54 protein-coding genes (1 of these 54 only partly in view) are annotated in these 57,355 nt (G+C 72.7%); 8 read left to right on the top strand and 46 right to left on the bottom strand.

From position 1 onward, the window contains the following. Positions 1–180: 180 nt before the first annotated feature. Positions 181–1,074 (top strand): septum formation family protein, encoded by an 894-nt coding sequence (locus ACIBF8_RS05830; RefSeq protein WP_396781198.1) that lies wholly within the window; start codon positions 181–183, stop codon positions 1,072–1,074. 82 nt (positions 1,075–1,156) lie between these two features. Further along, a complete protein-coding gene (locus ACIBF8_RS05825; RefSeq protein ID WP_396781197.1) occupies positions 1,157–2,047 on the top strand; it encodes a septum formation family protein in 891 nt (296 codons plus the stop codon). A gap of 53 nt (positions 2,048–2,100) precedes the next feature. On the opposite strand, the gene ACIBF8_RS05820 is transcribed toward ACIBF8_RS05825, so the two are convergent. The 18 genes from ACIBF8_RS05820 to pyrR all read right to left on the bottom strand — a co-directional run bounded on the left by ACIBF8_RS05820 (position 2,101) and on the right by pyrR (position 23,343). Next, complete coding sequence (locus ACIBF8_RS05820; RefSeq protein ID WP_396781260.1) at positions 2,101–3,579, bottom strand: RsmB/NOP family class I SAM-dependent RNA methyltransferase; 1,479 nt, start codon at positions 3,577–3,579, stop codon at positions 2,101–2,103. Beyond that, entirely contained in the window at positions 3,534–4,460 is a 927-nt protein-coding gene (gene fmt / locus ACIBF8_RS05815; protein WP_396781196.1) for a methionyl-tRNA formyltransferase, read from the bottom strand. Before fmt ends, ACIBF8_RS05820 begins: the two co-directional genes overlap by 46 nt. Positions 4,461–4,465: 5 nt before the next feature. Next, positions 4,466–5,023, bottom strand: a complete 558-nt coding sequence (gene def, locus ACIBF8_RS05810; protein ID WP_091401921.1) for a peptide deformylase — start codon at positions 5,021–5,023, stop codon at positions 4,466–4,468. A gap of 176 nt (positions 5,024–5,199) precedes the next feature. After that, entirely contained in the window at positions 5,200–6,183 is a 984-nt protein-coding gene (locus tag ACIBF8_RS05805) for an AAA family ATPase (RefSeq protein WP_030335676.1), read from the bottom strand. Between the two features lie 258 nt (positions 6,184–6,441). Beyond that, on the bottom strand, positions 6,442–8,349 hold the full coding sequence (locus ACIBF8_RS05800; RefSeq protein WP_396781195.1) for a primosomal protein N': 1,908 nt from the start codon (positions 8,347–8,349) through the stop codon (positions 6,442–6,444). Positions 8,350–8,408: 59 nt separating this feature from the next. After that, positions 8,409–9,602 carry a methionine adenosyltransferase gene (gene metK, locus ACIBF8_RS05795; RefSeq protein ID WP_396781194.1) on the bottom strand — a complete coding sequence of 398 codons (1,194 nt, stop codon included), beginning with the start codon at positions 9,600–9,602 and terminating at the stop codon, positions 8,409–8,411. Positions 9,603–9,689: 87 nt separating this feature from the next. Then, positions 9,690–10,898: a bifunctional phosphopantothenoylcysteine decarboxylase/phosphopantothenate--cysteine ligase CoaBC gene (coaBC, locus tag ACIBF8_RS05790; RefSeq protein ID WP_396781193.1), complete on the bottom strand. Its 1,209-nt coding sequence runs from the start codon at positions 10,896–10,898 to the stop codon at positions 9,690–9,692. Positions 10,899–10,912: 14 nt separating this feature from the next. Further along, positions 10,913–11,176 carry a DNA-directed RNA polymerase subunit omega gene (rpoZ, locus tag ACIBF8_RS05785; RefSeq protein WP_030335666.1) on the bottom strand — a complete coding sequence of 88 codons (264 nt, stop codon included), beginning with the start codon at positions 11,174–11,176 and terminating at the stop codon, positions 10,913–10,915. A 64-nt stretch (positions 11,177–11,240) separates the two neighbouring features. Continuing rightward, positions 11,241–11,774, bottom strand: a complete 534-nt coding sequence (locus ACIBF8_RS05780; RefSeq protein WP_396781192.1) for a guanylate kinase — start codon at positions 11,772–11,774, stop codon at positions 11,241–11,243. 25 nt (positions 11,775–11,799) lie between these two features. Further along, the gene (gene mihF / locus ACIBF8_RS05775) at positions 11,800–12,117 is read right to left on the bottom strand and encodes an integration host factor, actinobacterial type (protein ID WP_030335662.1); all 318 of its coding nucleotides are present in this window, start codon (positions 12,115–12,117) and stop codon (positions 11,800–11,802) included. Positions 12,118–12,295: 178 nt separating this feature from the next. Then, complete coding sequence (gene pyrF, locus ACIBF8_RS05770) at positions 12,296–13,132, bottom strand: orotidine-5'-phosphate decarboxylase (RefSeq protein WP_396781191.1); 837 nt, start codon at positions 13,130–13,132, stop codon at positions 12,296–12,298. 72 nt (positions 13,133–13,204) lie between these two features. Beyond that, positions 13,205–14,479 carry an adenosylmethionine--8-amino-7-oxononanoate transaminase gene (locus ACIBF8_RS05765; RefSeq protein WP_396781190.1) on the bottom strand — a complete coding sequence of 425 codons (1,275 nt, stop codon included), beginning with the start codon at positions 14,477–14,479 and terminating at the stop codon, positions 13,205–13,207. 387 nt (positions 14,480–14,866) lie between these two features. Then, on the bottom strand, positions 14,867–15,913 hold the full coding sequence (locus tag ACIBF8_RS05760; RefSeq protein ID WP_396781189.1) for a quinone-dependent dihydroorotate dehydrogenase: 1,047 nt from the start codon (positions 15,911–15,913) through the stop codon (positions 14,867–14,869). After that, entirely contained in the window at positions 15,910–19,257 is a 3,348-nt protein-coding gene (carB, locus tag ACIBF8_RS05755) for a carbamoyl-phosphate synthase large subunit (protein WP_396781188.1), read from the bottom strand. Before carB ends, ACIBF8_RS05760 begins: the two co-directional genes overlap by 4 nt. Then, positions 19,250–20,449, bottom strand: a complete 1,200-nt coding sequence (carA, locus tag ACIBF8_RS05750; RefSeq protein ID WP_396781187.1) for a glutamine-hydrolyzing carbamoyl-phosphate synthase small subunit — start codon at positions 20,447–20,449, stop codon at positions 19,250–19,252. Before carA ends, carB begins: the two co-directional genes overlap by 8 nt. Positions 20,450–20,507: 58 nt before the next feature. Then, positions 20,508–21,839, bottom strand: coding sequence for a dihydroorotase (locus ACIBF8_RS05745; protein WP_396781186.1), 1,332 nt, complete (start codon positions 21,837–21,839; stop codon positions 20,508–20,510). Next, positions 21,836–22,762: an aspartate carbamoyltransferase catalytic subunit gene (locus ACIBF8_RS05740; protein ID WP_396781185.1), complete on the bottom strand. Its 927-nt coding sequence runs from the start codon at positions 22,760–22,762 to the stop codon at positions 21,836–21,838. The genes ACIBF8_RS05745 and ACIBF8_RS05740 overlap by 4 nt, the downstream gene beginning before the upstream one ends. Then, positions 22,759–23,343 carry a bifunctional pyr operon transcriptional regulator/uracil phosphoribosyltransferase PyrR gene (gene pyrR / locus ACIBF8_RS05735; protein WP_396781184.1) on the bottom strand — a complete coding sequence of 195 codons (585 nt, stop codon included), beginning with the start codon at positions 23,341–23,343 and terminating at the stop codon, positions 22,759–22,761. Before pyrR ends, ACIBF8_RS05740 begins: the two co-directional genes overlap by 4 nt. A 288-nt stretch (positions 23,344–23,631) precedes the next feature. Between pyrR and ACIBF8_RS05730 the strand changes: the two genes are divergently transcribed. Beyond that, positions 23,632–24,120, top strand: a complete 489-nt coding sequence (locus tag ACIBF8_RS05730) for a transcriptional regulator (RefSeq protein WP_007458348.1) — start codon at positions 23,632–23,634, stop codon at positions 24,118–24,120. A 73-nt stretch (positions 24,121–24,193) separates the two neighbouring features. Here the strand turns inward: ACIBF8_RS05730 and nusB are convergent, their stop codons facing one another. The 5 genes from nusB to ACIBF8_RS05705 all read right to left on the bottom strand — a co-directional run bounded on the left by nusB (position 24,194) and on the right by ACIBF8_RS05705 (position 27,779). Then, positions 24,194–24,604 carry a transcription antitermination factor NusB gene (nusB, locus tag ACIBF8_RS05725; protein ID WP_184188983.1) on the bottom strand — a complete coding sequence of 137 codons (411 nt, stop codon included), beginning with the start codon at positions 24,602–24,604 and terminating at the stop codon, positions 24,194–24,196. Between the two features lie 23 nt (positions 24,605–24,627). Beyond that, on the bottom strand, positions 24,628–25,185 hold the full coding sequence (gene efp / locus ACIBF8_RS05720) for an elongation factor P (protein ID WP_130400335.1): 558 nt from the start codon (positions 25,183–25,185) through the stop codon (positions 24,628–24,630). Between the two features lie 86 nt (positions 25,186–25,271). Further along, positions 25,272–25,697: a type II 3-dehydroquinate dehydratase gene (aroQ, locus tag ACIBF8_RS05715; protein ID WP_396781183.1), complete on the bottom strand. Its 426-nt coding sequence runs from the start codon at positions 25,695–25,697 to the stop codon at positions 25,272–25,274. Then, a complete protein-coding gene (gene aroB / locus ACIBF8_RS05710; RefSeq protein WP_396781182.1) occupies positions 25,694–26,770 on the bottom strand; it encodes a 3-dehydroquinate synthase in 1,077 nt (358 codons plus the stop codon). The genes aroQ and aroB overlap by 4 nt, the downstream gene beginning before the upstream one ends. A gap of 10 nt (positions 26,771–26,780) precedes the next feature. After that, positions 26,781–27,779 (bottom strand): helix-turn-helix transcriptional regulator, encoded by a 999-nt coding sequence (locus ACIBF8_RS05705; protein ID WP_396781181.1) that lies wholly within the window; start codon positions 27,777–27,779, stop codon positions 26,781–26,783. Between the two features lie 78 nt (positions 27,780–27,857). On the opposite strand from ACIBF8_RS05705, the gene ACIBF8_RS05700 reads away from it, so the two are divergent. Both ACIBF8_RS05700 and ACIBF8_RS05695 read left to right on the top strand, forming a co-directional pair. Next, the gene (locus tag ACIBF8_RS05700; RefSeq protein ID WP_396781180.1) at positions 27,858–28,454 is read left to right on the top strand and encodes an alpha/beta fold hydrolase; all 597 of its coding nucleotides are present in this window, start codon (positions 27,858–27,860) and stop codon (positions 28,452–28,454) included. Beyond that, positions 28,451–28,585 carry a hypothetical protein gene (locus tag ACIBF8_RS05695; RefSeq protein WP_396781179.1) on the top strand — a complete coding sequence of 45 codons (135 nt, stop codon included), beginning with the start codon at positions 28,451–28,453 and terminating at the stop codon, positions 28,583–28,585. The genes ACIBF8_RS05700 and ACIBF8_RS05695 overlap by 4 nt, the downstream gene beginning before the upstream one ends. 97 nt (positions 28,586–28,682) lie before the next feature. Here ACIBF8_RS05695 and ACIBF8_RS05690 read toward each other — a convergent pair whose 3' ends face one another. Next, positions 28,683–28,961, bottom strand: a complete 279-nt coding sequence (locus ACIBF8_RS05690) for a hypothetical protein (RefSeq protein WP_396781178.1) — start codon at positions 28,959–28,961, stop codon at positions 28,683–28,685. Here ACIBF8_RS05690 and ACIBF8_RS05685 point away from each other — a divergent pair. From ACIBF8_RS05685 to ACIBF8_RS05675, 3 genes are all read left to right on the top strand, one after another. Beyond that, entirely contained in the window at positions 28,948–29,400 is a 453-nt protein-coding gene (locus ACIBF8_RS05685) for an RICIN domain-containing protein (RefSeq protein WP_396781177.1), read from the top strand. The genes ACIBF8_RS05690 and ACIBF8_RS05685 overlap by 14 nt on opposite strands. A gap of 118 nt (positions 29,401–29,518) precedes the next feature. Then, entirely contained in the window at positions 29,519–30,028 is a 510-nt protein-coding gene (locus tag ACIBF8_RS05680; RefSeq protein WP_396781176.1) for a SigE family RNA polymerase sigma factor, read from the top strand. After that, positions 30,028–30,768 (top strand): RICIN domain-containing protein, encoded by a 741-nt coding sequence (locus ACIBF8_RS05675; protein WP_396781175.1) that lies wholly within the window; start codon positions 30,028–30,030, stop codon positions 30,766–30,768. The genes ACIBF8_RS05680 and ACIBF8_RS05675 overlap by 1 nt, the downstream gene beginning before the upstream one ends. Before the next feature lie 18 nt (positions 30,769–30,786). Here ACIBF8_RS05675 and ACIBF8_RS05670 read toward each other — a convergent pair whose 3' ends face one another. The 22 genes from ACIBF8_RS05670 to ACIBF8_RS05565 all read right to left on the bottom strand — a co-directional run. Then, positions 30,787–31,290: a shikimate kinase gene (locus ACIBF8_RS05670; RefSeq protein ID WP_396781174.1), complete on the bottom strand. Its 504-nt coding sequence runs from the start codon at positions 31,288–31,290 to the stop codon at positions 30,787–30,789. Next, positions 31,290–32,468 (bottom strand): chorismate synthase, encoded by a 1,179-nt coding sequence (gene aroC / locus ACIBF8_RS05665; RefSeq protein ID WP_396781173.1) that lies wholly within the window; start codon positions 32,466–32,468, stop codon positions 31,290–31,292. Before aroC ends, ACIBF8_RS05670 begins: the two co-directional genes overlap by 1 nt. 133 nt (positions 32,469–32,601) lie before the next feature. Continuing rightward, a complete protein-coding gene (locus ACIBF8_RS05660) occupies positions 32,602–33,525 on the bottom strand; it encodes a glycosyltransferase family 2 protein (RefSeq protein WP_396781172.1) in 924 nt (307 codons plus the stop codon). Then, positions 33,522–34,133, bottom strand: coding sequence for a glycosyltransferase (locus tag ACIBF8_RS05655; RefSeq protein ID WP_396781259.1), 612 nt, complete (start codon positions 34,131–34,133; stop codon positions 33,522–33,524). Before ACIBF8_RS05655 ends, ACIBF8_RS05660 begins: the two co-directional genes overlap by 4 nt. A 59-nt stretch (positions 34,134–34,192) precedes the next feature. After that, positions 34,193–34,672, bottom strand: coding sequence for a UDP-N-acetylglucosamine--LPS N-acetylglucosamine transferase (locus ACIBF8_RS05650; protein WP_396781171.1), 480 nt, complete (start codon positions 34,670–34,672; stop codon positions 34,193–34,195). Positions 34,673–34,886: 214 nt separating this feature from the next. After that, positions 34,887–36,149: a hypothetical protein gene (locus tag ACIBF8_RS05645; protein ID WP_396781170.1), complete on the bottom strand. Its 1,263-nt coding sequence runs from the start codon at positions 36,147–36,149 to the stop codon at positions 34,887–34,889. Then, positions 36,146–37,048 (bottom strand): sulfotransferase domain-containing protein, encoded by a 903-nt coding sequence (locus ACIBF8_RS05640; protein WP_396781169.1) that lies wholly within the window; start codon positions 37,046–37,048, stop codon positions 36,146–36,148. Before ACIBF8_RS05640 ends, ACIBF8_RS05645 begins: the two co-directional genes overlap by 4 nt. 8 nt (positions 37,049–37,056) lie before the next feature. Continuing rightward, positions 37,057–38,694 carry a lipopolysaccharide biosynthesis protein gene (locus tag ACIBF8_RS05635; RefSeq protein WP_396781168.1) on the bottom strand — a complete coding sequence of 546 codons (1,638 nt, stop codon included), beginning with the start codon at positions 38,692–38,694 and terminating at the stop codon, positions 37,057–37,059. Continuing rightward, entirely contained in the window at positions 38,691–39,983 is a 1,293-nt protein-coding gene (locus ACIBF8_RS05630) for an O-antigen ligase family protein (protein ID WP_396781258.1), read from the bottom strand. The genes ACIBF8_RS05635 and ACIBF8_RS05630 overlap by 4 nt, the downstream gene beginning before the upstream one ends. A gap of 68 nt (positions 39,984–40,051) precedes the next feature. Next, positions 40,052–41,650, bottom strand: coding sequence for a lipopolysaccharide biosynthesis protein (locus ACIBF8_RS05625; RefSeq protein ID WP_396781167.1), 1,599 nt, complete (start codon positions 41,648–41,650; stop codon positions 40,052–40,054). After that, positions 41,643–42,158, bottom strand: a complete 516-nt coding sequence (locus ACIBF8_RS05620) for a DapH/DapD/GlmU-related protein (protein ID WP_355009213.1) — start codon at positions 42,156–42,158, stop codon at positions 41,643–41,645. The genes ACIBF8_RS05625 and ACIBF8_RS05620 overlap by 8 nt, the downstream gene beginning before the upstream one ends. A 131-nt stretch (positions 42,159–42,289) precedes the next feature. Next, positions 42,290–44,227 (bottom strand): hypothetical protein, encoded by a 1,938-nt coding sequence (locus tag ACIBF8_RS05615; RefSeq protein ID WP_396781166.1) that lies wholly within the window; start codon positions 44,225–44,227, stop codon positions 42,290–42,292. A gap of 222 nt (positions 44,228–44,449) precedes the next feature. Further along, positions 44,450–46,156, bottom strand: a complete 1,707-nt coding sequence (locus tag ACIBF8_RS05610; RefSeq protein WP_396781165.1) for a glycoside hydrolase — start codon at positions 46,154–46,156, stop codon at positions 44,450–44,452. 170 nt (positions 46,157–46,326) lie between these two features. Further along, positions 46,327–47,154: a shikimate dehydrogenase gene (locus ACIBF8_RS05605; RefSeq protein ID WP_396781164.1), complete on the bottom strand. Its 828-nt coding sequence runs from the start codon at positions 47,152–47,154 to the stop codon at positions 46,327–46,329. Continuing rightward, the gene (gene mltG / locus ACIBF8_RS05600) at positions 47,154–48,347 is read right to left on the bottom strand and encodes an endolytic transglycosylase MltG (RefSeq protein ID WP_396781163.1); all 1,194 of its coding nucleotides are present in this window, start codon (positions 48,345–48,347) and stop codon (positions 47,154–47,156) included. Before mltG ends, ACIBF8_RS05605 begins: the two co-directional genes overlap by 1 nt. After that, positions 48,347–48,805 (bottom strand): Holliday junction resolvase RuvX, encoded by a 459-nt coding sequence (ruvX, locus tag ACIBF8_RS05595; RefSeq protein ID WP_112677948.1) that lies wholly within the window; start codon positions 48,803–48,805, stop codon positions 48,347–48,349. The genes mltG and ruvX overlap by 1 nt, the downstream gene beginning before the upstream one ends. Before the next feature lie 72 nt (positions 48,806–48,877). Continuing rightward, complete coding sequence (gene alaS / locus ACIBF8_RS05590; protein WP_396781162.1) at positions 48,878–51,556, bottom strand: alanine--tRNA ligase; 2,679 nt, start codon at positions 51,554–51,556, stop codon at positions 48,878–48,880. Further along, on the bottom strand, positions 51,553–51,858 hold the full coding sequence (locus ACIBF8_RS05585; RefSeq protein ID WP_396781161.1) for a hypothetical protein: 306 nt from the start codon (positions 51,856–51,858) through the stop codon (positions 51,553–51,555). The genes alaS and ACIBF8_RS05585 overlap by 4 nt, the downstream gene beginning before the upstream one ends. Before the next feature lie 28 nt (positions 51,859–51,886). Beyond that, complete coding sequence (locus tag ACIBF8_RS05580) at positions 51,887–52,351, bottom strand: DUF948 domain-containing protein (protein ID WP_396781160.1); 465 nt, start codon at positions 52,349–52,351, stop codon at positions 51,887–51,889. Between the two features lie 147 nt (positions 52,352–52,498). Continuing rightward, entirely contained in the window at positions 52,499–53,194 is a 696-nt protein-coding gene (locus ACIBF8_RS05575) for a hypothetical protein (protein ID WP_396781257.1), read from the bottom strand. A 2,498-nt stretch (positions 53,195–55,692) separates the two neighbouring features. Beyond that, a complete protein-coding gene (locus tag ACIBF8_RS05570) occupies positions 55,693–57,231 on the bottom strand; it encodes a replication-associated recombination protein A (RefSeq protein ID WP_396781159.1) in 1,539 nt (512 codons plus the stop codon). Between the two features lie 74 nt (positions 57,232–57,305). Continuing rightward, positions 57,306–57,355, bottom strand: partial view of a hypothetical protein gene (locus tag ACIBF8_RS05565; RefSeq protein WP_007458297.1) — the final stretch only. It continues 163 nt past the right edge of the window; the window shows 50 of its 213 coding nt (coding positions 164–213); the start codon falls outside the window, past its right edge — the gene reads right to left on this strand; it ends in the stop codon at positions 57,306–57,308.

Here is a 57,355-nt window from a genome sequence, read left to right as displayed (position 1 = left end):
CGGTGACCAGTGGTGCAGAATTGGACGCTCCGGACCGCCGAATCCGGACGAACAGACAACAGTGGCTGGCCGATCGACGGAAACGCGACGACACTCCAAGCGGGACGGTGCCGTAGGCTGCACGCCCGCCGGGGTCGCCGCGGGGCGGCGACCGGCCGCCAGCTCCCGGGGAGGCGGACGATGCGACGGTGGCTTCCAGCGCTGGTGCTGGCCGGCGTCACGACGATGCTGCTGGCCGGCTGCGCGCCGGCGCGGGGCGCGGACGGTGATCTCACCGACGACTGGCCGGCGCTGCGGGTCCCGAAGCCGTTCACCCCCGCCACCGACACCTGTCTGCCACGGATCGCCACGGTCGTGCAGGCCAGCACGTACGAGACGGTGGACTGCGCGCGGAACCACCTGGCCGAGACCATCCACGTCGGCACCTTCGTGGGGCCCGACGCGCTGACCGAGAGCCGACCGGAGCCCGGATCGTCGGCGCTGCGTACGGCTCGCGCCGAGTGCGACCAGCGGGCCCGGGAGGTGCTCGGCGGCGACTGGCACACCGCCCGACTCGCGCTGTCCCTGGCGCTGCCCTCCGCGCCCGCCTGGGCCGGCGGCGCGCGCTGGTTCCGCTGCGACCTCAGCGAGACCGGCAGCATCGACAACACCCGCCCGGTGAACCGCACCGGCAGCCTGCGCGGCGCGTTGATCGGCGACACGCCCCTGACGCACCGCTGCTTCGACCCCAAGCTGATCGGCGACAACCTCAACTACATGGCGCCGGTGCTCTGCAGCGAGCCGCACCGCGCCGAGTTCGTGGGTGTCTACGAGGAACGGGGCGACCGGAGCTGGGCGGAGTTCGGCAAGTCCGCCGAGCAGGCGCACAAGCGCTGCATGGCGTTGATCGCCCAGTTCGCGGCGGTGCCCAACAACAGCGACCTGCCGTACCGGGCCGGGTCCATCTACTACCCACCGTCGCAGCGGGAGTGGGAGGAGGGCGACCGTGGCGTGCGCTGTTTCCTGTGGAGCGACGACCGCAAACTCACCCGCTCGATGCGCGGCGTCGGCCCCGAGGGACTGCCCGCGATCTGAGCATCGGTGCCGTATGCTGCTGCGCCGTGGCGCTACCGACCGGCGGGGTCCGGTCGGAGGCCACCAGCGGCGGGAGGTCGGGATGCGACGGTGGTTGGCGGCGGTCGCCGGGGGTGCGGCGCTGGCCCTGGCGCTGACCGGGTGCGACGCACCCGCCGGAGTCGACCGTGACCTCATCGACGACTGGCCGGCGCCCGTCGCCGCACAGCAGTTCGTTCCCGCCGCCAACGTCTGCCACCACTCCTCCCAGCAGGTGGGCTTCCTGAGCGGCTACAACCCGATGGCGTGCACCGAGTCGCACCGGGTGGAGACCATGCACGTCGGCACGCTCACCGGACCGGGCGCCGAGGGCGGCACGCCCCCGCAGCCCGGCTCGGCGGGTATGCGGACCGCCCAGGCCGCCTGCGACACCGCGGTCAACAAGGCGCTGGGCGCCGACTGGCGGTCCGGGCGACTCGGCCTGACCGTCGTGCTGCCGTCGCCGCCGGCCTGGTCGGGCGGGGCCCGCTGGTACCGCTGCGACGTCACCGAGATCGCCAGCATCGACGACACGGCGGTCGACCTGCGCACCGGCAGCCTCCGCGGTGCGCTGTCCGGCGCGGCGCCGTTGGCCTACCGCTGCTTCAATCCGAAGCTGGTCAAGGACGACATCGAGGAGATGGTGCCGGTCTCCTGCACCGCCAAGCACCACGCCGAGTTCGTCGGGGTCTGGCAGGCCCCGGACGTCAGCTACGCCGAGTTCTCCCGCACCGTCAAGCGGACCCACCGCGGCTGCCAGACCATGATCGCCAGGTACGCCAAGGTCCCGGACAACTCCCAGCTCGACTTCCGCGCCGGGACGATCTACTACCAGCCGTACGAGGAGGAGTGGCGCAACGGCAACCGGGGCGTGCAGTGCTTCCTCTGGATTTCCGACCGCGATCTGACCCGGTCGATGAAGAACGCCGGCACCAAGGGCCTTCCGGTCACCTGAGCACCACCCCCGTCGGCCGGTCGGATCACCGACCGGCCGGACGCGGGGTCCGATCAGCCTCGGCGCAGCACCGCGAGGAACATCGCGTCGGTGCCGTGCCGGTGTGGCCAGAGCTGCACGGTCGGCCCGTCGCCGAGACCGGGCATGCCGGCCGGCAGCAGCGGCCGGGCATCCACGAAGTCCACCGGAACCCCGCTGCGGCGGGCCGCCTCGGTCACCGTCACGTGCGTCTCGACCGTGTGCGGCGAGCAGGTCACGTAGGCGACCAGGCCCCCCGGGCGGACGGCCCGCAGCGCCGCCCCGAGCAACTCCCGTTGCAACCGGGTCAGCGGCGGCAGGTCGGACGGCTGGCGACGCCACCGCGACTCCGGCCGACGACGCAGCGAGCCCAGGCCGGTACACGGCGCGTCCACCAGCACCCGGTCGAAGTGCTGCTCCGGCAGCTTCGGGTCGCCGCCGACCTCACGGCCGTCCATCGTCAGCACGGCCACCGGCAGGTCCCGGGTCGCCAGCGAGACCAGCCGGGCGCGGTGCTCGGCCACCTCCACCGCGGTCACTCGGGCACCCCGCTGCGCGGCCAGCGCGCCGAGCAACCCGGCCTTGCCACCCGGGCCGGCGCACAGGTCCAGCCACCGCCCGTCCGGGCCGTCCAACGGCGCGTCGGCGAGCGCGGCGGCCACCAGCTGGGAGCCCTCGTCCTGGACGTGGGCACGGCCGTCGACCACCGCCGGCACGTCGCCCGGCGCGCCGCCGGGCAGGTAGACGGCGTACGGCGAGAAGGCGCCGGGCGCACCGCCGACCTGGTCGGCCAGCTCCACCGGGTCGATCAACCCGGGCCGGGCACACAGGTGCACCGGCGGGCGTTCATTGTCCTCGATCAGGAGGCGGGCCGTCTCACCCAAGTCGCCGTCGAGCGCCTCCGAGAAGGCCCGCACGATCCACTGCGGATGGCTGTACGCCAGGGCGAGGTGCCCGACCGGGTCGGTCTCCATCGGTGGGGCGAGCTTCGCCACCCAGGCGTCCGCGTCCCGGGTGGAGACCTCGCGCAGCACCGCGTTGGCGAAGCCGGTGGCGCCGGGCGCGACCGAGCGGACCAGATCCACCGTCGACGAGACCGCGGCGTGCGCCGGCACCCGGGTGTGCAACAGCTGGTACGCCCCGAGTCGCAGCGCGTCGCGCACCGGCGGGTCGATTCGGGCCACGTCCCGGCCGGCCGCGTCCGTCAGGATCGCGTCCAACGTGCCCAGGTGGCGCAGCGTGCCGTAGGTCAGCTCGGTGGCGAAGGCAGCATCCCGACCGAACAGCCCCTCCTCCCGCAGGATGATGGGCAACACCAGGTTGGCGAACGCGTCGTCGCGGTGCACCGCGGCCACCGCCTCGTACGCGGCGCGGCGCGGTCGGTCCATCGGTGGCCGGACCGGACGGCGATCCCCGCCACGGCCGGCCGACGGGCCGGAGCGCGTCGGGCGGGTTCCCTCCGGTGCGGTCACGCGAAATCCTCTCCAGTGCCGACGCGGACGCCGCGCGCCCAGTCGGTCGCACTCATGGCCCGCTTGCCGGCGGCGCGGACCTCGCCGAGACGCACCGGCACGGTCGCCGTACCGACCAGCACCCGGGACTTCTCCACCAGCAACTCCCCCGGCTTGAGCTCGGGGCCGTCGGGCACCGGGACGACCGGGCCGAGCTTCACCCGCTCGTCGCGGAACGTGGTCCAGCTACCCGGCGCGGGCGAGCAGGCCCGGATCCGCCGGTCCACGGCGAAGGCCGGGTCACCCCAGCGCACCCGGGCGTCGTCCACGGTCAGCTTCGGCGCCAGCGACACCCCGTCGGCCGGTTGCGGCTCGGCCCGGGCGGTGCCGTCGGCGATCGCGTCGAGCACCGCGACCAGCAGCCCGGCGCCGGATGCGGCGAGACGTTCCAGCAGGTCACCTGAGGTGTCGGTGGCGCGGATCTCGTCGGTCAGCGTGCCGTAGACCGGGCCGGTGTCCAGGCCCTCCTCCAGTTGGAAGACGCTGGCCCCGGTCAGCTCGTCACCGTGCAGCACGGCGTGCTGCACGGGTGCGGCGCCACGCCACGCGGGCAGCAGCGAGAAGTGCAGGTTGATCCAGCCGTGCCGGGGGATCTCCAGTGCCGCCGGCGGCACCAGCGCGCCGTAGGCGACCACCGGCACGCAGTCCGGCTCCAGCTCGCGCAGCCGGTCGAGGAACTCCGGGTCGCGGGGACGGGCCGGCGTGAGCACCTCGACGCCGTGCTCGTCGGCCCACTCGGCGACCGGGGAGCGGGACAGGCCCCGCCCACGGCCGGCGGGCGCGTCGGGCCGGGTGACCACGGCCACCAGCTCGTGTCGGGAGGCGGCCACGGCGGCCAGGGCCGGCACAGCGACGGCCGGCGTACCGGCGAAGATCACGCGCATCCGGGTCAGCGCCCCAGACCGAACGGGTCGCTGATGTGCGGGCTGAGCTTGACCGTGGGCGGCGCCGCCGCGTCGTACCACTCGGCCTGGCGGATCGCCTTCATGGCTTCCTTGCGCCCCTCCGGGTCCAGCCGGTCCAGGAAGAGCACCCCGTCGAGGTGGTCGGTCTCGTGCTGCACGCAGCGCGCCATCAGACCGGTGCCGACGATCTGCATCGGATCGCCGAACGAGCTGAAGCCCTTGGCGACAACGTTCTGCCGGCGCTTGGTGTCGAAGTAGAGCCCGGGGATGGACAGGCAGCCCTCCGGGCCGTCCTGCTCCTCCTCGTCGGGGAACTCGAGCACCGGGTTGATCAGGTGCCCGAGGACGTCGTCGACGTCGAAGGTGAACACCCGCAGGCTCACACCGAGCTGCGGCGCGGCGAGGCCGGCGCCGTTCTGCTCACGCATCGTGTCGGTGAGGTCGGCGACGAGCCGACGCAACTCGGCGTCGAAGTCGACCACCGGATCGGCCGGCGTGCGCAGCACCGGATCCCCAAACAGACGGATGGGCTGGACGGTCACGCGGGACGGCTCCTTCGTGGGGTGGGACGAGCGGTGCCGTACCAGTCTACGGAGTGCCCGGGCGAGCGCCGGCCGGCGCACCTCGATCAACCACCGCCGGTGTGCTCAGCGTCACCGGGAGGCTCCCGCGAACCGGTCAGCAGGTCCCGTACCCGCTCGGCGTTCTCTCGCCGGGTTCAGACGCTGGCGCCCGGGTCGCCCGCGAGCACCGCGTCGCCACGGAGCAGCGCGGGCTCGGGCAGCGGCAGTTGGATCTTGTGAGCCGCCTCCCAGTCGTAGATCAGGCCGGGACGCACCTGGGCGGCGAAGTAGTCGATCGCGGTCATCCCACCCACGACCGGCTCGTCGACCTCGGCGACCAACTGGGCGGGGACCAGGGAGAACCCGTTCTGCAGGGCGGCGCTGAGGCGACGGTGACCGTCGACCACGAAGAAGTACTCGCCGGTGAACCCGATCTTCAGCGGTTCGAGGGCCTCGTCGCCAGCCTCGGCCACGCCACCGACGAAATCGGTGTCCCACAGACCCCGCAGGGTGGCGATGTCCTCGGTCGGGTAGACGCGGGCCGGATCCAGCAGCAGCAGCGGCGGCGCGTCACGCAGCACCTCGGCGCCGAGCGTCCCCTCGTACGCGGCCACGATGTGCTCGATCACCTCAGCGGCGGAGGCCCGGGTGGTGTCGCAGATCAGGTCGTAGTTGCGCAGCCGGGCCTTGTCCACCCCGTAACGGATGATGAACCGGCTGCGCTCGCTGGCGCTGCGCTCCCGGAGCTTGGCCTTGGCCTCCTCCAGGGAGGCGTAGCTCTCCGCCGGCCCGGACGGTCGGGCGAGCACCCGCCGGGCCGCCTCACCCGGCTCGGTGATCATGTGCACCTTGAGCGCGTCGGTGAAGAAGTGCCAGGCCAGCCGGGAGTCCATGATGAGGCGCTCACCGGAGGCGGCGATGTCCCGCTGAAGCTGATCGACGTAGCCGTCGACAGCCTGGTCGAGCTCCGCGTGCAGGTTGAGCTGCAGGGCGGTCATCTGCCGCTGCTGCGCCATCTCGCGGTAGAGGTCCCCCACGCTGACCCGGCGCATGCCGAGCCGCTTGGCGATCTCGACCGACACGGTGCTCTTGCCGCTGCCGAGGTCGCCGTTGAAGACGATCGATTGTCCAACGGTCACGACTGGTCCACCCCTGATCACCGGCTCATTGACATCATCGACCTCGCGCCCGACCGACGCGTTCCCGCCCTCGTCGCGCCATCCCGCGGCGGCCCCAGCTCGGCGCGTCTGACGCTCCGTCTCGACCTGGAGCCCGTCGTACGCGTCGACATGACGGGCGATGCTACCACTCAGGCGCCACCACTTTGCCGGACGCGGTGTGCGAGGGCCGCCGCCGCGGGCCAGCCCCGCCACCGTCGACAGCAGGGGCGAAACCCCTCAGAACAGGCTCAGCGGGTCGACCTGGAGGCGAACCGGATCGGCGGCCTTGCGGGCGGCCCGCACACCGGCGGCCGAGTGCAGCGCCTCGGCGAGCGCGCCGGCCCGGGCCCGGGGCACGCGGACCAGCATCCGCTCCCGGCCCTCCTCGGCCGGCACCGGCCCGAGCACCTCGGCGTCGGCCGGCAGCCGGGCCGCGGCGAGCAGGTCCGCCACCGCCTCGGCCGCGCCGGTGACGCTCGCCATCCGTACCGCCGGGGGAAAGCCCAGCTCCCGACGCTCGGCCAGCTCCCGACCGGCGAACCACCCGGCGTCCCAGCGCAGCAGCGCCTGCACCGGCGCGAGCGCGCCGTCGGCGACCACCACCACCCGACCGGCCGGCGCCGGTCGGGCCAGGGCCGCCGCCGCCAGCCAGCGGCGCAGCGCCTCCTCACCGGCGCGCAGGTCGGCCCGGGTCAGCAGGGCCCACGAGTCGAGCAACAGCACCGTGCCGTAGCCGCCCTCGGCCACCGGCTCGGCGCCCGGAGTGGCCACCACCAGCGCCGCGCCGCCGGGCACGTCGGTCAGCACCTCCTCACGCCCGGACGTGCGCACCGTCACCCCGGGAAACGCCCGGCCCAGCTCCTCGGCGGTCCGCCGGGCGCCGGTCACCGCGGCCCGCAGCCGCCGCCCACCACACTCCGGGCAGGCGTACGCGGCCGCCACCCGCGCACACCACCGGCAGGCCGGGGTGCCACCGGCCGAGGGCAGCGCGAGCGGGCCGGCGCAGTGCGCGCAGCGGGCCGGGGTACGGCACTCGGCGCAGGAGATCGAGGGCAGGTAGCCGCGTCGGGGCACCTGCACCAGCACCGGCAGGTCCTGCCGGATGGCGTCCCGGGCCGCCGTCCAGGCCAGGCTGGGCAGCCGAGCGGTGGCCGCCCCGGGGTCGCGGGCCAGTTGGGGATCGTCACCGGTCGGCGCAATGGCCGGGACACGTGCCCGCACGGTGGCCCGATCGGCGACCACCTCCCGAGCCCAGCCGGTCTCCACCAGCAGCTGCGCCTCGGCGGTACGGGCGTACCCGCCGACCAGCGCGCCGGCCTCGGCGAGGTGGACACGGGTGAGTAGCACGTCGCGGGCGTGCGGGTAGGGCGCCCGGGGCTCGGAATGCAGGTCGTCGCCGTCGTCCCAGATCGCGACGAGGCCGAGCCGCCGCACCGGGGCGAACATCGCCGCCCGGGTGCCGATCACCACCGGCACCTGTCCACGGCGGGCAGCGAGAAACGCCCGGTAACGCCGGGCCGGTCCGAGCGCGGCGGAGAGGCTGACGTGCCGCCCCGGCCCGAGCACCCCGGTGAGCGCCGCGTCGAGGCGGTCGAGATCACGCGCGTCGGGCACCACGACCACCGCGCCGCGCCCACCGGCGACGGTGGCCGCCACCGCGTCGGCGTAGCGGGCCGTCCAGTCCTCGCCGGGCAACGCCGACCAGACCGCGCGGGGCGCCCGGCCGTCGGCGAGGGCGCGCAGCAGGGCCGGCCCGGTCGGGTAGTCGCGCCACCCACGCGGGTCGACCGCCTCGGTGGGTGCCGCCGTGGGCTGGTCGTCGCGGGGTTCCTTCTCCACCCGCGCGTGCCGCGGTGGCACGGCGAGCCGGAGCACGTCGGCGAGGCTGCCCGCGTACCGGTCGGCGACCGCTCGGGCCAGCCGGGCGATCTCGGGGGCCAGCACCGGTTCCGGCGAGACGACCTTCTCCAGGTACGCGAGGCGGCCGGTGTGCCCGGAGTCGTCGGCGCGCGCCAGCAACCAGCCGTCGACGAGCTGCCCGGCGAAGCGCACCTTCACCCGGGTCCCGGGCACCGCCACCTCGTCCAGCTCCGCGGGGACCAGGTAGTCGAACGGCCGGTCCAGGTGCGCCAGTCCGACGTCCACGCAGACGCGCGCGACCGGCGACCCAGCCGCGGGTCGCCGGTCGCTGCGCCTGGTGGCGGTCAGGCTCCCGCGGCCGACTTGAGGTCGGCGGCCCGGTCGGTGCTCTCCCAGGTCAGATCCGGCAGCTCCCGGCCGAAGTGGCCGTACGCGGCGGTCTGCTGGTAGATCGGGCGGAGCAGGTTGAGGTCCCGGATGATCGCGGCGGGCCGCAGGTCGAACACCTCGGAGACGGCCTTCTCGATCGAGGAGACCGGCACGGTCTCGGTGCCGAACGTCTCGATGAAGAGGCTCACCGGGTGCGCCTTGCCGATGGCGTAGGCGACCTGCGCCTCGCACCGCTCGGCCAGGCCGGCGGCGACCACGTTCTTGGCCACCCACCGCATCGCGTACGCGGCCGAACGGTCCACCTTGGACGGGTCCTTGCCGGAGAACGCCCCGCCGCCGTGGCGGGCGTACCCACCGTAGGTGTCGACGATGATCTTGCGGCCGGTCAGCCCGGCGTCACCCATCGGGCCGCCGATCTCGAAGCGGCCGGTTGGGTTCACCAGCAGCCGGTAGCCGTCGGTGTCCAGACCGAGGCTCTCCAGCTCCGGGGCGATCACGTGGTCGCGCACGTCCGGCGTGAGCAGCGAGTCCAGTGAGATGTCGGCGGCGTGCTGGCTGGACACGACCACGGTGTTCAGCCGGACCGGGCGCAGCCCCTCGTACTCGATGGTGACCTGGGTCTTGCCGTCCGGCCGCAGGTACGGGATCGTGCCGTCCTTGCGCACCGCCGAGAGGCGCCGGGCCAGCCGGTGGGCGAGCGCGATCGGCATCGGCATCAGCTCGGGCGTCTCCGAGCAGGCGAAGCCGAACATCATGCCCTGGTCGCCGGCGCCCTGTGCGTCCAACGCGCTCTCCGACGCCCCGGTCCGCAGCTCGAAGGCGTTGTCCACGCCCTGCGCGATGTCCTCGGACTGCGCCCCGATGGAGACGCTGACCCCGCAGGAGGCCCCGTCGAACCCCTTCTTGGACGAGTCGTAGCCGATGTCGAGGATGGTCCGGCGGACGATCGTCGGGATATCGGCGTACGCCTTGGTGGTCACCTCACCGGCGATGTGCACCTGACCGGTGGTGATCATGGTCTCCACGGCCACGCGGCTGTGGGGGTCCTCGGTCAGCAGCGCGTCCAGGATGCCATCGCTGATCTGGTCGGCGATCTTGTCCGGGTGGCCTTCCGTGACCGATTCGGACGTAAAGAGGCGGCGTGTCACGGCACTCCTAAGCGTTTGAGGTCGTTCCGCGGCAGTGTAATCACCACTGCGGTCGGTGTCGGGATCGGTCGCGCCCTTTACCACCCGTCAGGAGCGGCCCGGCAGCCGCGCCACGACGAGATCCCAGACGGTGTCGGCCACCGACTCCTTGGCCTGCTCCGGCAGCCGGCTGACCGAGCCGTCCGCGCCGATGACCGTCACGGTGTTGGTGTCGGCGCCGAACACCAGGTCCTGACCGACCTCGTTGATCACGATCAGGTCGGCCCGCTTCCGGGCCAGTTTCGCTCGACCGTTGGCCTCGGCATCGCCGGTCTCGGCGGCGAACACCACCAGCAACTGCTCTGGTCGTTTGCGCTGGCCGAGCTCCGCCGCGATGTCCGGGTTCGTGACAAGCTCGATGGTGGGCGCGACGCCATCGTCCGACTTCTTGATTTTGCCAGGCGCGTACGTCGCGGGCCGGAAATCGGCCGGAGCCGCCGCCATCACCACCGCGTCGGCCTCGACAGCGGCCTTCAGCGTCGCCTCCCGCAGCTCGGCGGTGGTGCCCACCCGGATCAGGTCGGCGCCGGCCGGGTCGGCGAGGTCGACGTTGGCCGCGATCAGCGTGACCCGGGCACCTCGGGCTACCGCCGCGCGGGCGAACGCGTAACCCTGCTTGCCCGACGAGCGGTTGCCCAGGAAGCGGACCGGGTCCAGTGGCTCGCGGGTGCCCCCCGCGGTGACGACCACCCGGCGGCCGGCCAGGTCGGCGGAGTCGGAGCCGCCCCGGGCCAGGAGCCGGCGGGCGACGGCGAAGATCTCCGCCGGGTCGGGCAGCCGGCCCTTGCCGGTGTCGACGCCGGTGAGCCGGCCGACGGCCGGGTCGAGGACGCGGACACCCCGGGAACGCAGCGTGGCGACGTTGGCCACCGTGGCGGGGTGCTCCCACATCTCGGTGTGCATGGCCGGGGCGAGCAGCACCGGGCAGCGGGCGGTCAGCAGGGTGTTGGTCAGCAGGTCGTCGGCGAGGCCGTGCGCGGCCTTGGCGAGCAGGTCGGTGGTGGTCGGCGCGACCACCACCAGATCGGCCTGCTTGCCGAGCCGGACGTGCGGCACCTCGTGGACGTCGGTCCAGACGTCGTCGGCCACCGGCTGGCCGGAGAGCGCGGCCCAGGTCGGCGCCCCGACGAAGCGGAGCGCCGACGCGGTTGGCACGACCCGAACCGAGTGACCCGATTCGGTGAAGAGTCGCAGCAGCTCACACGCCTTGTAGGCAGCGATGCCGCCGCCGACCCCGAGGACGATCGAGGCGGACATCGGCCAGCGGGGGCTTACGGCTGGTCGGTCGGCTCGGCGGTGAGCAGGCCCGAGTTGATCTCGCGCATGGCGATGGAGAGGGGCTTCTCCTGCGGAGTGGTCTCGACGAGCGGACCGACGTACTCCAGCAGACCCTCACCGAGCTGGCTGTAGTAGGCGTTGACCTGACGCGCGCGCTTGGCGGCGAAGATGACCAGCGCGTACTTCGACGTCGTCTTCTCGAGGAGCTCGTCGATCGGCGGGTTGGTGATGCCTTCGGGGTTGGCGATGGATCCCACGAATTAACCTCTGCGTCTTTCGAGCCGCGCGGACGCGGTGCTGAGTCTCAACGGCGGCCGACCGTCAGCCACGCACGCGCGACCAAGCCGGGTCCGGATAAGAAGAACCGAGTAAGCCTACCAGCTCCTCGACCACCCGTTCGGTGCGGTCGTGGGTCAGCGTGTGCGCGAGGACGGCGGCCATCGTGGCGTCGGGCTGGTAGCCCGGTGGGCTCAGCAGCACCAGCCGGATGTCGGGCAGGCGCGCACGCACCAGGAGCGCGCCGCGCAGGTCGAGCGGGAGCAGCACCTGCTGTCCGGCGTCGAGCCGGGCGCGCAGCGGCGGGTACGGGGTGCCCCGGCGGTGCGAACCGATCCGGGACCACTCCAGCAGCTCGCCGTCGAGGACCCGGCGATCGAACTCGGCGGGAGCGAGGAAGACGCGGTCGACCCCGTCGATCTCCGACTCCCGGCGCGGCCTGGTGGTCGCCGCGACCGGGATCCACACGGACGGAGAACGCGCCCGGACAAGCTCGACGACACTCTCCCTGCCGGAACCCGAAGGTCCAGCCAGGACAGTGAGCCGAGCCGCCGGGCGCGCCTCGTCATCCGTGCTCACTGCTTGTTTCTACACGCTGCCAGGTTCAGTTGGCGGCGAACTCTCCAAGCAATGCCTTGCGCTGCTGCTCGCCGAGGCCACGCAGGCGACGGCTGTCGGCGATCTTGAGCTTCTCCATGATCTGGGTAGCCCGGATCTTGCCGATGCCCGGCATGGCCTGCAGGACGGCCGACACCTTGAGCTTGCCTACGACGTCGTCGCTCTCGGCCCGCTCAAGGACGGCACCGAGGGTGGTCTTGCCCTGCTTGAGCTGCTCCTTCAGCTGAGCACGGGCCTTGCGGATCTCCGCGGCCTTCTCGAGCGCGGCAGCGCGTTGTTCGGGGGTCAGTGACGGGAGCGGCACCAGTTCTCCTCAGGTCCCTATCGCGGCGGGCGGGGCGCACCGCCGCATCTGTGAAACGTGGTGTCGCTGTGAACCAAGGGGTCCATGGTTCCCAGCGCGGGGAAAACTAGCGGCCAACGGAGCTTTCGGCAACGTGGGGGTCGCATGATCACCGTAGAGTGACCGACCCGTCAGTCAGTCACCGGGCAGGCAGGACGGCCCGACAGTCGACCAACACGCGCTCCGCGGCGGCCCGCAGGGCGGCCACATCGGGGCCGGCCGAGAGCACCTCCCGGGAGTACGACGGGAGCACCGAGGCGAGGCTCGAACCGAAGACGGTACGCAGATCGGCCGCGTCGGCGCCCTGGGCGCCGAGCCCCGGAGCGAGCAGCGGGCCCCCCACCCCGGAGAGGTCGTGACCGGTGTCACCGATGGTCGCGCCGACCACCAGACCGAAGCTCCCGAGCGGGGACGCACCCCTGTTGAGCTGGGAAATCTCGTCGATCACGGTTTGCGCCACGGTACGGCCGTCGGCCGTGACGGCCCGCTGCACGGCCGCGCCCTCGGGGTTGGAGGTGAGGGCCAGCACGAACACGCCGCCGCCGTGCTCGGTGGCCAGCTCGAACATCGGCGCCAGCGAACCGACCCCGAGGTACGGGCTCGCGGTGACCGCGTCGACATGCACGGGACTGGATGGATCAAGGTACGCGGAGGCGTACGCGCTCACCGTCGAGCCGATGTCGCCGCGCTTGACATCGAGCAGAACGAGCGAACCAGCATCTCGTAACTGTCGGATAGTTGACTCAAGAATCGCCACACCTCGGGAGCCGAACCTCTCAAAAAAGGCCGACTGAGGCTTGACTACCGCAACCCGGTCACCGAGCGCTTCCACCACGGTTCGGCTGAACCGGTCGAGCCCCTGGACGTCGTCCGGAAGGCCCCACTGGGCCAGCAGACCGGGATGCGGGTCGATGCCCACACAGAGTGGGCCCCGCTCGGTGATCGCCCGGTGTAGCCGGGTACCGAAGCTCTCCATCGGAGTGTTCCCCTCTTCTCGGCCGGGCGGCTGCCCCGCCCGGGTAACCGTCGACCCGGTGACCGGGCCGACTCAGCCGGCCGCCACCGCCGCCGCCACCCCGGCCGCGATCCGGGCCAGGTCGACGTCGTCGGTGACGTACGGCGGCATCGTGTAGATCAGGTCGCGGAACGGGCGCAGCCACACCCCCTGCTCGACCGCGGCCGTGGTGGCCGCGCCGAGGTCGACCTCGTGGTCGAGCTGGACCACGCCGATCGCCCCGAGCACCCGTACGTCGGCCACACCGGGCGTGCCGCGCAGGGGCTCCAGGCCGGCGCGCAGGCCGGCGCCGATCCTGGCGACCTGTCCGGCCCAGTCTCCGGCCCGCAGCAGCCCGATGGAGGCGTTCGCCACCGCGCAGGCCAGGGGGTTGCCCATGAACGTGGGCCCGTGCGCCAAGACGCCAGTCGCCGAGATGCCCTGGGCGACCTGCGGGGTGCACAGGGCCGCCGCGAGCGTCAGGTAGCCGCCGGTGAGCGCCTTGCCCACGCAGAGCACGTCCGGCGTCACCCCGGCGTGCTCGGCGGCGAACATCGTCCCGGTACGGCCGAAGCCGGTGGCGATCTCGTCGAAGATCAGCAGAACTCCGTGCGCGCTGGTCACCTCGCGCAGCACCCGGAGGTAGCCCGGGTGCTGGAAGCGCATCCCGCCGGCACCCTGGACGACGGGCTCGACGATCACGGCGGCCAGTTCGTCGGCGTGCCGCTCGACCGTGTCCACCAACGCCGCCACGTACGCGTCGTCGGGCGGGTCGGTGAAGCCGCCCGGCGGGGCCGGGGCGAACACCTGCCGGGGGAGCACGTCGCCCCAGAGGTGGTGCATCCCCCCTTCCGGGTCGCAGACGCTCATCGGGTGGAACGTGTCACCGTGATAGCCGCCCCGCCAGGTCGCCAGCCGACGCCGCTCGGGCCGCCCGATGGCCCGCTGGTACTGCAGGCACATCTTCACCGCCACCTCGACACTGACCGAGCCGGAGTCGGCCAGGAAGACGTGCTCCAGGCCATCCGGGCTCAGCTCGACCAGCGTCCGGGCGAGTTGCACGGCGGGCTCGTGGGTGAGCCCACCGAACATCACGTGGCTCATCCGGCCGAGTTGGTCGGTCACCGCCGCGTCCAGGACCGGGTGCCGGTAGCCGTGGATCGCCGCCCACCAGGACGACATCCCGTCCACCAGCTCCCGCCCGTCGCCCAGGGTGAGCCGTACCCCCTCGGCGCTCTGCACCAGGTACGGCGGGCTCGCCGGCGGCAGCGCGGCGTACGGATGCCAGACGTGCGCCCGGTCGGCGGCCAGAATCTGCTCGGGTGTCACGCGTACTCCATTCCAGGCACGAACGGTCCGGACGGCGAACGTCCTGCGGCCAGGTCCAATCACCCCTTCGCCCACCCTTTGCTCTGCACCCGTGGGTGCACCACCCGGCGTCCGACACCCGGGCGTCCGGATGTCGCATCCGGTGTACCGCCCGGCGTCCGACACCCGGGCGTCCGGATGTCGCATCCGGTGTACCGCCCGGCGTCCGGCACCCGGGCGTCCGGGTGTCGCATCCAGGGGTGCAGAGCAAAGGCGGCGCGTTGGGGATGGGATCCCCAGGGCGGAGCCCTCGCGGAGCCCAGCGGCGGAGCCCTGCGCGGATCCGGCTCGGCGCCCGGTTGACCGGGCCCGCAGCGCGCGCCGGGCCCGCAGCGCGCCGGGGGACGGTCACCGACCGGCGACCGGAGCCGGTGCCGAAGTCGTAGCCGTCGCGCGGGCGGCGGCGCGGACCAGGGCCGGGCCCCGGTAGATGAAGCCGGTGTAGAGCTGCACCAGCGCCGCGCCGGCGTCGAACATCCGGGCCGCGTCGTCCGGGTCCAGCACCCCGCCGACGCCGATGATCGGTAACCGGCCGCCGGTTTCGGAGTGCACGAAGGCCACCACCTCCCGAGCGCGCCCGGTCAGCGGTCGACCGGAGAGGCCACCGGCCTGCGCGCCGCGCTCGACGTCGACGGTGGCGAGCCCGTCCCGCGACAGGGTGGTGTTGGTGGCGATCACCCCGGCAGCACCCCGGGCCAGACAGACCTCCAGCAACTCGGCGATCGCCGCCTCGGTCAGATCCGGTGCGATCTTGACCAGTACCGGCTTCTCCCCCACCAGCGCACCGAGCAGCGCGTCCAGGTGGGCGCGGTCCTGCAACGACCGCAGACCGGGAGTGTTCGGTGAGGACACGTTGACCGCGAAGTAGTCGCCGTGCCCGCGCAACGCCCGGTACGAGGCGAGGTAGTCCTCGACCGCCTCGTCGAGCGGGGTCACCTTGGACTTGCCCAGCGAGATGCCCAGCGGCACCCCGAGCGGGCGTGGCAGCGCTGCCAGCCGGGCGGCCAGCGCGGCGGCACCGGCGTTGTTGAAGCCCATCCGGTTGACCACCGCCTCGCTGGCCGGTAGCCGGAACAGCCGGGGTCGGGGGTTGCCCGGCTGTGCGTGCGCGGTGACCGTGCCGACCTCCACGAAACCGAAGCCCAGCGCCGGCCAGGCCGGCAGCGCCGCGCCGTCCTTGTCCATCCCGGCGGCCAACCCGACCGGGTTGGGGAACCGCACCCCGAACACCGTGCGCGGCGCGTCGACCGCATACCAGGCCCGCAGCGTGGCGAGGGCGGCCGGCCGCCGCGACAGGGCCGACAAACGCCGCAGCGTCCACTCGTGCGCCGCCTCCGCGTCCCCGCCCCCGAGCCGGAACAGCCACGGCCGTACCACCCGCTCGAACAGGGTCACTGGGCCGCCCGCAGGGTGGCGTGCAGGTCCTGCAGGGGGCGGACCTGCATGTCGCCGCGGATCCGCGCCTCGATGCCCATCACGGCCGCGGCGGCACCGGGGACCGTGGTGATGCACGGGATGTCCGCGGTGACGGCCGCGCTGCGGATCTCGTAGCCGTCGGAGCGGGCGCTGGCACCCGAGCCCTGCGGCGTGTTGATCACCAGCGCCACGTGGCCGCCGCCGATCAGCGAGACCGCGTCGTCGCCCGCGCCGGCCTGGTAGTGCTTGCGGATCTGCTCGCAGGCGATGCCGTGCCGGCGCAGCACCTCCGCCGTGCCGGCGGTGGCGACGATCTCGAAGCCCAGATCGGCCAGCCGCTTGATCGGGAAGATCATGCCGCGCTTGTCCCGGTTGGCCACCGAGACGAAGATCTTCCCGGCGGTCGGCAGCGACCCGTACGCGGCCGACTGGCTCTTGGCGAAGGCGTGCCCGAAGTTGGTGTCGATGCCCATCACCTCGCCGGTCGACTTCATCTCCGGCCCGAGCAGCGAGTCGATCCCCTTGCCCGCGCGGGTCCGGAAACGCTTGAACGGCAGCACCGCCTCCTTGACCGCGACCGGCGCGTCGGCGGGCATCGTGCCCCCGTCCCCCGTCGTCGGCAGCAGACCCTCGGCGCGCAGCTCGGCGATGCTCGCCCCGAGCGCGATCCGGGCCGCCGCCTTGGCCAGCGGCACGGCCGTGGCCTTGGAGACGAACGGGACGGTCCGCGAGGCGCGCGGGTTGGCCTCCAGCACGTAGAGCACGTCGTCCTTGAGGGCGTACTGCACGTTGAGCAGGCCGCGGACGCCGACGCCACGGGCGATGGCCTCGGTGTAGCGGCGAACCTCGGCCAGGTGCGAGCCGGCGAGGGTGATCGGCGGCAGCGCGCAGGACGAGTCGCCGGAGTGGATGCCGGCCTCCTCGATGTGCTCCATCACGCCGCCGATGTAGACCTCGCCGTCGGCGTCGCACAGCGCGTCCACGTCGATCTCGATGGCGTCGTCGAGGAACCGGTCCACCAGCACCGGATGGTCCGGGGAGATGTCGGTGGCCCGGCCGATGTAGTCGCGCAGCGTCGGGTCGTCGTAGACGATCTCCATGCCCCGCCCGCCCAGCACGTACGACGGCCGCACCAGCACCGGGTAGCCGATCTCGTCGGCGATCGTCTTCGCCTCGTCGTACGAGGTGGCCATGCCGTGCGCCGGCGCGCGCAGCCCGGCGCGGGCCAGCACCGCGCCGAACGCGCCCCGCTCCTCGGCCAGGTGGATCGACTCCGGGGAGGTGCCGACGATCGGCACACCGGCGTTCTTGAGGCGCTGCGCCAACCCCAGCGGGGTCTGCCCGCCGAGCTGCACGACCACCCCGACCACGCCCGGCCCGCCGGCCGCCCGGCCGGACGAGTCCTCGGCGTGCCAGACCTCCAGGACGTCCTCGAACGTCAGCGGCTCGAAGTAGAGCCGGTCGGCGGTGTCGTAGTCGGTGGAGACCGTCTCCGGGTTGCAGTTGACCATGACAGTCTCATAACCGGCCGACCGCAGCGCTTGTACCGCGTGCACGCAGGAGTAGTCGAACTCGATGCCCTGCCCGATCCGGTTCGGGCCGGAGCCCAGGATCAGCACCTTCGGCCGGTCCGACGGCACGACCTCGGTCTCCAGGTCGTACGTGGAGTAGTGGTACGGCGTGGTCGCCTCGAACTCGGCCGCGCAGGTGTCCACGGTCTTGTAGACCGGGCGCACGCCCAGGCGGTGGCGCAGGGTCCGTACGCCGTCCTCGGCGGCCAGCTCCGGGCGCAGCGCGGCCAACTGCCGGTCGGACAGACCGGCCCGCTTGGCGCGGCGCAGCAGGTCGGCGTCGAGCACCGGCGCCTCGACGATCTCGGCGCGCAGCTCGATCAGCGCGGCGATCTGGTCCAGGAACCACGGGTCGATCCCGCCGGACGCCTCGGCGACCTCGGCGATCGACGCGCCGAGGCGCAGCGCCCGCTCCACGGTGTACAGCCGGCCGTCGTGCGGGATCCGCAGCGCGGCGAGGGTGTCCGCGAGTGTGACGTCCGCCGGATCTGGCTGCGTCCAGAAACCAGACGACTTGGTTTCCATCGAGCGCATCGCCTTGTTCAGCGCCTCGGTGAAGTTACGCCCGAGGCTCATCGCCTCGCCCACCGACTTCATCGTGGTGGTCAGCTCCGGGTCCGCGCCGGGGAACTTCTCGAACGCGAACCGGGGGATCTTCACCACCACGTAGTCGAGCGTCGGCTCGAACGCCGCCGGGGTCTTCAACGTGATGTCGTTGGGGATCTCGTCGAGGGTGTAACCGATGGCCAGCTTCGCGGCGATCTTCGCGATCGGGAAGCCGGTCGCCTTGGAGGCCAGCGCCGAGGAGCGCGACACCCGGGGGTTCATCTCGATCACGACGATCCGGCCGTCGACCGGGTTGACCGCGAACTGGATGTTGCAACCGCCGGTGTCCACCCCGACCTCGCGCAGCACGGCGATGCCCAGGTCACGCAGGCGCTGGTACTCCCGGTCGGTGAGGGTCATGGCCGGGGCCACGGTGACGCTGTCGCCGGTGTGCACGCCCATCGGGTCGATGTTCTCGATCGAGCAGACCACCACCACGTTGTCGTGCCGGTCGCGCATCAGCTCGAGCTCGTACTCCTTCCAACCGAGCACGCTCTCCTCGATGAGCACCTCGTGCACCGGGCTGGCGGACAGGCCGTCACCGGCGATGCGGGCCAGGTCCTCCGGGGTGTGCGCCATGCCGGAGCCCAGGCCACCCATGGTGAACGACGGCCGGATCACCACCGGCAGGCCCAGCTCGGCGACGGTCGCCTCGACCTCTTCCATCGAGTGGCAGACCCGCGAGCGGGGCACCAGCGCGGTCGGGTCGTCGACACCGAGGCGTACGCCGGCCTTCGCCACGATCTCCTTGAACAGCTGCCGGTCCTCGCCCCGGTTGATGGCGTCGATGTTCGCGCCGATCAGCTCCACGCCGTACTTCTCCAGGACGCCGGCCTCGTGCAGGGCGACGGCGGTGTTCAGCGCGGTCTGCCCGCCGAGGGTCGCGAGGATCGCGTCCGGGCGTTCCTTGGCGATGACCAGCTCCACGAACTCCGGGGTGATCGGCTCGACGTAGGTCGCGTCGGCGAACTCCGGATCCGTCATGATCGTCGCCGGGTTGGAGTTGACCAGGCTGACCCGGATCCCCTCGCTGCGCAGCACCCGGCAGGCCTGGGTGCCGGAGTAGTCGAACTCGCAGGCCTGCCCGATGACGATCGGCCCGGAGCCGATCACCAGGATGTGCTTGAGATCGGTCCGCTTAGGCATTGCTGCGCCCCTTGCTGTGGGTCTTGCCTTCGATCAGTTCCGCGAAACGGTCGAACAGGTAGTCCGCGTCGTGCGGGCCGGCCGCCGCCTCCGGGTGGTACTGGACGGTGAAAGCGGGCACGTCCACCGCCCGCAGCCCCTCGACCACGTTGTCATTGAGGCAGACGTGCGACACCCGAACGCCACCGAACTCGGTGTCGATCACCTGGTCGGGCACGACCGCACCGACACCCGCACCCGGCACCTGAACCGCGCCGGGCCGCTGTTCGCGGCCCGACACGTCGACCGCGAAGCCGTGGTTGTGGCTGGTCACCTCGACCTTGCCGGTCACCCGGTCGAGCACCGGCTGGTTGATCCCCCGGTGGCCGTAGCCCAGCTTGTAGGTGCCGAAGCCGAGCGCCCGACCGAGGATCTGGCTGCCGAAGCAGATGCCGAACAGCGGCACCTCCCGCCGCAGCGCCTCCCGGGCCAGCGCCACCGGGGCGTCGGCGGTGGCCGGGTCGCCCGGACCGGGCGACAGGAAGATCGCGTCGGCGCCGGTGGCGAGCATCTGCTCGATGCTCGACGACGCCGGCAGCACGTGGGTGGTCACCCCGCGGGTGGCCAGCCGGCGCGGCACGTTGCGCTTGATGCCCAGGTCCAGGGCGGCCACGGTGAACCGGTGCTCGCCCAGGGCCTCGACGACGTACGGCTCGGCGGTGGTCACCTCGGCGGACAGGTCCGCGCCGACCATCTGCGGCGCCTGGCGGACCCGGGTCAGCAGGCTCTGCGGGTCGTTGTCGATGCTGGAGATGCCCACCCGCATCGCGCCCCGCTCGCGCAGGTGCCGGGTCAGCGCCCGGGTGTCCACCCCGCTGATGCCCACCACACCCTCGGTGGCGAGGCGGTCCTCCAGACCGCCGGTGGCCCGCCAGTTCGAGCCGATCCGCGCCGGGTCACGGACGACGTAGCCGGCCACCCAGATCCGGGCGGACTCGTCGTCCTCGCCGTTGACGCCGGTGTTGCCGATGTGCGGGGCGGTCTGCACCACCACCTGACGGTGGTACGACGGGTCGGTCAGCGTCTCCTGGTAACCGGTCATGCCGGTGTTGAAGACCGCCTCGCCGAAGGTCTCCCCGACGCTGCCGTACGCCTCACCGGGGAACGTGCGCCCGTCCTCGAGAACGAGAATCGCGGGCCTGCGCTTGACCATTACTGTGCCCGCCCTTCGTTCGCGACTGCGGCACTCCGCTTCGCTGCGTTCCTCGCGCTCACTTGACAGCCTTTCCGTCCAGGACCGTCGGCTCGCCACGCAGGAAGGTCGCCACGATGCGACCTGGCAGCGTCATGCGGGCGTACGGGGTGTTGCGACTGCGACTGGCCAGCTCCGCCGGCTCGATGGTGCGGCGGGCGGCCGGGTCGATCAGGGTCAGGTTGGCCGGCACTCCGGGCGCGGGGTCCACGCCGTGCTCGGTGAGCCCGGCGATCCGGGCGGGGGTGCGCGACATCCGCTCGGCGATCAGATCCCACTCGGGACCGAGCACGTCCAGCGCGATGGAGAGGGCGGTCTCCAGGCCGAGCATTCCCGGCCGGGCGTACGCCCACTCGCACTCCTTGTCCTCCACGGCGTGCGGGGCGTGGTCGGTGGCGACCACGTCGATCACCCCGTCAGCGAGCGCGGCACGCAGCGCGGTGATGTCCGCGGCGGTGCGCAGCGGTGGGTTCACCTTGAAGACCGGGTCGTAGGCTCCGGCTGGGCTCCAGTTGTTCGCGAGTGCGGGGCTCGCAAGCTCACTTCTCCCGCTCACGACCTCGTCGGTGAGCAGCAGGTGGTGCGGGGTCACCTCGGCGGTCACGCGTACCCCGCGGGCCTTTGCCTGGCGCAGCACCTCGACGCTGCCGGCGGTGGAGACGTGGCAGACGTGCAGTCGGCTGCCCACGTGCTCGGTGAGCAGCACGTCCCGGGCGATGATCGCCTCCTCGGCGACCGCCGGCCAGCCGATCAGGCCGAGCCGGGTGGAGACCTCGCCCTCGTGCATCTGGGCCCCCTCGGTGAGCCGGGGCTCCTCGGCGTGCTGGGCGATGATCCCGTCGAACGCCTTGACGTACTCCAGGGCTCGGCGCATCAGCTTCGGGTCGGCGACGCAGTGCCCGTCGTCGGAGAAGATCCGCACCCGGGCCGCCGAGTCGGCCATCGCGCCCAGCTCGGCGAGACGCTCGCCGGCCAGCCCGACGGTGACCGCGCCGATCGGCTGCACGTCGACCAGGCTGGCCTCCCGGCCGAGCCGCCAGACCTGCTCGACCACGCCGGCGGTGTCCGCGACCGGGGAGGTGTTGGCCATCGCGCAGACCGCCGTGTAACCACCCAGCGCCGCCGCCCGGGAACCGGACTCGACGGTCTCGGTGTCCTCCCGGCCGGGCTCGCGCAGGTGGGTGTGCAGGTCGACGAGGCCGGGCAGGGCGACCAGGCCGGTGCCGTCGACGACGGTGGCGTCCGGCGCGGACAGGCCGGGGCCGACCTCGGCGACCACGCCGTCGCGGATCAGCAGGTCGGTCGGCGCGGCGCCGACGACACTCACGCTGGTGATCAGGTACGCGGTCACCGGTTGTTCCCTCCGAGCAGCAGGTAAAGAACAGCCATCCGCACGGAGACCCCGTTGGTGACCTGTTCGACGATGGTGGAGCGGGGTGAGTCGGCGACCTCGGGGGTGATCTCCATCCCCCGGTTCATCGGGCCGGGGTGCATGACGATCGCGTGCTCGGGCAGCCGGCGCATCCGCGGGCCGTCCAGCCCGTAGCGGCGGGCGTACTCGCGCGCCGAAGGGAAGTAGGAGTCGTTCATCCGCTCCCGCTGCACGCGCAGCATCATCACCACGTCCACGTTGGGCAGGACGCAGTCGAGGTCGTAGGAGACGTCGGTGCCGGGCGCGAGGGCCCCCGCGATGTCGACCGGGATGAGGGTCGGCGGTCCGACCAGGGTGACCTTGGCGCCGAGGGTGGAGAGCAACAGCACGTTGGAGCGGGCGACCCGGGAGTGCAGCACGTCCCCGACCACCGCGACCGACAGGCCGGCGAGCCGACCCAGCCGGGCCCGCATGGTGTACGCGTCCAGTAGCGCCTGGGTGGGGTGCTCGTGGGTCCCGTCACCGGCGTTGACGACCGACCCGTCCACCCAGTTGGCCAGGCGGTGCGGCGCGCCGGAGGCGGGGTGCCGGACGACCACGGCGTCGGCGCCCATGGCCTGCAGGGTCAGCGCGGTGTCCTTCAGACTCTCGCCCTTGGTGACGCTGGAGCCCTTCGCGGAAAAGTTGATCACGTCGGCGCTGAGCCGCTTCGCCGCCGCCTCGAAGGAGATCCGGGTGCGCGTGGAGTCCTCGTAGAAGAGGTTCACCACGGTCCGCCCGCGCAGCGCGGGGAGCTTCTTGATCTCCCGGCCCGCGACAGTGGCCATCTCGGCGGCGGTGTCCAGGATCTGGGTGGCGGTGTCGGCGTCCAGGTCCCCGCCGGAGAGCAGATGCTTGATCATGACAGGGGTCCCCCGTACAGCTTGACCTCGTCCGTCCCGTCGATCTCGGCGAGCGTCACCTTGACGCTCTCGGCGAGCGAGGTCGGGATGTTCTTGCCGACGTAGTCGGCGCGGATCGGCAGCTCCCGGTGGCCCCGGTCGACCAGGACGGCGAGCTGCACCGACGCCGGACGGCCCACGTCGTTGAGCGCGTCGAGCGCGGCCCGGACGGTACGGCCGGAGAAGAGCACGTCGTCGACCAGGATGACCCGTTTGCCGTCGATCCCGCCGGAGGGCAGCTCGGTCGGACCCACCGCGCGGGTGGCGTGCCGACGGAGGTCGTCGCGGTACAGAGTGATGTCGAGCACACCGACCGGAACGGCGACGTCCTCGAAGGTGCTGATCCGGTCGGCCAGCCGCCGGGCGAGGGGGGTGCCCCGGGTGGGAATCCCCAGCAGCACCGTGTTCGCGGCGCCCTGGGTCTTTTCCAGGATCTGGTGGGCGATGCGGTCGACCACGCGTTGCACGTCGGCGCTGGCGAGAATCACCTTCACCGAGGGTTGTCGCGGTGGTGACGAGCGGGCAGCCGGTGGGTATGCCACGGCGGACCTCCTTCCCCGCCTCACGGGACGGGTCGTTAAAGGATGTCGGGCACCTCCGGCCGGACCGCTCAGCGGACCCGGGCCGGGGCTTCCGCCACGTTACCAGTGGTCACCGGGCCGATGGACGGCGGCCGCTGACCACCGGGTCAGGCACCCGAAAAGGGGATAACTTCCCGGACGCTCCCCAACGGTCGGGTCACGACCACTTGACCACGTGTCGCATTCCCCGTACCGTCACGCTCCGTAGCGATCGACGGGAGAACCCCGAGCAGCACTGGGAGTGTCCGAATGCCCTCTGAATACGCCAAGTCTCTGGGCGCCCGCCTGCGCTCCATCCGCCAGCAGCAGGGTCTCTCCCTGCAGGGTGTGGAGGAGAAGTCGAACGGGCGGTGGAAGGCCGTGGTGGTCGGCTCGTACGAGCGTGGCGACCGGGCCGTGACGGTGTCCCGTCTGGCCGAGTTGGCCGAGTTCTACCGCGTCCCCGTCTCGGAGCTGCTGCCCGACGGCAGTGGCGTCCGTCACGAGCCCACCAGCAAGATTGTCCTGGACCTGGAGCGGCTCTACGACGAGGCCTCCGAGGACCTGGCCTACGTCGCCCGTTACGCCCGCGCGATCCAGCAGCAGCGCGGCGACTACAACGGTCGGGTGCTCTCCATCCGCGCCGACGACCTGCGGGCGCTCGCGATCGTCTACGACGCCTCGCCGTCGGGCCTGATCGAGCGGCTCACCGAGCACGGCGTGCTGGTGGCCGACCCCCGGGCGTTCTTCGCCTCCTGATCTGCCGCTGCACCGAAAGGGCCCGTGCCAACCGGCACGGGCCCTTTCGTATCGCGGCGTTCGTTCGGGACGCTCAGCGGGTGGCGTACTCGGCGATCCGGCCGAGCACCCCGTTGAGAAAGCGCGGCGAATCGTCGGTCGACATCTGCCGGGCCAGCTCCACGGCCTCGCTGATCGCCACCGCGTCGTCGATCTCGTCGACGTAGAGCAACTCGTAGACGGCGATCCGGGCCAGATTACGGTCGACGACCGGCATCCGCTCCAGGGTCCACCCCTCGGCGTAGCTGGCGATCAGCTCGTCGATCCGGTTGAGGTGCTCGGCGACACCCTCGACCAGGCCCACCGCGTAGCCCAGATGCTCCGGTCGGGGCTGCTCGATCCGCTGCACGTAACCGGCGAGCACCTCCACCGGAGGCTTGTCCCGTAGGTCCGCCTCGTAGAGGACATCCAGCGCCCGCTTGCGCGCCTTGCGGCGCGCCGGCATCTGCTGCTTGGCACCCTCAGCCATCAGGCGCGGCCGAGGTAACGGCCGTCGCGGGTGTCGACCTTGATCTTCTCGCCGGTGGTGATGAACAGCGGGACCGGCACGGTGGCGCCGGTCTCCACGGTCGCCGGCTTGGTCCCGCCGGTCGAGCGGTCGCCCTGCAGGCCCGGCTCGGTGTAGGTGACCTCCAGCACCACGCTGGTGGGCAGCTCGATGTAGAGCGGCACACCCTCGTGCTGGGCGACGGTCGCCTCCGCCTCGGGCAGCAGGTAGTTGGCTGCCTCACCGACGGTGCCACCGGGCACGGTGATCTGGTCGAAGGTCTCCAGATCCATGAAGACGAAGTCCTCGCCGTCGGCGTACAGGTACTGCATCGTGCGCTTGTCGACGGTCGCGGTCTCGACCTTGGTGCCCGCGTTGAAGGTCTTGTCGACCACCTTCCCGGACAGCACGTTCTTCAGCGTGGTGCGCACGAAGGCACCACCCTTACCGGGCTTGACGTGCTGGAACTCGACGACGGACCAGAGCTCGCCGTCCAGGTTGAGTACCAGGCCGTTTTTGAGGTCGTTGGTGGAGGCCATTTCCTGCCTTGATCATCAATTGGCGGACAGACCCTACGAGTCTACTAGCTGCGTCGAATCGCCCGGTCCCCCGCTCGGGGCGGCACTCAGCGGGCGGCCAGATGGTGCAGCGCGAGACGATAGCCGTCGATGCCCAGACCGCAGATGACCCCGGTCGCCACCGCCGACACCACCGAGTGGTGCCGGAACTCCTCGCGGGCGTGGATGTTGGAGATGTGCACCTCCACCAGCGGCCCCCGCAGCATCGCGCAGGCGTCCCGGACGGCGTACGAGTAGTGCGACCAGGCCGCCGGGTTGAGCACCACCGCGGCACCCTCGTCAGCCGCCGTGTGCAGCCAGCCGAGCAGCTCGTGCTCCGCGTCGGTCTGCCGGACCGTCACCGCCAGCCCCAACTCCCGACCGGTGGCCTCGCAGAGCGCCACCAGGTCCGCGTAGGTGGTCGCGCCGTACACGTCGGGCTCGCGGGTGCCCAGCCGACCCAGGTTCGGCCCGTTCAGGACGTAGACCTTCACCGGCTCACCTCCTGATAAGCGGCCTCCAGCAGCGCGTCGTCCGGGCCCTCCAGCATGGCCGGGCGGGCCAGCCCGTCGAGCACCACGAAGCGCAGCCGACTGCCCCGGGCCTTCTTGTCCACCCGCATCGCGGCCAACAGCTGCGGCCAGGCGTCGGCCGGGTAGCTCACCGGCAGGCCCAGCGCGGTCAACGTGACCCGGTGCCGGTCGGCGGTCGGCGCGTCCAGTCGACCGGCGAGCCGGGCCAGCGTGGCCGCGTACACCAGACCGACGGCGACGGCGTGGCCGTGCCGCCAGCGGTAACCCTCGTTCTGCTCGATGGCGTGGGCCAGGGTGTGCCCGTAGTTGAGCACCTCCCGTACGCCCGACTCGCGCAGGTCGCCGGCGACCACGTCGGCCTTGACCCGGATCGCCCGCTCGATCAGCTCCCGGCTCACCGGCCCACGGGGGTCGGTGGCGGCCGTCGGGTCGGCCTCGATGAGATCCAGGATCGTCGGGTCGGCGATGAAACCGCACTTGACGACCTCGGCCAGCCCGGCAGCCAGGTCGACCGCGGGCAGGCTGTCCAGTGTTGCCAGGTCGGCCAGCACCCCGACCGGCGGGTGGAACGCGCCCACCAGGTTCTTGCCGGCGGCCGTGTTGATGCCGGTCTTGCCGCCCACCGCGGCGTCCACCATGCCCAGCAACGAGGTCGCCACCGGCACCCAGCGCACCCCGCGCAGCCAGCAGGCCGCGACGAAGCCGGCCAGGTCGGTCACCGCGCCACCGCCCACGCCGACCACCGCGTCGGTGCGGGTGAAGCCCGCGGCGCCGAGCCGGTCCCAGCAGGCGGCGGCCACGTCGATGTGCTTGCCCGACTCGGCGTCGGGCACCTCGATCGGCAGTGGCTCGACGCCGGCGGCGCGCAGGCGCTCACCGAGCGCGTCCGCGAGCGCCTTGAGCGGAGGGGCGTGCAGCACCGCCGCCCGGGTCGCGCCGGGCAGCAGGCCAGGTAGCGCGGCCAGCAGGTCGCGTCCCACCAACACGTCGTACGGCCGCTCGCCGCCGACCGGAATCCGGGTCACCTCGTCCATCGCTGGCAGCCTAGTCCAGCGGGCGGCGCGGCGACGGCGGCTGTCCACCTGCCGGCCGGGCGGCCCAGTCCGCCAACCGACGGGCGTGCTCGGCCACCGCGACGCGCAGCGCGTCCGGGTGTCGCACGGTGAAGGGACAGCCCAGCCCGGCGAGCAGCGCGGCCATGCCGGGCAGGCTCTCCACCCGGGCCCGCAGCAGCACCCCGTCCGTGCTGGCGGTCAGCTCGGCCACGCTGGCCGGGATGCGGCGACGGGCGGCGACCAGGTCGGTCTCGAGGAGCACCTCCACCTCGTGCGCGTACGGCACGCCGGCCAGCGACCGGGTCACCCAGGCCACCGCCTCGAAGCCGTCCGGCACGGTGAACCTCGCCACGCCGGGCGTCACCGCGCCGACCCGGTCCAGGCGGAAGGTGCGGATCTCTCCGCGCCGGTGGTCGTGGCCGGTGACATACCAACGGCCGGCGTGGAAGACCAGCCCGTACGGGTCGAGCTCGCGGTGCGACTGCTCGCCCCGCCAGGAGCGGTAGTCCAACGCCACCCGCTGCCGGTGCCGGGTGGCCGAGGCGAGGGCGAGCAGGGTGCCCGACGCCGGTCCACGCTCCGGCTCCGCGCGACGCAGGGTGAAACCGAGGTGCTCCTGGACGGCGGCGAGCCGGTCGGCGAGCGCCGCCGGCAGCACCCGGCGGATCTTCGCCAGCGCGGTGGCGGTGGCCGGCTGTTCGGTGGCGAGCCCGACCCGTTCGGCGACGACCAGGCCGAGCAGCACGGCCACCGCCTCGTCGTCGGTGAGCATCAGCGGCGGCAACGTGAACCCGGGGTGCAGTCGGTAGCCGCCGTAGCGGCCTCGGTCCGCGGTGACCGGGATGCCCAGCTCGACCAGCGTGCTCGCGTACCGGCGCACGGTCCGCTCGTCCACGCCGAGCTGGCCGGCGAGTTCGGCGGCCGTCGCCCGGTGCCGGGTCTGCAGCAGTTCGAGCAGGGCCAGCACGCGACCGACGGGATGTGACACGGGCCACTCCTTAAACCGGGCGGATTCTGTCCAGATTCGATCGTACGGTTCGTCGGTAACCGAGAGAAGGAGCGGCAGATGGCGACATTCGTGCTGGTACCGGGGTTCTGGCTGGGTGCCTGGGCATGGCGGGAGGTGACCCTCGCGCTGCGGTCGCAGGGGCACGAGGTCTATCCGATGACATTGACCGGAGTGGCCGAGCGCGACCATCTCGCCGGCCCGGAGGTCGGCCTGGACACCCACACCACCGACATCGTCCGGCTGATCGAGGTCGAGGACCTGCACGACGTACTGCTGGTCGGGCACTCCGGCGGCGGGATGCCGGTCGCCCAGGCGGCCGACCGCGTGCCGGACCGGATCGCCCGGGTCGTCTACGTGGAGAGTGGGCCGCTGCCGGACGGCACCGCGCAGTTCGACACGGTGCCGCCGCAGGAGCAGCAACGACTGCGGGCCGCGATCGGCACCGGGCACCTGCTGCCGCCACCGGCGTGGGACCCGCCCCCCACCCGACGAACCTGGCCGGCCTGGACGAGCCGACGCTGGCGTTGCTGCGCGCCCGGGCCACCCCGCAGCCGTTGCGGGCCGCCACCGACCCGGTACGCCGCACCGGTGGGCGCCCGGTGCCGACCGCGCTGGTCGCCAGCACCTTCCCGCTCAGCGTGGTGCGGCAGATGATCAAGGAGGAGCACCCGTTCTTCACCGGCCTGGCCGACGGTCAACTGCACGAACTTCCCACCGGGCACTGGCCGATGCTCAGCGAGCCGAAGGCTCTCACCGACGTGCTCGACACCGTGGCCCGCGGCTGAGCGGGGGCGGGCCGCCCGAGATTCCCGCGCACCCGTGAAACCGGCGGACCCGGGCAGGCGTGTTGGGGGTACGTCGGCGCTGAGTGCCGACGTGGCGTCAATGCGACTGCCCGGCGGACAACCGCGGGGCAGCGGGTGAGGAGTGCGGCATGTACAGGACGACATGGGCCACCGGTGCGGCGCTGCTGGTGTGCGGCGGTGCGTTGGTGGCCTGCCAGTCCGAGCCGAGCGCGGACCCGGTGGCGTCCGGGTCGCCCTCCGCGTCCGCCTCGGTCTCGGCCTCGGTTTCCGCTTCGGCGTCCCCGGTGACGCCGCCGTCGTCCAGTTCGGCGCCCGCCACGACGGCCGGATCGGCCGACCCGGTGCTGTCCGGCAAGCGGGAGGTCACCATCGTGCGGGTGCAGGCCACCGAGGGCGGTATCGCCCTGGACGGCGAACTCACCGAGGTCGACGATGACAGCGGCCGGCAACTGTTCGTCCCCACCCCGCTCGGCGGCGACACCTACCTCATCAAGGCCTACGGCAAGGCCGACAACCACCCCGCCAACGACGAACCCGCCTGCTGGCAGGTCACCAACCCCGGCAACACCCAACCGTTGACGGTCGAGGGCGCGGTCTGCGACACCGCCAACCCCGCGCAGCGTTTCACCATTACCCCCAGCGGCAAGAACACCTACGCGATCAGCAACCGATCCGCGTACCTCCAACACTCCCCGACCAAGGGCATGATCCTCGAAGAGGTGGCCGACGGCCCGGTGCGCAGCACGTTCCGGTTCGTCGACAACGGCCCGGCCCGCCGCCCGGCCGGCGGCTGAGCCTCATCGCACCGCCTTATTATTCGACGGCGGGTGGGGGCGGTTGAGCGAGTACCGGATCACGGGCCGAGCACTGGGTGACCGGCATCGTGGTCCCCGTGGGTGGGAGTAACGGCACATGCGTGACGCTGCGGAGTTCGACGACTTCTACGCCGCCTCCGCACGCCGCGTGCTCGGTCAGGTGTACGCGATGACCGGCAATCACGCCGAGGCCGAGGACGCCGTGGCCGAGGCGTACCTCCGGGCGTGGGATCGGTGGGACAGGGTGCGCGAGTGCGACAGCCCCGAGGGATGGGTGCGCCGCGTCGCCTACCGCATCGCGGTCTCCGCCTGGCGCAAGGCCGCCAACCGACTCCGCGCTCACCGCCGGGACACGACCGACGAACACGTCGACGCCATCAGCCCCGACCACGTCGCGCTGGTGCAGGGCCTCCGCCTGATCCCCGCCGATCAGCGTCGGGTCATCGTCCTGCACCATCTCGTCGGCCTCAGTGTCGCCGAGATCGCCGCCGAGACGGGGAAGTCGCCCAACACGGTCAAGACCTGGCTCGCGCGGGGCCGCCGCGCCCTGGCCGAGCACGTCACCAGCGCTGAACCGCTTGTACTGGACGGGGGGCGGCGATCCTGATGCCCGAGGACAACCTCGACGACGGTCTGCGCGCGCTCGCCGACGGCGGCGCGCGCCGGGGCCTTCTCCCCGACGCCACGGTCGTCCGTCAGCGCGGTGACGCCCACCGCCGGCGACGGCACGCCGTCTCGGCGGCACTCGGCGTCACGCTGGTCGGTCTCTTCTCCGCGGCCGTCGCGGTCGGCCAGCCGGGCGCCGGCCCGCACCCCACGCCGGCCGCCCCTCCGGTGAGCCCCGCACCCTTCGCGTCCGCACCCGCGACACCGACGGTCGCGCCGGCCGATCCGGTGCTCTCCGGCAAGCGGGAGGTCACCATCGTGCGGGTGCAGGCCACCGAGGGCGGTATCGCCCTGGACGGCGAACTCACCGAGGTCGACGACGACAGCGGCCGGCAACTGTTCGTCCCCACCCCGCTCGGCGGCGACACCTACCTCATCAAGGCCTACGGCAAGGCCGACAACCACCCCGCCAACGACGAACCCGCCTGCTGGCAGGTCACCAACCCCGGCAACGCACGGTCACTCACCGTCGAAGGAGCCGTGTGCGACGCCGCCAACCCGGCGCAACGCTTCACCATCACCGCCAGCGGCAAGAACGCCTACGCCATCAGCAACAGGTCGGCGTACCTCCAACACTCCCCCAGCAGGGGCATGATCCTGGAGGAGGTGCCCGACGGCCCGGTGCGCAGCACGTTCCGGTTCGTCGACAACGGCCCGGCCCGCCGCCCGGCCGGCGGCTGAACCACCGCGCCGTCGGCGTCAGCGGGGCAGGAGCGCGGCGATCTCGGCGACGACCTGCGCCGGGGTCCGGCCGTCGGTGACCACCGTCTCGGTGGCCACCTCGGTGTAGAGCGGCCGGCGCTGGTCCATCAGATGCTTGAGGGTGGCCCGTGGGTTGATCGCCAGCAGCGGCCGACCGGCACCGAGCCCGACCCGCTTCACGGCGTCGGGCAGCTCGACCGAGAGGTGCACCACCCGGTGGCCGATCAGGGCTGCCCGGGTCTCCTCGGCCAGGACCGCGCCGCCGCCGAGGGCGAGCACGCCCGTACCGGCGGCCAGCGCCGCCGCCACCGCGGCCCGTTCCAGGGTACGGAAGTGCGCCTCACCCTCGTCGATGAAGATCTCCGGGATCGGCTTCCCCGCCATCTGCTCGATGTCGGTGTCGGTGTCGCGGAACTCCACCCCGAGGGTGGCGGCGAGCGCCCGCCCGACGGTGGTCTTGCCGCAGCCGGGCGCGCCGACCAGCACGACGACCGGCGCCATCAGCGGATGACCAACGCGTCGAGGTAGCCGGCCAGGTTGCGCCGGATCTCGGCGACCGAGTCCCCGCCGAACTTCTCGGTGGCCGCCTCGGCGAGCACCAGCGCCACCATCGCCTCGGCGACCACCGCCGCGGCGGGCACCGCGCAGACGTCGGAGCGCTGGTTGATCGCGGTGGCCGGCTCGCCGGTGGTGATGTCCACGGTGGCCAGCGCCCGGTTCAGCGAGGAGATCGGCTTCATCGCGGCGCGGACCCGCAGCGGCTCACCGGTGGTGATGCCGCCCTCCAGCCCGCCGGCCCGGTCGGTGACCCGCCGGACACCGGTGGCCGACGGAATGATCTCGTCGTGCGCCTCCGAGCCACGGGACCGGGCCTGCTGCCAGCCGTCGCCGATCTCCACGCCCTTGATCGCCTGAATGGACATCAGCGCGGTGGCCAGCCGGGCGTCGAGCTTGCGGTCCCACTGCACGTGGCTGCCCAGCCCCGGCGGCACCCCGTACGCCAGCACCTCGACCACGCCGCCGAGGGTGTCGGCGGCCTTCTTCGCGGCGTCGACCTCGGCGACCATCAGGGCACTGGCCTCCGGGTCGAGGCAGCGCAGCGGGTCGGCGTCGATCCGGGCGGCGTCGGACGGGGTGGGGCGCAGCCCGGGCTTCGCGGCCACCGGGCCCAGCTCGACGACGTGCGAGACGATCTCGATGCCGAGCGCCTGCCGGATCAGCGCCTTGGCGACCGTGCCGACAGCCACCCGGGCGGCGGTCTCGCGGGCGCTGGCGCGTTCCAGGATCGGCCGGGCGTCGGTGTGGCCGTACTTCTGCATGCCGGCCAGGTCCGCGTGGCCCGGTCGGGGGCGGGTCAGCGGGGCGTTGCGGGCCTGCCGGGCCAGTTCGTCGGGGTCGACCGGGTCGGCGGCCATCACGGTGCGCCACTTCGGCCACTCGGAGTTGCCGACCCGGATGGCCACCGGGCTGCCCAGGGTGACGCCGTGCCGCAGGCCGCCGAGCAGCTCGACCTCGTCCCGCTCGAACGACATCCGGGCACCCCGGCCGTAGCCGAGCCGCCGACGGGCCAGCTCGTCGGCGATCTCGGTGGTGGTCACCTCGATGCCGGCGGGCACCCCCTCCAGCATCGCGACGAGGGCGGGACCGTGCGATTCGCCTGCAGTCAACCAACGCAACACAGCGGTCAGTCTGTCACGGCGGGCCACCGACGCGACGCGCTCCCCGGCGCGTCCCGCCCTGCGGACCCCGCCGCCCGCTGACCCGGGCGTCCTTTGCCCTGCACCCGCCGACGCAACACCCGACGGCGGCGGCTCAGATCCCTCGACCGCGCTTGTGCAGGGTGCGCAGCACCGCGTCGGCCCGGACCACCCGGCCGGCGACGGCGAGGGCCAGGTAGGCGCGCGGCTCGCGGGGGTTGCTCCGCAGGGTGCGCCGGGCCCAGCGCAGCGCGCCCCGGCGGTCGCCGGAGGCGGCCTGGGCGAACGCGATCTGCCCGGCCACCCGGGCCTCGCCGGCCGGTTGGCCGGCGAACTCCGGGTAGCGCTGGAGCAACCACTGCAACGCCTCGGAGATGGTGTCCCAGCGCTGCGCGAAGTACGAGCGCTTGTGCCAGCGGACCAGCACCGACGGCGTCCGCAGGTTGATCAGCGGCGCGCTGCGCGCGGCCCGGAGCAGGAACTCGTAGTCCTCCGCGTAGCTGCCGGGGATCTCCTCGTCGACCAGCCCGAACCCGTCGCGCAGCGCGGTGGCGCGGATCAGGAACGTCGACGGGTGCAGCTCCGTCATCCGGTCGCGCAGCAGGTCGTCCAGGGTAACCCGGTCCTTGTCCAGCACCCGGTCGACGGTGTGCCCGTCGTAGTTGACCCGGATGCCGCAGCAGACGAACTCGGCGGCCGGATCGCCGGCCAGCGCGTCGACCTGGGCGGCCAGCTTGCCGGGCAGCCACTCGTCGTCGTCGTCGCAGAACGCGACCAGCTCACCCTCGGCTGCGAGGGTGCCGCTGTTGCGCGCACCGGCCAACCCCGGGGTACGGGAGTTGCGGATCACCCGGACCGCGCGGGCCGGGCCACTTCCCAGCGCGGTCAGCGACTCGTCCGGCGCGGACTGGTCGAACACCACGACGACCTCGATCCGCCCCGGGTAGTCCTGCGCCAGGATCGCGTTCGCCGCGGCCCGCAGCAACTCGGGGCGGTCCCGGGTGGGCACCACGACGCTGACGCTCGGCTGCTGGGTCATCGAGTCTCCTCCGTACCCGGACGCGGCCGGGACCTGGCCCGCCACCGGGATGGGCGCGGGGTCGAGCGGGCCACCAGGTCGTCGACAATCTGCCCGACCCGGGCCACCGCCGCCCGTCGTGCCTCGTGCGCGCCCGGTTCGGTGGCCACCGCGTACCGGGACGGGTCGGCCACCCCGGCGGCCAGCGCGGCGTGCAGCGCTTCCCGGGTCTCGCAGAGCGCCACCAGCCCGGCGGCGCCCAGCCGGCGGGCGAAAAGGAGCTGGTGGTTGTCGACGTGCTCACCGCGTGCCGGATCACGGGGCACCACGATGGGTAGGTGGCCGTGCCGGCGGGCTTCCAGGATCGTCGCCGGGCCACCGTGGCAGACCACCAGGTCCGCGTCGATCATCGCCTGCTGCAACGCGTCGTGGCCCAGAAACGGCACCGCGCCGCGCAGTACGGGCACGTTCGTGTGCCCGTGCTGCATGGTCAACCCGACCGGGCCGGCGGTCTGCGCGTGCCACCCCGCCACCCAGTCGACGAGCCGGTCGAAAGGGTGCTTGTCGGTGCCGACCGCGACCAGCAGTCGGACCTGGGCGATCGCCGAACTGTCGCGCTGACGTGGCAGGTGGGCCGCTTCGGCGGTCGGCCGCGGTTGCGGACGTCGGGCGGTGCCCGTCTCGCCGGTCACAGCAGCGTCCCCACGACGGTCGCCTCGGGGTACTGCCGGCGCTGCTCGTCCCACTGCACGAGCATCGCGGACAGGAACGGCCGGCACAGCCGGGCGGTCAACGTCGGGGTGTCGATCCGGTCGTACACCTCGATGTAGACGGTCGGGATGCGCCGCAGCCGAGCCAGCACCACGAACGGCACCGCCACCCCGGCGCCGGTGGTGACCACCGCGGCGACTCGCCGTGCCCGCAGCACCCGCCAGGCCAGCAGCGCGTTGCGCAGCAGGTTCGGCACGTTGCGGGTCGTCGGGTGGTGCGCGGGCACCAGGTCCTCGCCGGTCAGCAGCGACACCGCCTCCGGGGTGTCGAAGGTGACCCAGCAGCGCCGCCGCTGCTCGTACCAGGGCCGCAGGGCCAGTAGTTGGGCCAGGTGGCCGCCGCTGGAGCCGACCAGCAGCAGCACCGGCCCCGCACCGTCGTCGTTGTTCGTGTCCACGCGACTCCCCACAAGTTCGCTTGGAATTTCAGTTCACGCCAGGCAGAAGCAGATCACACGATCCCCGGTCGTTGAATAGCGCGACCGGCCGAGACGACGATCTCCAGAGCGGGCGGTCCGGCGCACCGAATGTCCGAGGTCCATCGATCATCATCACCACCTGCGATTTTGTCGTCACTCTGCGGCATATCCGCGCCGCCGCGATTCCTCCGGATCAGCCGCTATGTCTTTTCTCGATGACGTCCAAGAGTGCGGGATGCAACGCGGCGTTCCAGCCCGCGCCCGCGTCGGCGAGCCGCCAGGTCCGCAACCACATCTCCACCAGGTACGCGTCGGCGACCAGCCGGCGCTGCGCCGCGTCCAGGCCGAGCCGCTCGCCGTGCCGGCCCAGATAACCGTCCACGGCCGACGCGGCGGCGTCGGCCGACTCCCCCCGCAGCACCAGCGCCCGCTGGAACGCGTCGTGCGCCAGGTCGAAGCCGACCGGCACGTCCGGCGCGCTGTGCTCCCAGTCCCACGCGACCAAACGGCCGGCGTGCCAGCCCAGGTTCCACGGCACCCAGTCACCATGCCAGTGACCGAACTCCACGCTGGTGTCGCCATGCCGGCGAGCCAGCGCGGAGACCGCGGCGACCGTCCGCGCACCGGTCGGCTCGGTCGCGGCGGCCCGACCGGCCTGTTCGCCCAGCCGGCGCAGGAAGGTCGAGCCGGCCAGCGGCCGAGGTGTACCCACCGGGCCGCCCCGCCGGGCGACCGCGAGCAGGGCCGCGGTCCGTGGTGGATCGTCCACCGGCACACCGCGTACCGCCGGTGGCAACGGCTCGATCACCGCGACCACCTGACCGGCCCACGACGTCTCGGTGAGCAGCCTGGGCGGCGTCGGGTGGTCGGCGACGCCGACGACCGTGCGCAACGACCGGAGCGCCGCCGCCTCCGCGCTGACCAGCGCCCGGGTCGCGTCGTTCCAGCCGATCTTCGCGTAGCCGCGCGGAAGCCCGTCGGAGCTGAAAAGTTGCAGGGTGGGCTTGCCGTTCGGGTCGGGTGGGCGGACCCCGCACGCGGCCAACAGCGGCGTGCCACCCAGGTCGGCACAGAGCCGCTCGCTCAGCAGCAACTCCGCGGCCGGCACCCCGGCGGGCACCGAGACGGTCAACGTCGGAAAGGGCGCGAGCCCCACCGAGCCGAACCGAGCCAGCCCGCCGAGCACCGCCCGCAGCGCGCGCACCTTCGGTGGCCGCAGAGCGTTGTACGCCAACAGCGACGCCGCCCCGGCCCGGGGCGCGCCCAACGGCACCAGGAACCGGGCTCGGGCCACCGACGGCACCACCGCGTACCGGGCCACCGCCCGGTGACCGGCCGGCGGAGCCCCGCCCACGGTCAGGCCGACCCGGTCATCCGGAAAGACCGCGCGGCTCACCCAGCCCAGACCGTCCACCCGGGACCGCGGATCGGCGGCCGGACCCACCCGTGCCGTCACGCCGCCCGGTCCGCCCAGTCGAGGTCCAGCCCGAGCCGCTGGCGCAAGGCGTCGTTGTAGGGCCGGTAGTAGTCGGTCAACTCGGCGCGCACCGCCGGCTCCAGCGGTGCCGAGCGGCGATCGTTGTAGACCTTGAAGTTGGGCAGGTCGTACGCCGGCAGACCGAGGAAGTCGAGGGTGCGCCGGTAGGTCGCCCGCGAGTCACGGTAGAGATCCTCGCTGGGCAGGAAGAGGATCTGCTCGGAGTCGAAGCGCTCCAGCCACGGCTCCAGGTGCTCCAGATAGCGCCCCCGGGCCCGGTACGTGTACCAGTCGTACGGCTCACTGAACGACTCCGGCTCGGCGATCAACCGCTCGCGTTCCCCCGCCGTGCGCTCCGGCTCGGCGGCCAGCGCGGCGGCGAAGCCGAGTGGTTCGATGCCGTGGGTGCGGCGTTCCTTCCAGTGCGAGTACGCCCGCTCCACCGGGTCCCGCAGCAGCACGATGAGCTTCACCGTCGGCATCAGCGCGGCGACCCGCTGCGCGGCGAGCGGGTGGAACATGTACAGCGGGGCGGCCTCACCGACCCGGACCGGCCCACCGTGCCGCTTGGCCAGGGCGTCGCGCTGCCGCTCGGTCGGGAAATGCGAGCGGTACCAGGCTTCGCCGCGACCCCAGTGCTCCTCGAAGTAGTGCGCCGACTTGGTGTTCCACGCGGGGAACAGCCGGGGCACCAACGGGTGCTGGATGAGGTAGTTCCACAAGGACGTGGTGCCACCCCGTTTGGTCCCGATGATCAGGAAGTCCGGCAGCGGCCGGCGATCACTGGTGCGAACGCCGTAGTCGACAAGCGACTCCTTCACGCGGGTGGTCACCTGGGTCGGGACCAACTGCTTGACCCGGTCACGGATGGACGCCACGACGGACCTCACCTGCCTCTCGTCGATGCCGAGGTGGGCTCGGCGGCCGTGGCCGCGTTGTCCCCTCCACGGATCTGCCTCATGGTCCCCCGGATGCCGGCGCGTACCCGGGGCAACGTCAACATGCCGACGCAGCCGGCCAGCAGCACCGCAAGCGCCACCGCGAGGCCGGGCAGGCCGCGCCCGCCCACCAGCACGCCGGCGCCGGCGGCCAGGCCCACACCGGCGACCGTGGCCGCCGCGGCACGCACCATCGCGGCGTCGAACAGCGGCTCCCGAACCACCGACCGGCCGAACCCGGCGGCGGTGAGGTTCTCGGTGGCGATGCCGGCCGCCCAGGCCACCGCCGCGCCCGTCGCGCCATAGCCGGGAATCAGCCAGAGACCCAGCGAGACGGTCACCGTCAACCCGGCCACGGTGGCCACCAGATGCAGCCCGCTGCGTCCACCCATCAGGAGCAGGCTCTGCACGTTGCCCACCCCGGTGTTGACCAACATCGCCAGCGCGAGCACCGTCATCGCCGGCACGCCAGCGGTGAACTCCGGCCCGAACAGCTGGAGGAAGGCCAGCGCGAAGACCGCCAGCAGCAGGTACACCGGCCAGGACAGCACCAGCCCCCAGGTGGTCAACTGCCGGTGCACGGCCGCCGCAGCGGCCCGCTCGCCGCCCCCGAGCAGCCGGGACAACTGCGGCGACACCGCCACCCGCAGCCCCTGCATGGCCAACTGACCGGCCAGCACGTACCGGCCGACAGCGCCGAAGACGCCGGCATCCGCCGGCCCGGCCAGCACCGAGGTGAGCAGCACACCCACCCACATGCTGCCGGCGTCGATGGCCGCCGAGGCGGCCCGGGGCAGCGCGAAGCGCCAGAACGTCGACCAGTCCGCGCGACGCGGACGCAGCGTCGCGCCCCGGCCCAGACCCAACGGACCGGCGACGAGGGTGAGGCAGACCAGCAGCGCCAACGCCGCCGGCACTAACCAGCCGGTCATGCCGGCGAGCAGACCACCGCCGGTCAGCGCGGCGGCGCCGACCAGCATCGGGCGGGCTACCGGCAGCAGCAGGAACTGCACCCCGACGTACGCCCGGATGGGCCGCACGCAGCGCAACGCGGCCAACAGCAGGGTCATCACGACCACCACCGGGACCGCGGCGAACGTGACGGTGAGCAACGCGTCGCCGCTCGCGCCGGAGCCGCGCAGCAGCCGGGGCGCGAGCGCGTCGGCGGCCAGCACACCCGCGCCGGCGACCAGGAGGCCGGTCAGCAGCGGCGGGATCAGCGCCACCGGAAGCACCCGGGCCGCCTCCCCGCGCGCGCCGGCGGTGCGGCGGGGAAGCGCCCACATCAGACCGGTCTCCGCGCCGAGCGTGCAGATCGCCGTGCCCACGGTGACAACCCCGATCGCGGCGAAGAACGCGCCCGCGCCGGCCGTGCCGTACCCACGGGTGATCACGACGGCCAGCACGAACCCGAACAACCCGCTGGTGGCCGCGCCGAGCAGCCCGGCCACGCCGCTCCGCGCGCTGCGTCGGGTCTCGACCGAGCCGGCGTCCCCGGCCGGCGATGGCGTCGTCGGGCCCGCGGCCGGGGCGAACGCCGAACGCCCCGGGTCGGCGCCGGCCGGCGGTCGGGTGGCGGCGGTCATGCGAGCACCGACGCGTTCCGCGCGGCCGACGGCGGCGCCCCGGCCAACCGGGTCAGCCGTTCACGTTCGGTCAGCGCCATCGCGATGGCGACCGCGAAGAACGCGACCGCCAGGTTCTGGTTGGCCATGCCGTAGAACGGAATCTGCACGAGGCAGACCACCGGCACCACCGCCAACCACTGCCCGGCCGCCGAGGTCGCCCGCGCGCAGATCACCGCGGCGGCGACGAACCACGCCAGGAAACAGACGAGCGCGGGTACGCCGTGGCTGAACAGCACCATCCACAACTGCCCCTGGGTGCCGATCGGCGCGGCCGCCGACACGGTGTCGACGTTCACCGGTGCGCCGTAGCCCAACCACGGTGACTCCTGCACCCGGCGGATCACCTCGGTGTAGAGCGAGAGTCGATCGGTGTTGGTATCGCTGGAGTCGACCCGTTTGCTGATCAGGTCGGTGATCGGAATGAACAGCGTGGCCAGCGCGCCGATCACCACGACCCCGACGATGGACGCGGCCACCCGGACGTTGCCGCGCAGGCTGGCCCGCACCCCGAGCACCGCCAGCCCGGCGCCGAGGCTGAGGAACATCGCCCGGTTGAGGGTGAGGAACGCCGGCGCCAGTGACAACGGCAGCGACACCAGCACAATCCAGCGCAGCAACCCCTGCCGGCGCAGCATCGTGAAGGCCACCACGCACGGCAGGGACATCGCGTACGCGCTGCCGTAGTTGTTGGTGTACGCGAACGGCGCGGCCGGTCGATAGATCGGGTTGAGCGAACGGGCGCTGTACTCCGCAGTGGTGAGGTGCACCATGTCCTGGATGAACGGGGTGCCGGCCACCCCACCGGGCAGCAGCACCTCCATCGGGGTCGTCATGGCCAGCCGGGGAACCAGCACCCCGAGCCAGCCCAGCGCCACCAACCCGAACCAGAACGCGCAGAGCGGGGTGAGCACCGTCACCAGGCTGGCGCGTTCCCGGGCGGCGGCGTAGACGTAGACGCCGACCACCAGCGCGGTCAGGTAGAAGGCCAGGCGCAGGGCGAACGTGAGCAGCGAGGCGGGGGATGACAGCTGGGTGGCGCTGACCACCACGATGGCGAGAAACAGCAGCCAGATGCCCGCCGCCGGCGGCAACGGCACGCGGCCCCGGGTGAGCAGCAACGCGAGCAGCAACGCACCCAGCAGCGGCCAACCGAGGTAGAACGCGCCGAGCACCCACCACAGCGGCACCAGGCCGAACATCATCGCCAGCGGCCAGAGGGGCAGCTGTGGCGGCGCGGGCGGTGGCACCGGCGCGGCCTCATCCGGTACGCCTCCGGGCGGTGGCTCCGTCGCCGGGGCGCGGGTGACCGACACGCTCAGGCCCGGCCGTTTCGGGTGAGCACGAAGCCCAGCGGGGTGACTCCGGCGGCACGCAGCCGCTCCACCAGGCGTCGCAGGTCGCTCTGCCGGGTGCGGTCCCGCTCCACGACGACCACCGCACTGCCCTGCCGAGCCACGGCCACACCGCGCTCGTCGGACTCCGCCGGCGGAGCGTTGAACAGCACCAGGCCGTGGTCCGCGCCCTGTCGCCAGGTGCCGAACCGGACACTGCCCACGCCGACGGCCACCTCGTCCGGGCCGAGGACCCGGCTGTTCTCCGGACGTGCGGACGACACCCGGGGCAGCGTCAGCGTGGCGTCCGGGTCGGTGGACGGGCGCGCGCCGGGCGGGTGCGGGGAGGGCCGGCGGGTGGGCGTGCTGTCCGTGGTGGTGGCGGCGGTCGGTGTGCTACCGGCCGGCCGGGGCTTGGGCACCAACGGCCGGGACGGGTCGATGGGCAGCCGTCCCCGGTCGGCGAGCACGGCGGCGCGCAACCGCTCGATCCGTCCGCTGTCGTCGGCGACGAAGACCTCCCGGCCGTCGACGGCGAGCGCCACCGCGAGCCCGGCAGTGAGCGCGGTGGCGTCCTCCCGGGCGGTGACCAACGCCACCCGGGCAGGCTGACGGACCCGCTCGGCGACGGCCATCGCCACGTACCGGATGTCGGCGTCGACCGCCCGGGGGCTACCCCGGAACGCCGGCCGGCGCACGGTGCCCAGCAGCGGCAGGCCGGAGGCTTCCCGGCCGTCGGCGACCGAGCGGACCCGGCGGTCGGTCGACTCCCAGAGGTACGCCAGCACGATGCCGACAAGCGCGCCGCCGAGCAGGCCGGCGACCAGATAGAGCGGCCGGTGCCCGGCGGAGGTGACCAACGCCTTCTCGGCGGACTGGGTGACCCAGCCGGGGTTGACGTCGACCGCCGCGATCTCGGTACGGGCGGCGTTGAGCTGGGTGAGCTGGTTGTTGATTCCGGCCAGCTCCGCCACCAACGCGTCGCCGGCGGCGGTGTCCTTGGCCGTGTTCGCCCGCCTCTGCAACGCCGTCTGCTGGCCGACGACCTTGGTGATGCTGTCGTCGTAGGAGCGCAGCATTTCGGCGCGCTGCTGCTCGTACATGGCCCGGCGCACGCTCAGGTACTCCTCGGCCGCCAGGTTGGCGCTCTGCACTGCTCGGTGCGCGTCGCGCGCCTGGTAGGTGAAGCGCAGGATCTGCCCACCGGTGGGCACCTCGACCTCGAGCGCTTCGCGGATGTCACGTGGGTCGCCGCCAGCCGCGTTGGCGAGCCGCTGCACCACCTCGGTGCCGGTGGCGATGCCGCTCTCCACGTTCATGTTGACCGCGCGGTCGGCGCCCGCGCCGCTGGGGGTGAAGGCGTCGGTGACGACCGGCCGGACCGCGACCACGGCGCTCGCGGTCTTCGCCGCCGGCACCAGGAGCACGTAGCCGAGCGCCGCGAGCAGACCGACCATGGCCACCGCGGCCACCAATCGCAACCGATGCATGGGCACCCGTAGCAGGTCGGTCAGTGTCACGGCACGCGGAGTGCCGGAGGACAGGCCCTCCGTGGGCCAGGGGCCGGGCGCTGCATCAGTCATGGAACTTCTTCACCGTCTGTTGAGGATTGCCGACGACCACGACGCCGGGTGGTACGTCGGTGCGAACCACCGTCGCCGCGCCGACGACACTGTCCCGGCCGACTCGCACACCCTTCAGGACCAGGGCGTGCGCGCCGACCCAGACGTTGTCCTCAAGGACGATCGGGGCACGGGTGAGCGGGCCGGGCGGCGCGTGCCGCTGCTCCGGGGGCAGGTTGTGGAAGTCGTTGTCGAGTAGCTCGCAGTCCGACAGGAGGCACCGGTCCCCCACCGTCACCGACGTCCAGGTGCCGATCCAGGTGGCATTGAGCAGGCAGTCCGCGCCGACGCGCACCTCGCCGGGGCCTGCGAAGCGGACCAGCTTGTTCAGCCGGGTGCGGTCACCGATGGTCACCCGCACGCCACGGCGCAGCCGGATCCGGCCACGGATCTCCACGTCCCGACCGAGCGTCAACCGTCGGTAGCGGAGCTGGTACCAGCCGCGTTTGACCGCGAAGACCAGACGCACCGCACGTCTCGTTCGGTTGCCAGCGGCGCCGAGCAAGGACCCTCCCCCACGTCGCGGAGCCGGCGGCGGCGGTGGCCGCCACCGGCCCAACGTGAACAATCTACCGATACTCCGTTACGAACGGTTGACCGTTACTCTACGGAGAAGAACGTCGATGGGGTAGACCAGGACAACTCGGGCGTCGAGGTACTGATGACGGTGGCCGTGGTGCCATTGACCACCGTGGCCGGCGCGGCCGTCGGATCGAACGGCACGCTGCGCAGAGCGCCGTCGGTGGAGCCGTAGATGATCCGGCCGCCCACCCAGGCCATGCCACGCACCGCGGACCAGATCACCCCGGCGGTCGGCAGGGCGAACTCGGTGGCGCCGAGGTAGTTGCCGTCGATCTCGAAGTAACGGTAGTAGAGGTTGTTGGCCCCGGTCCGGGTGTAGTAGAGCCGGCCGTCGAGGAAGAAGGCACCGGTCAGCGCCGCCGGATTGTACCAGTCGTTGTAGCCGGACGCCTCCCACGGCGAGCCGATCGCGCCCCCGTTGAACAGCGACACGTCGATCCGACTACCGGTGGGCGTGCCGGCCACCGTGTGCGACCAGTAGATCCGGTCGTCCACCCGCCAGGTCGCGCCGGCCGCCGTGTACGCGGGCTGGCTGACAGTGGTCGCGGTGCCCAGCGCGGTGCCGTCGAACGGCACCTTCGCCACGGTGCCCGCGGCGGTGCCCAGGTAGAGGTTGCCGGTGGTGGCCGACGGCGGGTTCTTCGGGGAGATCGTGCGTCCGCCGGCGAGCGGGAACATGCCGAGCCGGCCGTGGTACTCCCCGCCCATGCCATCGGAGTTGTGGCCGAAGTAGAGGCCGTCGGAGCCGCGCCAGAGCACCGGCACCGACGAACCCCAACTGGTGGTGCCCGAGGGCATCGAGGCGCTGCCGCTACGGCGCGGGTTCCAGTTAACCGGCATGCCGGTCGCCGGAGTGACGGCGGCGATGCCAAGCCGGTCGATCGCGCCCGGGCCGGCGTTGTCGCTGGCGTTCGGGTTGTTGAGCCAGCGGAAGTGCCCGCCCAGGTAGATGACGTTGTCCGCTACCTCGACAGACGTGATGGTGTCGTTGCCGGTGAAGTCGGCCCAGGTGGCGAGCTGGCCGCTGCCCCGCGCGGCGGTCTCAAAGCGCACCAGGGCGTCGCAGTACGCGGTGGGCCAGCCGCCGCCGCCGTTGGTGCCGACCACGAACCAGCTGCCGTCACCACCGAACTTCACGTCCTGCACGTAGTGCACGAAAGTCGTCGGCGCCGCGCACGGCGGGACGAACTTCTCGGTGCTCCAGTCGAGCACCGTGGGGGTCCCGGAGACGTCCACCAACGCCATCTGGTTGCGCGGCAGGTCGTTGACGAGCGTGAAGTTGCCGCCGACAACCAGGGTGTCGCCGTCCGGCGAGACGTCGATGGTCCAGACGTACGACGCGGTGCTGTGCCGTCCCACGGTGGCATCGATGCTGAAGCTCGGGTCGATCGCGCCGGTGGTCGCGTTGAGCCGGCCGAGACCGGCGTGCGCGGTGCCGTTGAGCCAGTTGAACGCGCCGGCCACGTACAGCCAGTTGCCGTCCAGCGCCAGGTCACGGACAGTGCCGCCGTCGGAGCGCCCGACCCAGCTGTCGATGATCGCGCCGGTTGACGGGTTCAGCGCGACCAGGTTCTTCCGGGAGACGCCGTTGACGTTCTTGAAGGCGCCGCCGACGATCAGCGTGCCGCCGGGGCCGGCGAGCAGGGCGTTGACCGCGCCGTCGAGCACCGGCAGGAAAGTGGTCGACATGGTGCCGGTGGTCCGGTCGTACGCGAAAAGGTAGCGCTGCGTGATCCACGCGGAACTGGCGGTCTGCCGGAGCTGGGTGAAGCTGCCGCCGACGAAGACCGTGTTGCCCACCTGCGCGAAGGCACGGGTCTCACCGTCTCGCGCGTGCGGGGTCGAGTCGGCGGGGTTCGCCGACACCAGGGTCGCCGTCGCCGGGACCGGTACCACCGCGGCCGACGCGGTCGTGGGCACGCCCAGAGCTGCGGCGATGATCGCCAACGCGACCATCCCCGCCCGAGTACGACGACGTCCCGCGGAACGCCACAAGTGCGAGTGTATGGGCACGCTGCGCCTCCAGATTGGATGAGAACCCGAGGTAGCGTGCCTCGTCCAGCCTGGTTAACAATATCCGCCGATTGGGCGGTGCATGAATCCGCAAGCCGACAGAACGCCGGAGAATCGGATGCCCGACCCCCGGCGAACGCCGCCGCTGTCAGCCCGTCTCGATCGTCAGCGGCTACCCCCGGTGGGTTGCCGCAGGTACGGGTCCTTGCCGGCCTGCGCGAAGCCGGCCACCGCCGCGGCGTCGTGGTTCATCGTCATGTCGCAGGTCGACGTGCGGCTGGTCATGCCGGCCGAGTTGAAGTAGATGGCCGCCTTGATCTTCGGGTGCGCCTTCAGCGCCGCCGGGAACTCCTGGAACCAGCGCTGCTTGGCGCCCAGGTCGGCGGAGTTGAAGTTGGTGCCGAACTCGGCGAGCATCCGGGGCTTGCCGGCGCCGATGCCGTTGTCGTCCAGCCACCGGTAGAAGCCACCGACCGTCGTGCTCGGGCTCTTCCACACCGTGCTGCCGTTGCAGACGTGGAAGTTGTACGGGTCGTAGGCGACCCAGTCGACGTACCGGTCACCCGGGTACAGGCCGGCGTACCGGGAGTAGTGCCCGGACCAGCCCATCATCGTCCAGACCCAGACCGCGTTGGTCGCGCCGGCGTTGGCGAACCGCTCGTGCACGTAGCGCCAGGCGCGGACGAAGTCGGCGTCGCTGCCCTTGTTCGGCTCGTCCTCCGGCTCGTGGTCGAAGCCGATGAAGACCGGCACACCGGCGGCGCGGATCCGGCCCGCGACCGCGTCGATGGTCGTGTCCTGCTTGCCGCCGTAGACATCCGACCACTTGAGGGTGGTGCCGGCGGAGAAGTCGCGGGACTCCCAGGCGAAGAACATCAACCGGCCTTCGCGCATCTGCTGCTGCTCGTACACGTCGGGAAAGGCGCCGTTGCTGCCGGCGTTGGAGAAGTCGTGGTAGCGGTGCACGATGTCGAACTTGCGCCCGACCTGCGCCTCCACGTCGGCGACGGCCTTGCCGTGGTCCCACCCGCCGGCCGCCCCGGCGGGCGAGTACATGCCCCACCAGGCACCGCAGGACGGCACGAGCTTGTCCGAGACGGACCCACACTTGCCGGCCGGAACGGTGCCGCTGGCGCTCGGGGTCGCCGTCCGGGTCGGGGCGGTGGTCGGCGTCGGCTTCGGCGCGGCGGTCGTCGGCGACGCGCTCGGCACCGGCGGCGGCGCCGGCCGGGTGGTCGTCACCGGCGACGGCCGGGCCCCGAGGTCATAGCTGATCAGCAGGCTGGGCCGCAGGTCCGGGTTGCGGTTCTCCACCGACGCCCAGTAGATCCGGCTCTCCAGACCGCTCTGCGCCAGCGAGACCGTCCAGGTGCCGTTGCCGGTGACCAGCTTGGAGACGTCCCACTCGTTGAAGCCCTTGGACACACTGCTCACGCTGTCCAGCGTGGTGCCGGCCGGCGTCAGCGGAGGCCGCGACTCGCGCGCGCTCAGCGGCGAGGCGTGCGCCGTCACCGTGGCGGTGAACTGCTGCCAGGCGTGCACCCGCAGCGTCGCCCGCACGTTGACCGCGGCGGCCGGCACCGTGGTCACCGCGAACTCGATGACCGCCTCGCGGCCACCGCGCGGGTTGCCGTCGCAGCGCGTCGCGCAGGTCGCGAGGGTCGTCTTGGCCGCGTTGTCACCGTCCTGCGACACCGCCGTCGCGGTGGTGTCCGCCGCCGCCCGGACCGACAGGTCGTCGCTGGCCAGCAGCGGCATCATCGTCGCCACGATGCCGGCCACCACCGAACCGCCGACCACTCCGATGGCGATCGCCTTGCGCCGGGGTCCGGAACGGAACCGGGTGATGCGGTGCAGTCCGTGCCTGGTCAAGGAAACTCCCTGTGTCTGCGTCCGTAACGGTGAGCAGCGTATCGACGACCAGGGCATGTCGCCGGAAGGACAGTTTTCCGTAAGCGCGTCTTAACCGTCAGCTAAGGAAACCGTGCCGGCCGCGCGACGGCCGGTCCCGATCCGGTAACGGCACTGTCCGATGAGGCGGGTCAACCAGCGCGCGCCGCGGCCAGCGCGGCGGCCATCGCCGCCCTCGGCGCGGGCACCCCGGTGAACTGCTCGAACTGCCCGATCGCCTGGGCCAGCAGCAGATCGAGACCGGAGACGATCCGGCAGCCGGCCCGGTCGGCGGCCGTCGCCAGCGGCGTCGGCCACGGGTCGTACAGCGCGTCGAAGAACACCGCGCCCGGCCGCCAGGCCACCGCGTCGGCCAGTGGATCGGCGACCCCCTTCGGCACGGTGGAGACGGCCACGTCGGCGGTCGACAGGTGCCGGGACACATCTGCCCAACCGGCGGGGGTCAACGCGACACCCAGCGCGTCCGCCACCGATCTCAGTCCCTCGACCGCCTCCGGTCGGCGGGCCACCACCGTCACCGACGAGCACGCCAGCTGCGCGGCGGCGGCGAGCGCGGCGCGGGCCGTCCCACCGGCACCGAGCACCGTCACGGCGGCACCGGCGCCCACCCCGGCGTCGGTGAGGACATCCACCATGCCGGCGACGTCGGTGTTGTCCGCGTGCCAGGAGCCGTCCGGACGGCGTACCAACGTGTTGGCCGCGCCGACGGCGGCGGCGACCGGCGACGCGGTGTCGGCCACGGCGAGCGCCGCCTCCTTGCCCGGCATGGTCACCGACAACCCGGCCCACTCCGGGCCCAGGCCGGCGACCAGATCCGGCAGCTCCGCCGCCGCGCACTCGATCCGGGTGTACGACCACCCGGTCAGCCCGGCGGCGGCGTAGCCGGCATTGTGGATCACCGGGGAGAGCGAGTGCGCGATCGGCTTGCCCAGCACCGCGGCCCGCCGTCTGAGCGCCATCAGATGATCCCAGCCTCCCGGGCCTTCGCCTCGTTGCGCTGGTGCTGCTCGTACGTCTCGGCGAACTCCGAGTGGCCCTGCTTGTCGATCGCCACGAAGTAGAGCCACTTGCCCGGCGGCGTGGCCATCGCCCCTTCCAGGGCTTCCTTGCCCGGGTTGTTGATCGGGGTGGGGATCATGCCGCGCAGCTTGCGGTTGTACGGATTCTTCGGGTCGTCCAGCTCCGCCGCCGTCATCTGCTTGGACGACTTGGTCGGCTTACCGATCGACTCCAGGTAGTAGTTGACCGTGACGTCCATCTCCAGGCAGTTGCACGGGAACTCGCCGTACGCCCGGTTGTAGGCCACCCGGGCCACCTTGCCGAGATCGTCCTTGTTACCTGCCTCGGCCTGAGCGAGGGACGCCACGATCAGCGCCTCGTACGGGCTGACCTTGCGTTCCTCCTGCACCCGGTCGGCGAACTTCATCTCTCCGGTCACCGAGAGGAAGCGGTCCACCATGAGCTTGAGGATGCTCTCCGCGGTGGACTTCGGCGGAATCTCGTAGGTGTCCGGGAAGAGGAAGCCCTCGACCGACTTGACCACCTTCTTGCCGTCGTCACGCTTGAACCACCAGCTCGGGACGCCGAGCGCCTCCGGGTCCTTCGCGGCGGTCTCGAAGTTCTTGACCGGGATCTTGGTCTTGTCGGAGAGCAGCTTGTAGATGTTCTTGGCGGTGCGGCCCTCGGGGATGGTCAACCCGTTGACGATCTTGTTCTTCAGGTCGAGCATCGCGGTCACGGCATTCGCAGCGCTCATCTGCTTGCGCAGCTTGTACGTGCCCGGCTGGATGTTCTTGCTGCGCGAGTTGGCCTCGGCCGCCTCGACGAAAGCCTTCTGACTCTTCACCACGTCGGCCGCCACAAGGGCGTCGGCCATGTCGGCGAGCAACGCGCCGTTCTTGATCTCGACGGTGATCTCGCCGGTGCCGGCCCCGTCGTAGTCGGGGGTGACGAAGTAGTTCTGGATGCGGTCGAAGCCGTAGAACGCGCCGCCGCCGATGCTGCCCAACAGGAGCAAGGCCATCAGCAGGGCCAGGAATGTCTTGCCCCGGCCGCCACCGGACTTGCCGTTGCGCTTGCGGAAGCCGCGCCGGTGCCGACCCTTCTCCCCCCGCTCCGGCTCGTCGAACCCAAGGTCCAGATCGTCGATCATTACGTCCGCCTCCGCTGCGCGTCCAGCCAGCTCTGCAGGATCTCCACCGCGGCCGCCTGATCGACAACCGCACGTTGACGTTTACCTCGGACGCCACGCTCGGCAAGCCTACGAGAAGCGACCACGGTCGACATCCTCTCGTCAGTGAGCGTTACCGGGACAGGCGCTATCACATCGACCAGTCGGTCAGCGTACGCCTTCACGTGGACGGCCGCAGGGCCGTGCTTGCCGGCGAGATTGACCGGAAGGCCGACGACAACCCCGACGGCCTCGTGCTCGGCCACCAACGCGGCCAGCTCGGCGAGGTCGCTCGGCACCGCGTCCGGTGCCGCCGTGAGATCACGGGCCAGGGTGACCAGCGGCGTTGCCAGGATCCCGTCCGGGTCCGAGCGGGAGACGCCCACCCGCACCTGACCGACGTCCACACCGATCCGCACACCGCGCGTCAGCTCAGCCACCGACGGTCACCATCAGCCGCGTACGAACCAGGGCGGACCACATGGTCCGCCCTGGCTGAGAGTGATCGTCCATCACGCCTCGGTGATCGCCTTCTCAACGGTGAGCAGGAGGTTCGGCGCCTCGGCCGCGGGCAGGCCGCCGCCCTGGGCCAGGTCGGGGCTGCCACCGCCGCGCCCGGAGAAGGCCGCCTTCACCAGATCCGACGCGGCCAGCCCCCGGCCCCGCGCCGCCGCGTTGACCGCCACCACCAGGGACGCCTTGCCGTTCGACCGAGCCGCCACCGCGACCACCGCCGGCCGCGCCGGGTCGATCTTGCCGCGGATCTCCTGCGCCAGGGTGCGCACGTCGTTACCGGCCGCGCCCTCCGGCGCCTCGGTGCCCACGTACGCGACCCCGCGCACGTCCTTGGCCTGCGCCGCGAGCGCACCGGCCCCGCCGAGCACCAGCTGGGCGCGCAGCTTCTCCAGCTCCTTCTCGGCATCCCGAAGCTGGGTGACGGTCTGCTCCACCCGGTCGGCGACCTGGTCGTTGGGCACCCGGTACAGCTCGGCGAGCCGGGAGACCAGCAGGTGCTCCTTGGCCAGGAAGCCGAAGGCGTCCATGCCGACCAACGCCTCGACCCGGCGGACACCGGAACCGATCGACGACTCGGAGAGGATCTTCACGAGGCCGAGCTGGGCCGAGCGAGCCACGTGCGTACCGCCGCACAGCTCCCGGGCGTAGTCACCCACCTCGACGACCCGCACCTCCTCGCCGTACTTCTCGCCGAAGAGCGCCATCGCCCCGATCCGCCGCGCCTCGTCCAGCGAGGTGATGAAGGCGTGCACCTCCAGGTCGGCCAGGAGCACCTCGTTGACCTGCTGCTCCACGTCGCGCAGGACGCTCGGCGACACCCCGGTCGGGGTGTTGAAGTCGAACCGGAGCCGGCCGGGCGCGTTCAGCGACCCCGCCTGGGTGGCCGACTCGCCGAGGAAGTTCCGCATGGTCTGGTGCACCAGGTGGGTGGCGGTGTGCGACCGGGAGATCGCCCGCCGCCGGGTCGTGTCGATTTCGGCGTAGCCCGCCTCGCCCGCACGCACCTCGCCCCGGATCACCCGGGCGCGGTGCACGATCAGGCCCGGCACCGGCTGCTGCACGTCGAGCACCTCGACCTGCCCGCCACCAACGGTGATCATGCCCTGGTCGGGCTGCTGGCCACCGCCCTCGGCGTAGAACGGGGTGGTGTCCAGCACCAGCTCGATGGTGTCGCCCTCGGTCGCCGCCTGCCGCGGGCCGTCGGCGCCGAGCAGCGCCCGCACCGTCGACTCACGGGACACCTCGCTGTACCCGGTGAACGTCACCGGGCCGCCCGCGTCGAGCACCGACCGGTACGCCGACAGGTCGACGTGGCCGGTCTTGCGGGCCTGCGCGTCCGCCTTCGCCCGGGTCCGCTGGTCGGCCATCAGCCGCCGGAAACCCTCGTCGTCGACAGTCAGGCCCTGCTCCGCGGCGATCTCCAGGGTCAGATCGATCGGGAAGCCGTACGTGTCGTGCAACTGGAACGCCTTCGCCCCGGACAGCGCGGAACCGCCCGCCGTGCGGGTCTCCGCGATCGCGGTGTCCAGGATCGTCGTACCCGCACGCAGGGTCGACAGGAACGCCTCCTCCTCCGCGTACGCGTAATCCGCGATCCGGTCGAAGTCGGTCGCCAGCTCCGGGTACGACGGCGCCATGCAGTCCCGGGCCACCGGCAGCAACTCGGGCAGCGCCCGGTCCTGCCAGCCCAGCAGCCGGATCGACCGGATCGCCCGCCGCATGATCCGGCGCAGCACGTACCCGCGACCCTCGTTGCTCGGGGTCACGCCGTCGCCGATGAGCATCAGCGCGGTCCGCACGTGGTCGGCGATCACCCGCAGCCGCACGTCGTCCGGGTGCGACTCGCTCGCCACGTGCCCGGAGTGCGCACCGTACCGCTTACCGGTCAACTCGGCCGCCCGCGCCAGGATCGGCCGGACCTCGTCGATCTCGTACAGGTTGTCCACACCCTGCAGGATCGAGGCCATCCGCTCCAGGCCCATGCCGGTGTCGATGTTCTTCGCCGGCAGGTCACCCAGGATCGGGTAGTCCTCCTTGCTGGTGCCCGGACCCCGCTCGAACTGCATGAACACGAGGTTCCAGAACTCCATGTAGCGGTCCTCGTCGACCGCCGGGCCGCCCTCACGGCCGTACTCCGGGCCCCGGTCGTAGAACAGCTCGGAGCACGGACCGCACGGCCCGGGGATCCCCATCGACCAGAAGTTGTCCGCCTTGCCCCGACGAACGATCCGCTCGGCGGGCACCCCCACCGACCGCCAGATCTCGTACGCCTCGTCGTCGTCGAGGTACACCGTCGGCCAGACCCGCTCGGCGTCCAACCCGAACCCGCCGTCGGCCTGCGACTTGGTGACCAGGTCCCACGCGAGGGGGATCGCCCCGGCCTTGAAGTAGTCACCGAAGGAGAAGTTGCCGTTCATCTGGAAGAACGTGCCGTGCCGGCTGGTCTTGCCGACCTCGTCGATGTCCGGGGTGCGGATGCACTTCTGCACGCTGACCGCCCGCTGGTACGCGGGCGTCTGCTGACCCAGGAAGTACGGCACGAACTGCACCATGCCGGCGTTGACGAACAGCAGGTTCGGGTCGCTGATGGCGGGCAGCGGAGCGGACGGCACCACGGTGTGGCCATTCGCCTCGAAGTGCGCGAGGTACCGCCGCTTGATCTCCGCCGTCTTCATCGCTGGTGTTCCTCCGGAAAGATGTTTCGATCGCCGATGCGCGGGTCTTCCCGCAGCTCGGCGAACTGATCGTCGAACGCCTCGCCCTGGGCGAACGCCTGGTGGATCTCCTGCTCGCGTTCGGCCATCCCGACCCGGACGTCCTCCACGAAGCTACGCAGCGACTCGACCAGCCCGCCAGCGGATTCCGTCAGGGAGCTGGCGATGCCGGCCGGCGTGTACGCCTGCGCGGTCCGGGTCGCCTTGCGGACCACGACCACGCCGACGGCCACCCCGATACCGAGCCAGAACAAGCGCCTCATGTCTCGCTACCTCCTGGTGCCCGGCCGGTCAGCTGTTGCCGCGTCGCGCGGCCCGTCGCTGCTGCTTGATGGTGTCGCGCACCTCGCGCTCGGTCTCGGCGTGCCGGCGGCCGGCGGCGGCCTTGCGCACGCCGTAGCCGAACGCGGCCACCTTGACCAGCGGGTTGGCGGCGGCCGCCGAGACGACGGTGGCCAGGTTGGCGATGTTGGCGGTGACGTTCTGGGCGTGGCTGGTCATGGTGTCGACCTTCGCCAGCTGGAGGTTCACACCGTCGAGCGAGGTCTGTACCTGCTCCAACGCCGTGTTGACGTTCTTCACCGTGGTGTTCACGTCGCCCAGCAGCGGCGCGGTCCGGTCGTTGAGGTCGTTGATCATGCGGGTGGTGGCGTCAACCGTGTGCCGCAGCCGCAGGATGGGCAGCGTCAGGATGAGCACCAGCACCGCGAACGCGCACGCCGCGATCAGCGCCGCGATGGCTCCAATCTCACCCACGCCAGTCCTCCTCAAGCAGAGTTCCGCAGGACCCGACGTCCTCGGAACGCTCAACCATGGCACCCGTACCGGCCGCCGAACGTCGACGGTCACCGGTACGGGCGCGCCCGCCAGCCCCAGACCCTACCGTCCGTGATGGAAACCGGCTCACGACGGTGAGGGTGTCAGCTCACCCAGGGGATCCGCACTGACCGTTGGGAAGGGATCCTCTCCGGTCAGTGACGGGTCGGTGGTCGGCTGCGGCCTGGTCCGCTCGTCGTCGATCGCGTTGCGTACCTTCACCGACACCAACGAGCCGGTGCACTCGGTCGCAGCGGCCGACGGATCCCCGGACGGCACGACTGCCGGCTCGCCGTCCACCGGCGGCGGCACACAGGTCGGCTCGCGGACCCACAGGTCCAGGGTCAGCTCGTCGCGACGCCAACAGGTGTAGCTGCCCTTCGTCTGCTGCTCCGGGCAGCGGCTGACCTTCCACGGCCGCCAACCGTCCTGGCGCAGCGCGTCCTCGTAGACCTGCGCCGTCTCCTTGGGCGCCTTCTCCGAGGTCACGGTGCGCTCCCGCAGCCGGCAGTCGAGGAGGCACCACCGGCTGCCGCTGACGTCATCGACCGTCTTCGCCGCCGCCCAGCCGGGCACGTTGAGCTCGTCGAGGTTGTCGAAGACCGGGTCACGGCTCAGCGTCCGGATGCCGAAGAAGAGCGGCACCGCGCCGAGCAACACGACGCTGACCAGCGCCAACACCGCCGCGCGCAGTCGGCGTCGTTCCCGGGTCTGTCGGCGTACCTCGGAACGGGCGCTGGGTGCTGCCTCGTCGTCGGACGTGTCCCGACCGGCCGCGCGCAGCGCCGGCCCGTCGGCGGGCTCCGGTGCCGGCCGGTCCACCGGGCCGGACGCGGAGGGCACCACGGCGGCGGCGCGGGCCACACCGACGGGCTCGCCGGGGCGGCCGGGCGGCGGCACGGGCGCGACACCACTCGGCTCGGCACGGCCGGGCTCCCGGTGCGGAGGGAGGGCACGCCCGGCGGCGCGGTCGGCCGGCGCGGGCCGACCAGCCGGCGCGGCACCACGGGCCGACCCCGGCTCACCGGTCGTCCGGTCGTCGGTGGGCGGCTGCGCGCCGGGTGGGCGGACGGCGGCACGAGCCGGGCCGTCCGGCCGCGAACGCGGCGGGCCGTCCACGCCCGGCGCAACGGCCGCACGAGCCGGACCGTCCGGATGGGTCGCGTCCCGGGGTGCCGCCTCGGCACCCGGGCCGGGGCGGCGTGGGCCGTCCGCGCCCCGGCGCCCGGTGCCCGGCGCCGGGGCGTCGCCCGGGATGGGCCGGGCCCGGCCGGGCGGGGTGGGGCGGGCGGCGCCCCGAGCCGGTGCGGCGGGGCCGGCGCCGGGCGCGGATCGCCCACCGGCGTAGGGGTCGTCGCCGCGGTCACTCGCGGGCCCAGGTCGACCGGGGCCGGGCGCACCGTCGGGGTCGGGCTCGGTCGGTGGACGACGGCGTCGGCCGGCCGGATCAGGGGAGGGCGTGGCGTCCGGGCCGGACTCGGCCACGGCACGGCCGTGCCGGCCGGTGGGGTCCGGAGTGGATGGCGCAGCGCCCGGGCGCCGGGCGGGCCGCTCACCAGACGTCGGCGGGTACAGCGCCTGCTCGCCGGTGGATCCCGGCGCGTCGGGCCGGGCGGCTCGACGACCGGTCGGCGGATCCGCGCCCGGGTCGGCCGGCGGGCCGACGGGCCGGCGGGCGGCGGTGCGCTCCGCGGCCGGATCCGGCACCCCGAGCCGACCGGACGCCTGGTCGGCGAGGTCCCCCGGCACCGTGGGCGGCACCGGACGGCCAGCCGCGGCCGGCGGGCCGCCGCCTCGGCGGTTGACCACCGGCAGGCCCGGGTCGGTGTGGGGCAGGCGGCCCGCCTGGCGGAGCCAGTCCGCGGGCCGCTCGGGGCGGTCCAGCCGAGGTTCGCCGCCGGCTGGCGTTCGGCGCTCCTGTTCGTTGGAGACGACCCGGCGGCGACCGGTGCCGTCCGCCGGGCCGATGGTGGGCGTGGCGCCGCTGTGGCCACCGGTCGCCTCCGGCACCGACGGCGCATTGCCCGAGCGGGGCACGGACGGCGCATTGCCCGAGCGGGGCACGGACGGCGCGTTGCCCGAGCGGGGCACCGGCGGCTCGTCGGGTTCCGCGGCGCGGCGGCGCCCCCCGGCCGGTGGACGGGGGTGCTCGGCGGAACGCCGTCCGGTGGGTTCCGGCGCGCCGGGGTCGGCCGGGCCCGGACGACGCCGGGCGGTACGCGGGTCGTGGTCGATGGCGGGGTCGGGCAGCAGGCCGTCCGCGACCGGCGGCACGACGCCAACCGGCGCGCCGTCGAAGCGGGCCGGCCCGGCAGCGGCGGTCGCGCCGGCGGTCCGCGCCGGATCGGGTGCCGGGCCGGCGGCGCGTCGACCGGCGGGCGTGCCGTCGGCGGGCGGCTGGGCACGGCGGGGCTCGACCGGGTCCGGGCCGGAGCGGCGGCCCGGTGCTCCAGCGTCTGGCCGGCGCAGCCGCGGCATCGCGTCCGGATTCTCACCGGGCGCGGCGGCGTCCGGACGACGGCCCGGCGGAACAGCGGCGTCCGGACGACGGCCCGGCGGAACAGCGGCGTCCGGACGACGGCCCGGCGGAACAGCGGCGTCCGGACGACGGCCGGCCGGGGGGCCAGCGGTCGGTGGGCCCACGGGTGGGCCGGGAGGAGCCGCTGCGGCACGAGCACGGGCCGGGCCGCCGGGCGTGTCGGGGGTCGGGCGAGGCCCCTGCGGCCCGGTCGGGTCGCCGGCGCCCGGACGGACGGAGGGTGCTGACGGTGGTACGGCAGCGCGGGCGCCCGGCACCGGCTGCACGCCGCGGCGCGCCGGCTGCCCCGGGCCGGCGGCGGGTGGCCGGTCGTCCGGACGGCGACCCGCTGGCGGCGCCTCCCCCGGCCAGGGTCCGTCGACCGGTCGACGGCCGGCGGCACCACCGGGGTCACCCGGGCGGGGGGCGGGGGGCGCCGGGGACTCCGGCCCGGCGGCGCGCGCGGCGGGCGGCTCTGCCGGCGTACGCGGACCGGCCGGCGCACCCGGACGCGGCCCGGCGGGGTCAGCTGGCGGCATGCCCCCGCGGGGTCGGCTCGGTTCTGCCGGTGCGCCATCCGGGCCCAGCTCGGTGCGTTGCTGCTTGGCCGAGCGCAGGTCGTCGATCCAGCCGAACTCCTCGCCGGCGACCGGCTCCTCGGGCTCGGGCTCCGCCGCCCGGCCGCGACCCCAACGGCGGGTCTTGGCGCGGGGATCGCGCCGCTCGTCCGGGCCCTCGTCCGGGCGGTCCCCACCACGCGATCTCACTGTTGACCCTCTCCTGCGGCGTCGGTGCCGCTGTCCTGCATCGTGCCGGGGGCACCGGTGCCCGTCGTCGGACGGTCGGCCCCCGGGGATAGCGCTGGCGCGGCCTGCGTCGTTACGGATGGCTCGGACGCCGGAGTCTCCGGGCGGGCGGCCGGCGCCGGCAGACCCCGCACGATCCGGCGCAGCAGCGGCAGCCGGGTGGCGACCGAGCGCTCCGCGCCGTGCGGGCTGGGCTGGTAGTAGTCGGTGCCCACCAGGTCGTCCGGGACGTACTGCTGGGTGACCACGCCGCGCTGGTCGTCGTGCGGGTAGCGGTAACCGGTCCCGTGGCCCAACCCCCGGGCACCGGCGTAGTGCGCGTCGCGCAGCCCTCGCGGGACCGGGCCGCCACGACCGGCCCGGACGTCGGCGATCGCGGCGCCGATGGCGGTGGTGGCCGAGTTCGACTTGGGCGCGGTGGCCAGGTGGATCACCGCTTGGGCGAGGTTGAGCTGTGCCTCGGGCAGCCCGACGTACTCGACCGCGTGCGCGGCGGCGGTGGCGACGCTCAACGCGGTCGGGTCGGCCATGCCCACGTCCTCGCTGGCGAAGATGACCAGGCGACGGGCGATGAACCGGGCGTCCTCACCGGCGACCAGCATGCGGGCCAGCCAGTGCACGGCCGCGTCCACGTCCGAGCCGCGCATGCTCTTGATGAAGGCGCTAATCACGTCGTAGTGGGCGTCACCGTCGCGGTCGTAGCGCACCGCCGCCACATCGACCGCCTGCTCCGCGGTGGCGAGGTCGATCCGCCCGCTGCCCAGGGCCGTGGCGGAGGCCGCCGCCGCCTCCAGCGCGGTGAGTGCCTTACGGACGTCACCGGCGGCCAGCCGGACCAGGTGGTCCTCGGCGTCGGCGGCCAGGGTGAGCGCGCCGTCCAGGCCACGCTTGTCGGCGACCGCGCGGCGCAGCAGGCCCCGCACCGCCTCGTCACCCAACGGTTGCAGGGTGAGCAACACGCACCGCGACAGCAGCGGTGAAATGATCGAGAAGTACGGGTTCTCGGTGGTCGCCGCCAGCAGGGTGACCGTGCGGTCCTCGACGGCGGCGAGCAGGGAATCCTGTTGGGTCTTGCTGAACCGGTGCACCTCGTCGATGAAGAGCACGGTCTGCGGGCCACCCGAACGGCGCTGGCGGCGGGCCGCCTCGATCACCGCCCGGACGTCCTTCACCCCGGCGGAGAGTGCCGACATGGCGACGAAGCGGCGGTCGGTCGCCCCGGCCACCAGGTGCGCGATGGTGGTCTTGCCGCTGCCGGGCGGGCCCCAGAGGATCACCGACATCGGTGCCCCGCCGGAGACCAGTTGCCGCAGGGGTGCGCCGGGGGCGAGCAGGTGCTCCTGCCCGACCAACTCGTCGAGGGTCACCGGGCGCATCCGGACGGGCAGGGGCGAATCGTCGGCTACCGCGGTGAAGCCGTCGACGCCGGTGTGACCGGCGGGCGCGCTGCGCGGCCCGGCGGGTTCACCGAGGGAGAAGAGGGCGTCGGACTCCATCACGAAGACAGTACCGGGCCGGGCCCACGACGCCGGAATCGCGCTGCGGGCCCGCCACCGGTGATCGGTTCCGGTCAGCCACGCCCGGGACGCCGGCCCCGGTACCAGCGGCCGCCGCCACCGC

Source organism: Micromonospora sp. NPDC050276 (genome assembly GCF_044459545.1).
Taxonomy (GTDB): Bacteria; Actinomycetota; Actinomycetes; order Mycobacteriales; family Micromonosporaceae; genus Micromonospora.
This window is presented reverse-complemented; position numbering and strand designations above follow the sequence as displayed.

Excerpts from the sequence above, each read along its gene's own strand:
- ACIBF8_RS05585 (WP_396781161.1), bottom strand. The coding sequence starts at position 51,858 with ATGAGGCGCTTGTTCTGGCTCGGTATCGGGGTGGCCGTCGGCGTGGTC.
- ACIBF8_RS05615 (WP_396781166.1), bottom strand. The coding sequence starts at position 44,227 with ATGGTCGCGTTGGCGATCATCGCCGCAGCTCTGGGCGTGCCCACGACC.
- ACIBF8_RS05635 (WP_396781168.1), bottom strand. The coding sequence starts at position 38,694 with ATGACCGCCGCCACCCGACCGCCGGCCGGCGCCGACCCGGGGCGTTCG.
- ACIBF8_RS05730 (WP_007458348.1), top strand. The coding sequence starts at position 23,632 with ATGCCCTCTGAATACGCCAAGTCTCTGGGCGCCCGCCTGCGCTCCATC.
- carB (WP_396781188.1), bottom strand. The coding sequence starts at position 19,257 with ATGCCTAAGCGGACCGATCTCAAGCACATCCTGGTGATCGGCTCCGGG.
- fmt (WP_396781196.1), bottom strand. The coding sequence starts at position 4,460 with ATGCGCGTGATCTTCGCCGGTACGCCGGCCGTCGCTGTGCCGGCCCTG.
- ACIBF8_RS05825 (WP_396781197.1), top strand. The coding sequence starts at position 1,157 with ATGCGACGGTGGTTGGCGGCGGTCGCCGGGGGTGCGGCGCTGGCCCTG.
- nusB (WP_184188983.1), bottom strand. The coding sequence starts at position 24,604 with ATGCCGGCGCGCCGCAAGGCGCGCAAGCGGGCGCTGGATGTCCTCTAC.
- ACIBF8_RS05605 (WP_396781164.1), bottom strand. The coding sequence starts at position 47,154 with ATGGCGCTCAGACGGCGGGCCGCGGTGCTGGGCAAGCCGATCGCGCAC.
- coaBC (WP_396781193.1), bottom strand. The coding sequence starts at position 10,898 with ATGTCCGCCTCGATCGTCCTCGGGGTCGGCGGCGGCATCGCTGCCTAC.
- alaS (WP_396781162.1), bottom strand. The coding sequence starts at position 51,556 with ATGAAGACGGCGGAGATCAAGCGGCGGTACCTCGCGCACTTCGAGGCG.
- ACIBF8_RS05570 (WP_396781159.1), bottom strand. The coding sequence starts at position 57,231 with ATGGAGTCCGACGCCCTCTTCTCCCTCGGTGAACCCGCCGGGCCGCGC.
- ACIBF8_RS05700 (WP_396781180.1), top strand. The coding sequence starts at position 27,858 with ATGGCGACATTCGTGCTGGTACCGGGGTTCTGGCTGGGTGCCTGGGCA.
- carA (WP_396781187.1), bottom strand. The coding sequence starts at position 20,449 with ATGGTCAAGCGCAGGCCCGCGATTCTCGTTCTCGAGGACGGGCGCACG.
- ACIBF8_RS05740 (WP_396781185.1), bottom strand. The coding sequence starts at position 22,762 with ATGATCAAGCATCTGCTCTCCGGCGGGGACCTGGACGCCGACACCGCC.
- ACIBF8_RS05670 (WP_396781174.1), bottom strand. The coding sequence starts at position 31,290 with ATGGCGCCGGTCGTCGTGCTGGTCGGCGCGCCCGGCTGCGGCAAGACC.
- efp (WP_130400335.1), bottom strand. The coding sequence starts at position 25,185 with ATGGCCTCCACCAACGACCTCAAAAACGGCCTGGTACTCAACCTGGAC.
- ACIBF8_RS05625 (WP_396781167.1), bottom strand. The coding sequence starts at position 41,650 with ATGACTGATGCAGCGCCCGGCCCCTGGCCCACGGAGGGCCTGTCCTCC.
- ACIBF8_RS05830 (WP_396781198.1), top strand. The coding sequence starts at position 181 with ATGCGACGGTGGCTTCCAGCGCTGGTGCTGGCCGGCGTCACGACGATG.
- ACIBF8_RS05675 (WP_396781175.1), top strand. The coding sequence starts at position 30,028 with ATGCCCGAGGACAACCTCGACGACGGTCTGCGCGCGCTCGCCGACGGC.
- aroB (WP_396781182.1), bottom strand. The coding sequence starts at position 26,770 with ATGGACGAGGTGACCCGGATTCCGGTCGGCGGCGAGCGGCCGTACGAC.
- pyrF (WP_396781191.1), bottom strand. The coding sequence starts at position 13,132 with ATGGAGAGCTTCGGTACCCGGCTACACCGGGCGATCACCGAGCGGGGC.
- mltG (WP_396781163.1), bottom strand. The coding sequence starts at position 48,347 with ATGATCGACGATCTGGACCTTGGGTTCGACGAGCCGGAGCGGGGGGAG.
- ACIBF8_RS05660 (WP_396781172.1), bottom strand. The coding sequence starts at position 33,525 with ATGACCCAGCAGCCGAGCGTCAGCGTCGTGGTGCCCACCCGGGACCGC.
- ACIBF8_RS05695 (WP_396781179.1), top strand. The coding sequence starts at position 28,451 with ATGATCAAGGAGGAGCACCCGTTCTTCACCGGCCTGGCCGACGGTCAA.
- ACIBF8_RS05680 (WP_396781176.1), top strand. The coding sequence starts at position 29,519 with ATGCGTGACGCTGCGGAGTTCGACGACTTCTACGCCGCCTCCGCACGC.